The organism is Isoptericola variabilis, from assembly GCF_050311655.1.
Classification (GTDB): Bacteria; Actinomycetota; Actinomycetes; order Actinomycetales; family Cellulomonadaceae; genus Isoptericola; species Isoptericola variabilis.
In genome coordinates this window covers 1-57044 of record NZ_JBNOZM010000006.1, presented here as the reverse complement: position 1 = coordinate 57044, position 57044 = coordinate 1, and the positions used below count along the sequence as shown (strand labels likewise).

General features: G+C 74.7%; 50 protein-coding genes, 1 tRNA gene and 1 pseudogene (1 of these 52 running past the window's edge). 31 read left to right on the top strand and 21 right to left on the bottom strand.

The features are described 5' to 3' along the window. From ACQP60_RS14075 to pstB, 5 genes are all read left to right on the top strand, one after another. Window positions 1–406, top strand: partial view of a response regulator transcription factor gene (locus ACQP60_RS14075; protein ID WP_429733777.1) — the 3' portion only. Its footprint begins 311 nt before the window's first position; the window shows 406 of its 717 coding nt (coding positions 312–717); its start codon lies beyond the left edge, outside the window; it ends in the stop codon at window positions 404–406. Window positions 407–638: 232 nt separating this feature from the next. Then, on the top strand, window positions 639–1748 hold the full coding sequence (locus ACQP60_RS14070) for a phosphate ABC transporter substrate-binding protein PstS (protein ID WP_429733774.1): 1110 nt from the start codon (window positions 639–641) through the stop codon (window positions 1746–1748). Window positions 1749–1857: 109 nt separating this feature from the next. Then, window positions 1858–2850, top strand: a complete 993-nt coding sequence (gene pstC, locus ACQP60_RS14065; RefSeq protein ID WP_429733771.1) for a phosphate ABC transporter permease subunit PstC — start codon at window positions 1858–1860, stop codon at window positions 2848–2850. After that, window positions 2850–3815 carry a phosphate ABC transporter permease PstA gene (gene pstA / locus ACQP60_RS14060; RefSeq protein WP_429733768.1) on the top strand — a complete coding sequence of 322 codons (966 nt, stop codon included), beginning with the start codon at window positions 2850–2852 and terminating at the stop codon, window positions 3813–3815. Before pstC ends, pstA begins: the two co-directional genes overlap by 1 nt. A 49-nt stretch (window positions 3816–3864) precedes the next feature. Further along, on the top strand, window positions 3865–4644 hold the full coding sequence (pstB, locus tag ACQP60_RS14055) for a phosphate ABC transporter ATP-binding protein PstB (RefSeq protein ID WP_429733765.1): 780 nt from the start codon (window positions 3865–3867) through the stop codon (window positions 4642–4644). An 81-nt stretch (window positions 4645–4725) separates the two neighbouring features. On the opposite strand, the gene ACQP60_RS14050 is transcribed toward pstB, so the two are convergent. Further along, the gene (locus tag ACQP60_RS14050) at window positions 4726–5217 is read right to left on the bottom strand and encodes a hypothetical protein (RefSeq protein WP_429733762.1); all 492 of its coding nucleotides are present in this window, start codon (window positions 5215–5217) and stop codon (window positions 4726–4728) included. 273 nt (window positions 5218–5490) lie between these two features. Here ACQP60_RS14050 and ACQP60_RS14045 point away from each other — a divergent pair, with 273 nt between their 5' ends. The 3 genes from ACQP60_RS14045 to ispF all read left to right on the top strand — a co-directional run bounded on the left by ACQP60_RS14045 (window position 5491) and on the right by ispF (window position 7280). Then, window positions 5491–5973 (top strand): CarD family transcriptional regulator, encoded by a 483-nt coding sequence (locus tag ACQP60_RS14045; protein ID WP_079570762.1) that lies wholly within the window; start codon window positions 5491–5493, stop codon window positions 5971–5973. Between the two features lie 81 nt (window positions 5974–6054). Beyond that, on the top strand, window positions 6055–6783 hold the full coding sequence (gene ispD / locus ACQP60_RS14040) for a 2-C-methyl-D-erythritol 4-phosphate cytidylyltransferase (RefSeq protein WP_429733759.1): 729 nt from the start codon (window positions 6055–6057) through the stop codon (window positions 6781–6783). After that, a complete protein-coding gene (gene ispF / locus ACQP60_RS14035) occupies window positions 6780–7280 on the top strand; it encodes a 2-C-methyl-D-erythritol 2,4-cyclodiphosphate synthase (protein ID WP_429733756.1) in 501 nt (166 codons plus the stop codon). Before ispD ends, ispF begins: the two co-directional genes overlap by 4 nt. Window positions 7281–7315: 35 nt before the next feature. On the opposite strand, the gene ACQP60_RS14030 is transcribed toward ispF, so the two are convergent. After that, on the bottom strand, window positions 7316–7933 hold the full coding sequence (locus ACQP60_RS14030) for a D-alanyl-D-alanine carboxypeptidase family protein (protein WP_429733753.1): 618 nt from the start codon (window positions 7931–7933) through the stop codon (window positions 7316–7318). An 86-nt stretch (window positions 7934–8019) separates the two neighbouring features. Between ACQP60_RS14030 and ACQP60_RS14025 the strand changes: the two genes are divergently transcribed. Continuing rightward, complete coding sequence (locus ACQP60_RS14025) at window positions 8020–8703, top strand: response regulator transcription factor (RefSeq protein WP_429733750.1); 684 nt, start codon at window positions 8020–8022, stop codon at window positions 8701–8703. Then, window positions 8696–9838, top strand: coding sequence for a sensor histidine kinase (locus tag ACQP60_RS14020; protein WP_429733747.1), 1143 nt, complete (start codon window positions 8696–8698; stop codon window positions 9836–9838). The genes ACQP60_RS14025 and ACQP60_RS14020 overlap by 8 nt, the downstream gene beginning before the upstream one ends. Here the strand turns inward: ACQP60_RS14020 and ACQP60_RS14015 are convergent. Then, the gene (locus ACQP60_RS14015; RefSeq protein ID WP_429734361.1) at window positions 9835–11196 is read right to left on the bottom strand and encodes a D-arabinono-1,4-lactone oxidase; all 1362 of its coding nucleotides are present in this window, start codon (window positions 11194–11196) and stop codon (window positions 9835–9837) included. The genes ACQP60_RS14020 and ACQP60_RS14015 overlap by 4 nt on opposite strands. Window positions 11197–11396: 200 nt before the next feature. Between ACQP60_RS14015 and ACQP60_RS14010 the strand changes: the two genes are divergently transcribed. The 3 genes from ACQP60_RS14010 to rlmB all read left to right on the top strand — a co-directional run bounded on the left by ACQP60_RS14010 (window position 11397) and on the right by rlmB (window position 15169). Then, window positions 11397–12596, top strand: a complete 1200-nt coding sequence (locus tag ACQP60_RS14010) for an alanine racemase (protein ID WP_429733744.1) — start codon at window positions 11397–11399, stop codon at window positions 12594–12596. A 114-nt stretch (window positions 12597–12710) separates the two neighbouring features. Then, window positions 12711–14135 carry a cysteine--tRNA ligase gene (gene cysS, locus ACQP60_RS14005; protein ID WP_429733741.1) on the top strand — a complete coding sequence of 475 codons (1425 nt, stop codon included), beginning with the start codon at window positions 12711–12713 and terminating at the stop codon, window positions 14133–14135. Between the two features lie 41 nt (window positions 14136–14176). Further along, complete coding sequence (gene rlmB / locus ACQP60_RS14000) at window positions 14177–15169, top strand: 23S rRNA (guanosine(2251)-2'-O)-methyltransferase RlmB (RefSeq protein WP_429733738.1); 993 nt, start codon at window positions 14177–14179, stop codon at window positions 15167–15169. A gap of 32 nt (window positions 15170–15201) precedes the next feature. On the opposite strand, the gene ACQP60_RS13995 is transcribed toward rlmB, so the two are convergent. The 4 genes from ACQP60_RS13995 to ACQP60_RS13980 all read right to left on the bottom strand — a co-directional run bounded on the left by ACQP60_RS13995 (window position 15202) and on the right by ACQP60_RS13980 (window position 20426). Then, complete coding sequence (locus ACQP60_RS13995; protein ID WP_429733736.1) at window positions 15202–16512, bottom strand: DUF4032 domain-containing protein; 1311 nt, start codon at window positions 16510–16512, stop codon at window positions 15202–15204. 160 nt (window positions 16513–16672) lie between these two features. After that, window positions 16673–17797: an ABC transporter ATP-binding protein gene (locus tag ACQP60_RS13990; RefSeq protein WP_429733733.1), complete on the bottom strand. Its 1125-nt coding sequence runs from the start codon at window positions 17795–17797 to the stop codon at window positions 16673–16675. 227 nt (window positions 17798–18024) lie between these two features. Beyond that, window positions 18025–18963: a trehalose-phosphatase gene (otsB, locus tag ACQP60_RS13985; RefSeq protein WP_429733730.1), complete on the bottom strand. Its 939-nt coding sequence runs from the start codon at window positions 18961–18963 to the stop codon at window positions 18025–18027. Continuing rightward, the gene (locus ACQP60_RS13980; RefSeq protein WP_429733728.1) at window positions 18960–20426 is read right to left on the bottom strand and encodes an alpha,alpha-trehalose-phosphate synthase (UDP-forming); all 1467 of its coding nucleotides are present in this window, start codon (window positions 20424–20426) and stop codon (window positions 18960–18962) included. Before ACQP60_RS13980 ends, otsB begins: the two co-directional genes overlap by 4 nt. A gap of 221 nt (window positions 20427–20647) precedes the next feature. On the opposite strand from ACQP60_RS13980, the gene ACQP60_RS13975 reads away from it, so the two are divergent. The 3 genes from ACQP60_RS13975 (at window position 20648) to ACQP60_RS13965 (ending at window position 23697) form a co-directional block, all read left to right on the top strand. Next, window positions 20648–22612 carry a serine/threonine-protein kinase gene (locus ACQP60_RS13975; RefSeq protein ID WP_429733725.1) on the top strand — a complete coding sequence of 655 codons (1965 nt, stop codon included), beginning with the start codon at window positions 20648–20650 and terminating at the stop codon, window positions 22610–22612. 120 nt (window positions 22613–22732) lie between these two features. Next, entirely contained in the window at window positions 22733–23572 is an 840-nt protein-coding gene (locus tag ACQP60_RS13970; protein WP_429733722.1) for a DsbA family protein, read from the top strand. Window positions 23573–23621: 49 nt separating this feature from the next. Next, window positions 23622–23697, top strand: a tRNA-Thr gene (locus ACQP60_RS13965). Window positions 23698–23767: 70 nt separating this feature from the next. Here ACQP60_RS13965 and ACQP60_RS13960 read toward each other — a convergent pair. Beyond that, on the bottom strand, window positions 23768–24679 hold the full coding sequence (locus ACQP60_RS13960) for an SGNH/GDSL hydrolase family protein (RefSeq protein ID WP_429733719.1): 912 nt from the start codon (window positions 24677–24679) through the stop codon (window positions 23768–23770). 78 nt (window positions 24680–24757) lie between these two features. Then, complete coding sequence (locus ACQP60_RS13955) at window positions 24758–25408, bottom strand: uracil-DNA glycosylase (RefSeq protein ID WP_429734359.1); 651 nt, start codon at window positions 25406–25408, stop codon at window positions 24758–24760. 267 nt (window positions 25409–25675) lie between these two features. Between ACQP60_RS13955 and ACQP60_RS13950 the strand changes: the two genes are divergently transcribed. The 4 genes from ACQP60_RS13950 to groL all read left to right on the top strand — a co-directional run bounded on the left by ACQP60_RS13950 (window position 25676) and on the right by groL (window position 29172). Further along, on the top strand, window positions 25676–26026 hold the full coding sequence (locus tag ACQP60_RS13950) for a DUF3263 domain-containing protein (protein ID WP_429733715.1): 351 nt from the start codon (window positions 25676–25678) through the stop codon (window positions 26024–26026). Window positions 26027–26131: 105 nt separating this feature from the next. Next, window positions 26132–26815, top strand: a complete 684-nt coding sequence (locus ACQP60_RS13945; RefSeq protein ID WP_429733712.1) for a LytR C-terminal domain-containing protein — start codon at window positions 26132–26134, stop codon at window positions 26813–26815. A gap of 142 nt (window positions 26816–26957) precedes the next feature. Then, the gene (locus ACQP60_RS13940; protein WP_416344544.1) at window positions 26958–27161 is read left to right on the top strand and encodes a cold-shock protein; all 204 of its coding nucleotides are present in this window, start codon (window positions 26958–26960) and stop codon (window positions 27159–27161) included. Window positions 27162–27546: 385 nt separating this feature from the next. Continuing rightward, window positions 27547–29172: a chaperonin GroEL gene (groL, locus tag ACQP60_RS13935; protein WP_429733708.1), complete on the top strand. Its 1626-nt coding sequence runs from the start codon at window positions 27547–27549 to the stop codon at window positions 29170–29172. A gap of 125 nt (window positions 29173–29297) precedes the next feature. Here groL and ACQP60_RS13930 read toward each other — a convergent pair whose 3' ends face one another. From ACQP60_RS13930 to ACQP60_RS13915, 4 genes are all read right to left on the bottom strand, one after another. Continuing rightward, on the bottom strand, window positions 29298–29588 hold the full coding sequence (locus ACQP60_RS13930; RefSeq protein WP_429733705.1) for a WXG100 family type VII secretion target: 291 nt from the start codon (window positions 29586–29588) through the stop codon (window positions 29298–29300). A gap of 116 nt (window positions 29589–29704) precedes the next feature. Continuing rightward, window positions 29705–30418 (bottom strand): HD domain-containing protein, encoded by a 714-nt coding sequence (locus ACQP60_RS13925; protein WP_429733702.1) that lies wholly within the window; start codon window positions 30416–30418, stop codon window positions 29705–29707. Between the two features lie 118 nt (window positions 30419–30536). Next, a complete protein-coding gene (locus ACQP60_RS13920) occupies window positions 30537–32135 on the bottom strand; it encodes a sensor histidine kinase (protein ID WP_429733699.1) in 1599 nt (532 codons plus the stop codon). Continuing rightward, window positions 32132–32866 carry a response regulator transcription factor gene (locus tag ACQP60_RS13915; protein WP_429733696.1) on the bottom strand — a complete coding sequence of 245 codons (735 nt, stop codon included), beginning with the start codon at window positions 32864–32866 and terminating at the stop codon, window positions 32132–32134. The genes ACQP60_RS13920 and ACQP60_RS13915 overlap by 4 nt, the downstream gene beginning before the upstream one ends. Window positions 32867–32984: 118 nt before the next feature. Here ACQP60_RS13915 and ACQP60_RS13910 point away from each other — a divergent pair, with 118 nt between their 5' ends. Beyond that, the gene (locus tag ACQP60_RS13910) at window positions 32985–34232 is read left to right on the top strand and encodes a DNA glycosylase AlkZ-like family protein (protein ID WP_429733693.1); all 1248 of its coding nucleotides are present in this window, start codon (window positions 32985–32987) and stop codon (window positions 34230–34232) included. 21 nt (window positions 34233–34253) lie between these two features. On the opposite strand, the gene ACQP60_RS13905 is transcribed toward ACQP60_RS13910, so the two are convergent. Continuing rightward, window positions 34254–34868, bottom strand: a complete 615-nt coding sequence (locus ACQP60_RS13905) for an NYN domain-containing protein (RefSeq protein WP_429733690.1) — start codon at window positions 34866–34868, stop codon at window positions 34254–34256. Between the two features lie 148 nt (window positions 34869–35016). Between ACQP60_RS13905 and ACQP60_RS13900 the strand changes: the two genes are divergently transcribed. Beyond that, a complete protein-coding gene (locus ACQP60_RS13900) occupies window positions 35017–36099 on the top strand; it encodes a lytic polysaccharide monooxygenase (RefSeq protein WP_429733687.1) in 1083 nt (360 codons plus the stop codon). 67 nt (window positions 36100–36166) lie between these two features. On the opposite strand, the gene ACQP60_RS13895 is transcribed toward ACQP60_RS13900, so the two are convergent. From ACQP60_RS13895 to ACQP60_RS13870, 6 genes are all read right to left on the bottom strand, one after another. Next, entirely contained in the window at window positions 36167–36919 is a 753-nt protein-coding gene (locus ACQP60_RS13895) for a PspA/IM30 family protein (RefSeq protein WP_429733684.1), read from the bottom strand. 108 nt (window positions 36920–37027) lie between these two features. Further along, window positions 37028–39097 (bottom strand): TPM domain-containing protein, encoded by a 2070-nt coding sequence (locus ACQP60_RS13890; RefSeq protein ID WP_429733681.1) that lies wholly within the window; start codon window positions 39095–39097, stop codon window positions 37028–37030. Window positions 39098–39164: 67 nt separating this feature from the next. Continuing rightward, window positions 39165–40163: a TIGR03557 family F420-dependent LLM class oxidoreductase gene (locus ACQP60_RS13885; RefSeq protein ID WP_429733678.1), complete on the bottom strand. Its 999-nt coding sequence runs from the start codon at window positions 40161–40163 to the stop codon at window positions 39165–39167. A 111-nt stretch (window positions 40164–40274) separates the two neighbouring features. Continuing rightward, window positions 40275–41963, bottom strand: coding sequence for a DNA repair helicase XPB (locus tag ACQP60_RS13880; protein WP_429733675.1), 1689 nt, complete (start codon window positions 41961–41963; stop codon window positions 40275–40277). Between the two features lie 90 nt (window positions 41964–42053). After that, window positions 42054–44519, bottom strand: a complete 2466-nt coding sequence (locus tag ACQP60_RS13875; protein ID WP_429733672.1) for a helicase-associated domain-containing protein — start codon at window positions 44517–44519, stop codon at window positions 42054–42056. Window positions 44520–44569: 50 nt separating this feature from the next. Then, the gene (locus tag ACQP60_RS13870; RefSeq protein WP_429733669.1) at window positions 44570–45493 is read right to left on the bottom strand and encodes an NAD-dependent epimerase/dehydratase family protein; all 924 of its coding nucleotides are present in this window, start codon (window positions 45491–45493) and stop codon (window positions 44570–44572) included. Between the two features lie 122 nt (window positions 45494–45615). Between ACQP60_RS13870 and ACQP60_RS13865 the strand changes: the two genes are divergently transcribed. The 5 genes from ACQP60_RS13865 to ACQP60_RS13845 all read left to right on the top strand — a co-directional run bounded on the left by ACQP60_RS13865 (window position 45616) and on the right by ACQP60_RS13845 (window position 51821). Further along, window positions 45616–46329: a TetR/AcrR family transcriptional regulator gene (locus tag ACQP60_RS13865; protein WP_429733667.1), complete on the top strand. Its 714-nt coding sequence runs from the start codon at window positions 45616–45618 to the stop codon at window positions 46327–46329. A gap of 247 nt (window positions 46330–46576) precedes the next feature. Beyond that, the gene (locus ACQP60_RS13860; protein ID WP_429733664.1) at window positions 46577–46960 is read left to right on the top strand and encodes a cold-shock protein; all 384 of its coding nucleotides are present in this window, start codon (window positions 46577–46579) and stop codon (window positions 46958–46960) included. Between the two features lie 73 nt (window positions 46961–47033). Continuing rightward, a complete protein-coding gene (locus ACQP60_RS13855; protein ID WP_429733661.1) occupies window positions 47034–47915 on the top strand; it encodes a DUF3027 domain-containing protein in 882 nt (293 codons plus the stop codon). Beyond that, complete coding sequence (locus ACQP60_RS13850; protein ID WP_429733658.1) at window positions 47912–51169, top strand: sacsin N-terminal ATP-binding-like domain-containing protein; 3258 nt, start codon at window positions 47912–47914, stop codon at window positions 51167–51169. Before ACQP60_RS13855 ends, ACQP60_RS13850 begins: the two co-directional genes overlap by 4 nt. A gap of 43 nt (window positions 51170–51212) precedes the next feature. After that, on the top strand, window positions 51213–51821 hold the full coding sequence (locus ACQP60_RS13845) for an LOG family protein (protein WP_429733655.1): 609 nt from the start codon (window positions 51213–51215) through the stop codon (window positions 51819–51821). A 6-nt stretch (window positions 51822–51827) separates the two neighbouring features. On the opposite strand, the gene ACQP60_RS13840 is transcribed toward ACQP60_RS13845, so the two are convergent. Beyond that, window positions 51828–52085, bottom strand: a complete 258-nt coding sequence (locus tag ACQP60_RS13840) for a DUF2530 domain-containing protein (protein ID WP_429733652.1) — start codon at window positions 52083–52085, stop codon at window positions 51828–51830. 245 nt (window positions 52086–52330) lie between these two features. On the opposite strand from ACQP60_RS13840, the gene ACQP60_RS13835 reads away from it, so the two are divergent. From ACQP60_RS13835 to ACQP60_RS13820, 4 genes and pseudogenes are all read left to right on the top strand, one after another. Continuing rightward, window positions 52331–53839 (top strand): sugar transferase, encoded by a 1509-nt coding sequence (locus ACQP60_RS13835; RefSeq protein WP_429733649.1) that lies wholly within the window; start codon window positions 52331–52333, stop codon window positions 53837–53839. Window positions 53840–53936: 97 nt separating this feature from the next. Further along, window positions 53937–55400: an NCS2 family permease gene (locus ACQP60_RS13830; protein WP_429733646.1), complete on the top strand. Its 1464-nt coding sequence runs from the start codon at window positions 53937–53939 to the stop codon at window positions 55398–55400. A gap of 185 nt (window positions 55401–55585) precedes the next feature. After that, window positions 55586–56899, top strand: a complete 1314-nt coding sequence (locus ACQP60_RS13825) for a UDP-glucose dehydrogenase family protein (protein ID WP_429734357.1) — start codon at window positions 55586–55588, stop codon at window positions 56897–56899. Between the two features lie 35 nt (window positions 56900–56934). Next, a pseudogene (locus tag ACQP60_RS13820) lies at window positions 56935–57044 on the top strand (dTDP-glucose 4,6-dehydratase); the annotation flags it as partial.

Sequence of the window (57044 nt, the reverse complement as noted above, 5' to 3'; positions counted from 1 at the left end):
CTTCCGCGAGCTGCTGGCCCGCATGCGCGCGGTGATGCGCCGGCGCGGCCCGGCGGCGCCCGAGGCGGCGTCGAACGGGCACGACGACGACGGCGAGCCCGTGCTCGAGGTCGGCCCGGTGCGCATGGACGTGGAGCGCCACACCGTCACCGTGGGTGGCGACTCGGTCTCCCTGCCGCTCAAGGAGTTCGACCTGCTGGAGCTGCTGCTGCGCAACGCCGGCCGCGTGCTCACCCGTGGGCAGCTCATCGACCGGGTCTGGGGCGCGGACTACGTCGGCGACACCAAGACGCTCGACGTTCACGTGAAGCGCATCCGGTCCAAGATCGAGGCCGACCCGGGCTCGCCGCAGCTGCTGCTCACCGTCCGCGGCCTGGGCTACAAGCTCGCCGACGAGCCCGCCTGACCGCGCCCCACCACCCCGCGCCGAACAGGCGGTTGCGCACGTTCTGAACGCTCAGAACGTGCGCAACCGCCTGTTCGGCGCTCGTGTCGGGGGTCGTGGTGACCAGGCGCCCTGCACTGTTCACCCCTCGTTCACCTGCTCCTGGGTCCCGAGCCACCTTGCGTGCCTAGCGTTCCCGACGAACGCCGGTACTTCGCCGGTGTCCCTCCGTGTGAACAGGATGGAACGAGACGTGAAGCTCAGCCGATTCTCCCGTGCTGGATCCGCCGTGGCGGTCGGCGCGCTGGCCCTGACCCTCGCCGCGTGCGGCTCGGACCCGGCCGCGCCGGGTGCGGAGTCCACCGGTGGCTCGCAGGAGGGCGCCTCGTCCCTGTCGGGCGAGCTCAGCGGCGGTGGCGCCTCCTCGCAGGAGTCCGCCCAGGACGCGTGGCGCGCCGGCTTCCAGACCGCGAACCCCGACGTCACCGTCAACTACGACCCCGTCGGCTCCGGCGGCGGCCGCACCGGCTTCACCGACGGCTCGTACGCCTTCGCGGGCTCCGACGCCGCGCTGGACGAGGACGAGATGAAGGCGGCCGAGGCCCAGTGCGGCGAGGGCGGCGTCATCGAGTTCCCGGGCTACGTCAGCCCGATCGCCGTGGCCTTCAACCTCGAGGGCGTCGACTCGCTGAACCTCAAGCCCGAGGTCATCGCGAACATCTTCTCCGGCAAGATCACGAGCTGGGACGACGAGGCGATCGCCGCCGACAACCCGGACGCCGAGCTGCCGGCCACCGCGATCACCGTGGTGCACCGCTCGGACGACTCGGGCACTACCGAGAACTTCCAGGCCTACCTGTCCGAGGCGGCCCCGGACGCCTGGGACCACGAGCCCGAGGGTGTCTGGCCGATCGAGGGCCAGGAGTCGGCGCAGGGCACCTCCGGCGTGGTCGCGGCCGCGCAGTCCGGCGAGGGCACCATCACCTACGCCGACGCCTCCCAGATCTCCGACCTGGGCACCGTGGCGGTCGGCGTGGGCGACGAGTTCGTGCCGTACAGCGCCGAGGCGGCCGCCGAGGTCGTCGCGCAGTCGCCGCGGGCCGAGGGCACCGCGGACGGCGTGTACTCGATCGAGCTGAAGCGCGACGTCGCCGGCACCTACCCGGTCGTCCTGGTCTCCTACCTCCTGGCGTGCGGCACCTACGCCGACCAGGCGCAGGCCGACCTGGTCAAGGGCTACATGTCCTACCTCGTGAGCGAGGAGGGCCAGCAGGTGGCCGCCGACGCCGCGGGCTCCGCCCCGCTGTCGGCCGACATCCGCGACGCGGTGCTGCCGTCGATCGAGGCCATCACGGCCGGCTGACCCGGTCGTCGGCCGCCGGTCGGGCCGTCGTCGAGCACCTCGACGACCCCGGCCGGCGGCCGTCACCGCCAGCACCGCACAGGCACCGCACAGGTAACGAGGAGAACGAGTGACCACCACCGTCAGCCCGCCCCGCCCGCGGGTGCCGGGCAGACCGCGCCGACGCTCGCGGACCACCGACCGCGGGTTCAACCGGGTCTTCCGCTGGATCGCCGTCGGCGCGGGCGTCCTGATCCTGGCGGTGCTGGCCGCCGTCGCGGTGTTCCTGCTGCAGCAGGCGTGGCCGGCCCTGACCGCCGGGTCGGACGAGCTGGCGGCGTCGGTGCCGCGCTACCCCGAGGACACGTCGCTGCTCGAGTACGTCGGACCGCTCGTGTTCGGCACGCTGCTCGCGGCGGCCCTCGCCCTCGCCATCGCGACCCCGGTCGCGATGGGGATCGCGCTGTTCATCTCGCACTACGCGCCGCCGCGGCTGTCCCAGGTGCTCGGGTACCTGGTCGACCTGCTGGCGGCCGTCCCGTCGGTGATCTACGGCCTGTGGGGCATCTACGTGCTCGGCCCGGCCGCGCTGCCCGTGTGGGAGTGGCTGAACTCGTGGTTCGGCTGGTTCCCCCTCTTCGCCGGGCCGGTCTCGCCGACGTCCCGCGTCCTCGCGACCGTGTCCGTGGTGCTCGCGGTGATGATCCTGCCGATCATCACGGCCGTCGCCCGCGAGGTCTTCCTGCAGACGCCGAAGCTCCACGAGGAGGCGGCGCTCGCGCTCGGCGCGACCCGCTGGGAGATGGTCCGCACGGCGGTGCTGCCCTTCGGCCGCTCGGGCGTCATCTCGGCCGCGATGCTCGGCCTGGGCCGCGCGCTCGGCGAGACGATGGCGGTCCTGATGATCCTGTCGCCCGGGTTCCTGTACTCGTTCAGGATCCTCGACGCCTCGCAGCAGCAGACGATCGCCGCGTACATCGCGCTCGACTTCCCGGAGGCGAGCGGGCTCGCCGTGAACACGCTGATCGCCACCGGCCTCGTGCTGTTCGTCATCACGCTGGCCGTCAACATGGCCGCGCGCGCGATCGTGGCGCGCCGCAAGGACTTCTCGGGGGCCAACTGATGAGCACCACCACCGTCGACCCCACGGGCCCCGCCGACGCCACGGCCCGCACCCGGGCCGCGCTGACCGGCGCCGACGGCGCCCGGCGCCGCAAGGACCGCACGATGACGGTGCTGATCTGGGCGGCGTTCGTCGTGGCCATGGCGCCGCTCGTGTCGCTGATCTGGACGGTGCTGAGCAACGGCGCCGGCCGCATCAGCATGGACTTCCTCACGCTGTCGATGCGCAACATCTTCGGCGGCGACCCGAGCGGCGGCATCTACCACGCCATCGCGGGCACGCTGATCATCACGGCCCTGGCCACGGTGATCTCGGTGCCGATCGGCCTGCTCACCGCGATCTACCTCGTCGAGTACGGCAAGGGCGCGCTGGCCCGCGCGGTCACGTTCTTCATCGACGTGATGACCGGCATCCCGTCGATCGTCGCCGGCCTGTTCGCCGTCTCCCTGTTCACCCTGATCCTGGGGCCGGGCGTGCGGATGGGCATCATCGGTGCGGTCGCGCTGTCGGTGCTGATGATCCCCGTCGTGGTGCGCTCGTGCGAGGAGATGCTCAAGCTCGTGCCGCACGAGCTGCGCGAGGCCTCCTACGCGCTGGGCGTGCCCAAGTGGCTGACGATCGTCAAGGTCGTGCTGCGCACCTCGGTGGCGGGGCTCACCACGGGCATCCTGCTCGCCGTCGCCCGCGTCATCGGCGAGACGGCGCCGCTGCTCGTCACCGTCGGCGTCACCGACTCGATCAACTTCGACCCGTTCGAGGGCCGCATGATGACCCTGCCGGTCTTCGCCTACCGCCAGTACAGCCAGGGCCTGGCCACCTGCCCGGGCGGCGAGTCCGCCTCCTGCGTGGCGGACATCGCGATCCAGAACGCGTGGGGCGCGGCCCTCGTGCTGATCGTCCTGGTGCTCGCCCTCAACCTCGTCGGCCGGCTGGTGAACCGCTGGTTCTCCCCGAAGCTGCGCTGACGCGCAGCCCCGCCCGCCGCAGCCCCAGCGTTCAGAAAGAGACACCACGATGGCACAGCGCATCGACGTGAAGGACCTCAACATCTACTACGGCGACTTCCTCGCCGTGCAGGACGTGTCGATGACGATCGACCCGAAGTCGGTGACGGCGTTCATCGGCCCCTCCGGGTGCGGCAAGTCGACCTTCCTGCGCACGCTCAACCGGATGCACGAGGTGATCCCCGGCGCCCGCGTGGAGGGCACCGTGGAGATGGAGGGCGTCGACCTGTACGGCGACGACATCGACCCGGTGGCCGTGCGCCGCAACGTGGGGATGGTCTTCCAGCGTCCCAACCCGTTCCCGACCATGTCGATCCGCGACAACGTGCTCGCCGGCGTGCGGCTGAACAACCGGCGCATCAGCAAGGCGGACGCCGAGGAACTGGTCGAGGGCTCGCTGCGCGGCGCCAACCTGTGGAACGAGGTCAAGGACCGCCTCGACCGACCGGGCTCCGGCCTGTCCGGCGGGCAGCAGCAGCGCCTGTGCATCGCGCGCGCCATCGCGGTGAAGCCGCAGGTGCTGCTGATGGACGAGCCGTGCTCCGCCCTCGACCCCATCTCGACGCTCGCGATCGAGGACCTCATCGGCGAGCTGAAGCAGGACTACACGATCGTCATCGTGACCCACAACATGCAGCAGGCGGCGCGCGTCAGCGACCGGACGGCGTTCTTCAACATCGCCGGCACGGGCAAGCCCGGCCGCCTCATCGAGATGAACGAGACGTCGACGATCTTCTCCACGCCCTCCGAGCAGGCCACCGAGGACTACGTCTCCGGCCGCTTCGGGTGACCCGCCGCTGACGGGCAGGGGCGACGAAGGGGCGGGCCGCAGCAGGTGCTGCGGCCCGCCCCTTCGTGCGGGTCGTGCGGGTCAGACGCCCGTGGTGCTCGGCACCCAGGCCTCGTACTCGGGGAGCGTGCCGTCCATGACGGGCAGGAAGAAGTCCTCGTCCACGCCGGCGCCGGACAGCGTCGCGTCGAGGTCGCCGCCCGGCTGCGCGGCGACGGCACCGATCTGCGCGTCCACGGCCTGCTCGCCCTGCTGGTCGGCGCTCAGGTACACGGTCTGGCCGGCGGGCACCGTGAGCGAGATCGGCTCGGCGCCCTCGGCGGCGAGCACGAAGTCGACGTCCTCGGCCGAGCCGTTGGCGAGCGCGCCGAGCACGGCGCCGGGCTCGCCCTCGCCCTCGGAGACGACCATGAGGTTGATGCCGCGCACCTGGTCGGTGAGGTTCACGCGCGCGCCGTCCGACGGGGCGTAGGGCTTGGTGGTGATCGTGGGGGAGCAGGCGGCCAGCAGCAGGGCGCCCGCCATGACGCTGGCGGCGGCGACGAGGCGTGCGGGGCGGGCGGAGCGGGACACGAGCTCTCCTTCGAAGGCGTCGGCTCGCGGGCGCGGGTGGCCGCGCGGGCGCGGGGCATCAGGGTTCCCCCACGTCAGGCGGGGAAGGTGCGGGCCCGGCGGGGGCCCGCCGACATCCTAACGATGCCGGGCGCGGGCTGCGTCCATGATTGCGCTTCCAGGTCTCTGACCTGCGCAAACGTGTTCGTCACAGGACCCTGGAGAGGCCGCGGGACCGGGGAGTGTCGGCCTCCCCGTGATAAGATCGTCGACTGGGAAAGGGGACATCTGCAGATGACGTTCACAGTAGGCGAGACGGTTGTCTACCCGCATCACGGCGCCGCGCTGATCGAGGAGATCAAGACGCGCAAGATCCGTGGCGAGGAGAAGATGTACCTCAAGCTCAAGGTTGCCCAGGGCGACCTGACCATCGAGGTCCCGGCGGAGAACGTCGACCTCGTGGGTGTGCGCGACGTGGTCGACCAGCAGGGGCTGGACCGCGTCTTCGAGGTGCTGCGCGCGCCCTACACGGAGGAGCCGACCAACTGGTCGCGCCGGTACAAGGCGAACCTCGAGAAGCTCGCGTCCGGCGACGTGATCAAGGTCGGCGAGGTCGTGCGCGACCTGTCGCGCCGTGACGCGGACCGCGGCCTCTCGGCGGGCGAGAAGCGCATGCTCGCCAAGGCTCGCCAGATCCTCGAGTCCGAGGTCGCCCTGGCCGAGGGTGTCGACGAGGAGAAGGCCGGCGCCATCATCGACGAGGTCCTCGCCTCCTGAGGCTCCCGTCACGAGCGCTGCACGACGGCGACCCGCGGCTCCGGCCGCGGGTCGCCGTCGTCGTTCCGGTACCGTGACGCCGTGACGACGCTCGCGATCCTCACCGCCGCGGGGTCGGGCACCCGCCTCGGCCGGGATCTTCCGAAGGCCCTGGTCGCCCTGGAGGGCTTCCCCCTCGTGGTGCACGCCGCCCGCCGCCTCGCCGCCTCGGGCGTCGTCGACTCCCTGGTCGTCACCTGCCCTGCCGGCCTCGACGCCGCGGTGCGCGACGTCGTCGCGCAGGACCCGCACGTGGACGTGCCGGTCCGCGTGGTCGAGGGGGGTGCCACCCGGCAGGCCTCCGTCGCCGCCGGCCTTGCGCTCGCCGGCCCGGACGACGACGTGGTCCTCGTGCACGACGCCGCCCGGCCGCTCGCCCCGCCGCGCCTGGTGCGCCGCGTCGTCGAGGCCGTCCGCGCCGGCCACGGCGCCGTCGTGCCGGGGCTGCCCGTCACCGACACCGTCAAGCGGGTCGCGCCGGCGTCGTCCGCCGGCGGGGCGGGCGTCGAGCGGGTCGTCGAGACGCCGGACCGCGCGGCGCTGCGCGCGGTGCAGACGCCGCAGGGCTTCGACCGCGCCCTCCTGGAGCGCGCGCACGCGCGGGGCGCGAGCCGCGCGACGGCCGAGGGGCTGGCGGCCACGGACGACGCGGGGCTGGTCGAGGCGCTCGGCGAGACCGCCTACGTCGTCGGCGGCGAGGAGACGGCCATGAAGATCACCACCGAGCGCGACCTGCAGGTGGCCGCGCTGCTGCTGGAGGAGGAGTCGTGACCCCGGCGTACCAGGGGCTGCCGCGCACCGGGCTCGGCGTCGACGTCCACGCCTACGCCCCCGCAGGGTCCGACCGCGACCTGTGGCTCGGGGGCCTGCGCTGGCCGGGGGAGCGGCCGCTCGCCGGGCACTCGGACGCCGACGTCGCGGCGCACGCGGCCGCCGACGCCCTCTTCTCCGCCGCGGGCATCGGCGACCTCGGCACCCACTTCGGCACCAGCGAGCCCGAGTGGGCCGGGGCCGCGGGGACCACGCTGCTCGCCGAGGCCGCGCGCCGGGTCCGGGAGGCCGGGTTCGAGATCGGGAACGTCGCCGTGCAGGTGGTCGGCAACCGGCCGAAGGTCGGCCCGCGCCGCGCCGAGGCCGAGGCGGCGCTCTCCGCCGCGGCCGGCGCGCCCGTCTCCCTGAGCGCCACCACGACCGACGGCCTGGGGCTCACCGGCCGGGGCGAGGGAGTCGCGGCGATCGCCACGGCGCTCGTGGTCGCGGTCGGCTGATTCGTCCGTCGGTCCTCGGCCGAGGACGGCGGCGCTCACTGCTGCAGCCGCGGGTCCTGCGACGGGTCGGCGTACGGCTCCGGGCAGCCCCGCTCGACGGCGTCCGGCCGCAGCTCGACGTGCCACGGCTCGTTCGCGTACACCCGGCACAGCCCGTACGCGGCGCCGTGCTCCCCGACCCACTGGCTGCCGCCCGTCTGCTGCAGGTCGACGGCGTCGCCGGTGACGTGCGACGACGTGTCGGCCGACGCCACCCAGCGGGCCGCCTCGGCCGCGGACCCGTACTGGGCGACCGCCTCGCGCAGCAGCCGGTCCTGGTAGGCCGCGGAGCGCCAGCCGCTGTTGACGAAGAGCGTGACGCCGTCGTGCTCGGCGTCGGCCGCGGCGGCCTGGAGGGCCGCGAGGAGCGCGGGGTCGAGGTTCGCCAGGGCCGGGAGGTCGTCGTCGAGCACGGTGGTGCCGTCGGGGACATGGCCCGCGGCCTCGCCGTCGCGCGCGCCGCGGTCCGGACGGTCCGCGGGGGCCTTCGCCGGCGCGGCCGACGTCGTCGTGCGCGGCGGCGGGGTCGCCTGGCAGGCTGCGAGCCCGACCGCCGCGGCGGCGGCCACGGCGAGGGCGAGCAACGGGCGGAGGGCGTGTCGGTGGTGGCGCATGCCACCAGTCGAGCCGGGTCCGTGTTGCCCGGGCGTATGCGCTCCTCGATACGCGGACGATAGGCGCCGCTCCGTAGCATCGAGGCATGCGTGTGCTGATCGTCGAGGACGAGCCGTACCTGGCCCAGGCCGTCCGCGACGGCCTGCGACTGGAGGCGATCGCCGCCGACGTCGCGGGCGACGGCGACACCGCCCTCGAGCTGCTGAGCGTGAACGCCTACGACGTCGCCGTGCTCGACCGCGACATCCCGGGCCCGTCCGGGGACGACGTCGCCGCGAGCATCGTCGCGTCCGGGAGCGGCACGCCCATCCTCATGCTCACGGCCGCGGACCGGATCGACGACAAGGCCACCGGGTTCGAGCTCGGCGCCGACGACTACCTCACGAAGCCGTTCGCGATGCGGGAGCTCGTGCTGCGCCTGCGGGCGCTCGACCGGCGGCGCGCGCACAGTCGGCCGCCGGTACGCGAGCTCGCGGGCCTGCGCGTGGACCCGTTCCGCCGCGAGGTCTACCGCGACGGGCGGTACGTCGCGCTCACTCGCAAGCAGTTCGCCGTGCTGGAGGTGCTGGTCGCGGCCGACGGCGGCGTCGTCAGCGCGGAGGAGCTGCTGGAGCGGGCGTGGGACGAGAACGCCGACCCCTTCACCAACGCCGTGCGCATCACGGTGTCGGCGCTGCGCAAGCGGCTGGGCGAGCCGTGGGTGATCGCCACGGTGCCCGGCGTCGGCTACCGCATCGCGGACGGACCGGACGGGGACGCCCGTGGCTAGGAGCCCCGGCCCGAGCGTCCGGCTCAAGCTCACGCTCAGCTACGCCGGGTTCCTCGTGCTGGCGGGCGCGCTGCTGCTCGCCGTGGTGTGGGTCTTCCTGCTGCGGTACGTGCCGGACACGATCATCGTCGACGTCGCCCCGTCCCGGCCCGGGCCCGGGCAGTTCGTCCCCAACCGCTCCGACCTCGAGCGGGCGTTCGCCCCGCGGGTGGCCTGGGCGATGGTGTTCCTCCTGGTGTTCGGCCTCGTGGGCGGGTGGTTCCTCGCCGGCCGGATGCTCGCCCCGCTGGACCGCATCACCGACGCGACGCGGCGGGCCGCGGAGGGGTCGCTGTCCCACCGGATCAGCCTCCCGGGCCGGCAGGACGAGTTCCGCGAGCTGGCGGACGCGTTCGACGCGATGCTGGCCCGGCTCGAGGCGCAGGTCGCCGAGCAGCAACGGTTCGCGGCGAACGCCTCCCACGAGCTGCGCACCCCGCTCGCGGTGACCCGGACGCTGCTGGAGGTCGGCGCCCAGGACCCGGACCGGGACACCGACGAGCTCCTGCGGCGGCTCGAGGCCGTCAACGCGCGCGCGATCGACCTCACCGAGGCGCTGCTGCTGCTCAGCCGCGCGGACCGGGGGACGTTCGCTCGGGAGCGCGTCGACCTGTCCCTCGTCGCGGAGGAGACGGCGGAGACGCTGCTGCCGCTCGCGGACGCGCGCTCCGTGGAGGTGAGCGTCGCGGGCGGGGCCGCCGCCGCGGTCGGGTCGCACGCGCTGCTGCTCCAGCTCGCCACGAACCTCGTGCACAACGCGATCGTGCACAACCTGCCCGCAGGCGGCACGGTGCGGGTGGCCACGGGGGTGCGCGGCGACGACGTCGTGCTCACGGTGGAGAACACCGGGGACGCGCTCGACCCGCGCCTCGTGCCGACCCTCGTCGAGCCGTTCCAGCGCGGCGGCGGGCGCACGCACGGGGAGCACGCGGGCGTGGGCCTGGGCCTCGCGATCGTGCGCAGCATCGCCGAGGCGCACCACGGCACCCTCGCGCTCGCCGCCCTGGGCGACGGCGGCCTGCGCGCCACCGTGCGGCTCCCGGGGGAGCGGTCCGCGCCGCCGGCGTGGTGGCCCTCCGGCCAGACCGACAGCTAGTCGGTGCTGCCGAGGACGGTGTCGGTGTACGCGTTGCGGAAGACGCCGTCGGGGTCGACGGCGGCGCGGACGCGGGCGACGTCCGCCAGGGGGTAGTGGTCGGCCAGGTGCTCCGCCGTGCGGGTATGCATCTTGCCCCAGTGCGGGCGCCCGCCCGCGGCGGTGAAGATCTGCTCGGCCGCGCTGAAGTACCGCTGGTACGGCATCGGCGCGTACTGGTGCACCGCGACGTACGCCGTCTCCCGACGGTGCGCCGTCGAGAGCCAGACGTCGTCGGCGGCGGCGAACCGCACCTCCACCGGGAAGGGGACGGGCTCGCCGGACGCGCGCAGCCAGGCGTCGAGCTCGTCGAGCACGTCGCGCAGCGCGGTGCGGGGCAGCGCGTACTCCATCTCGACGAACCGCACGCGGCGCCGCGTGACGAAGACGTCGGCCGACGGCGCCACGTACGTCTTGGCGCCCAGCGCCCGCGCGCTCACCGCGTTGAGGCGGGGGACGAGGCCGGGGGCGGCGAGCGCGAGGCGGTTCACCACCCCGAAGGCGCCGTTGGACAGCACCTCGTCGTCCAGGAGCGTGCGGGCCCGGGCACCGGCGGTGCGCACGGTGCCGAGGCCGCCCGCACGGGCGGCGGCCCACGCCTCGACCTCCTCGGCCGTCGCGCGGTTGTTCCGCTTCGTCAGGGCCCGGCGGGTGCCGGGGAACCAGTAGAACTCCGCGTGGTCGTTGCCGTCGACGTACTCGTCGAGCTGCTCCAGCACGCGGTCCAGCGGCCACGGCTCCTCCTGCGCGCGCAGCCAGAACGCCGGCACCACCTCGAGCGTGACGGCGGACAGCACGCCCGCGACGCCGAGGCCCAGCCGCGCCACCTCGAACAGCTCGCGCTCGGGCGAGCCCGGCGCCGCGGCGTCCGACGCCGACCGGACCACGCCGTCGCCCCCGACCACGCGGACGCCGCGCACCTGCGTCGCGAGGCCGCCCAGCCGCGCGCCGGTGCCGTGCGTGCCGGTCGAGATCGCGCCCGCGACGGACTGCCGGTCGATGTCGCCGAGGTTGCGCATCGCCAGGCCGAGCGCCGCGAGCAGGCGGTTGAGGTGGTGCAGCCGGGTGCCCGCCCGGACGGTGACGAGCGACGTGCCGTCGGGCTGGGGGGCCACGGCCTCGATCCCGCCGAGGTGGTCGAGGCCCAGGTGCACGCCGTCGGTCACGGCCGCGGCGGTGAACGAGTGGCCCGCGCCCATGGCACGCACGCGCAGCCCGTCGGCGGCGGCCTTCGCGACGACGGTGCCCAGCTCGCCCTCGTCGCGCGGGGCGACGCGGCGCGCGGGCTGCCACGAGTGCGTGCCGCCCCACGTGCGCAGCGGTGCGGCGGGGGAGGTGGGGGCCGGTTCACGGGCGACGGTGCTCGAGCTCACGCGGCACACTCTGCCACGGTCGGCGGCCCCGGCGGATCCCCCTGAGGGTGGATCGTCGGCGGCCCCTCGGCCCGCCCGACGGATCACCCGCGGGGTCACCCCGCCGACCGTCCGACGACGCCCCGCGCCCGGTGTAGCGTGCGGTCATGACCCAGACGGAGCGGCTGGCCCGCGCCACCGCGCACCTGCCGGCTCCCGTGGCCGTGGTCGACCTCGACGCCTTCGACGCCAACGCCGCCGACCTGCGCCGCCGCGCCCGCGGCGTCCCCGTGCGGGTGGCCAGCAAGTCCGTGCGGGTGCGCTCCCTGGTGACCCGGGCGCTCGACGCCGGGTTCCAGGGAGTCATGGCGTTCTCCCTGGCCGAGGCGCTGTGGCTCGTGCAGGAGGGCGCGCGCGACGTGCTCGTCGGCTACCCCACCGTGGACCGGGACGCGCTCGCCCGGCTTGCCGCCGACGTCCGCGCGCGCCGCGAGGTCACGCTCATGGCCGACGACGCCGCCCAGCTCGCGCTGCTGGACTCCGCCCTGTCGTCCGCCGCGGTGCCGGCCGGGACGGGCGACCTGCCCGACGTCGCGGTCTGCCTCGACGTCGACGCGTCGCTGCGGCTCGACGCGGGCCCCCTGCACGTGCACCTGGGCACGCGGCGCTCGCCGCTGCGCACCCCGGGCGACGTCGCCGCGCTCGCCCGCCGCGTCGAGGCGCTGCCCGGCGCCCGGCTGCGCGGCCTTATGTTCTACGAGGCGCAGGTCGCCGGGCTGCCCGACACCAACCCCGCCGTCCGGCTGGTCAAGAAGCTGTCGGTGGCGGAGCTGTACGGCCGCCGCACGGCCGTCGTCGAGGCCGTGCGCGCCGCCGTCGCGCACGACGTGGAGCTGGTGAACTCCGGCGGCACGGGCTCGCTCGAGACGTCGTCGGCCGGACCCACCGTCACCGAGGTGACCGCGGGCTCCGGGCTGTTCGTCCCCGGCCTGTTCGACGGCTACCGCTCCTTCGACCCGCGGCCCGCCGCGTTCTTCGGGCTCGACGTCGCGCGCGTGCCCGCCCCGGGCTGGGCGACCGCGTTCGGCGGCGGGTACGTGGCGTCCGGGCCGGCGGGGCGCTCGCGGCTGCCGCGGGTCGCGACGCCCGGCTGGTCGCTCACGGGGACCGAGGGCGCGGGGGAGGTCATGACGCCGCTGCGCCGGCGGCGCGGCGCGCCGCCGCTCGCCGTCGGGGACCGCGTGTGGCTGCGGCACGCCAAGGCGGGCGAGCTCATGGAGCGGTTCGACGTCGTCCACCTGGTGCGCGGCGACGAGATCGTCGAGTCGGTCCCCACGTACCGCGGCGAGGGTCGCACCTTCGGCTGAGGCGAAGCTGCAGCGCAGGGTGGGGGCCGAGGCACGCGGGACCCGCTCGGAGCGGAAGCGCAGACTCGGCCGACGTGCGGCTCGGGCTGAGGGGCCGGCCGGTACGCTGGACCGGTGAGCCTGCACCTGTACGACACCGCGACGCGCGACGTGCGCGCCTTCGTCCCCCTGAACCCGGGCGAGGTCGGTATCTACCTGTGTGGCGCCACCGTGCAGGCCCCGCCCCACATCGGCCACCTCCGCCCGGTCATCGCGTTCGACGTGCTGCGGCGCTGGCTGGAGCGCTCGGGCCTGCGGGTCACGCTGATCCGCAACGTCACCGACATCGAGGACAAGATCCTCGCCAAGGCCGCCGCGGCCGGTGTCCCCTGGTGGGCGCACGCCGCGACGCACGAGCGGATGTTCACGCGCGCCTACGACGCGCTCGGCGTCATCCCGCCCACCTACGAGCCGCGGGCCACCGGCCACGTGCCCGACATGGCGGAGCTCATGCAGCGGCTCGTCGACCGCGGGCACGCGTACTCGACCGGGCCGGGCGACGTCTGGTTCGACGTGCGGTCGTGGCCCGCGTACGGCGAGCTGACCCGGCAGCGGCTCGAGGACCTCAACCCCGAGCCCACCGGCGACGACGTCGCGGCGTCCGCCAAGCGCGACCCGCACGACTTCGCGCTGTGGAAGGCGCCCAAGCCGGGCGAGCCGGAGACGGCGTCCTGGGACACGGCGTTCGGCCGGGGCCGGCCGGGCTGGCACCTCGAGTGCTCCGCCATGGCTCGCCGCTACCTGGGCGACGCGTTCGACATCCACGGCGGCGGCCTCGACCTGCGGTTCCCGCACCACGAGAACGAGCAGGCGCAGTCCCGCGCGGCCGGGTACGGCTTCGCACAGCGCTGGATGCACTGCGCGTGGGTCACCCAGCAGGGCGTCAAGATGAGCAAGTCGCTGGGCAACGGGCTGCTGGTGAGCGAGCTGCTCGCCCAGGCCCCCGCGCCCGTGATCCGCTACGCCCTCGCGGCGGTGCAGTACCGCTCGATGCTCGAGTGGTCGCCCGACACCCTCGACGAGGCCCGCACCACCTGGGAGCGGCTGTCCGGCTTCGTGGACCGCGCCACCGAGCGGGTCGGCGCCGTGCCCGCGGAGGAGGTCGCCAAGGCCGAGCTCCCGGCGGGGTTCGTCGAGGCGATGGACGACGACCTCAACGTGCCCGCCGCGCTCGCCGTCGTGCACGAGCACCTGCGCGCCGGCAACAGCGCGCTGGCCTCGCGCGACGACGCCGCGGCGCGGGCCGAGCTCGTCGCCCTGCGCGGCATGCTCGACGTCCTGGGCCTCGACCCGCACGACCCGCAGTGGGCCGCCGGCTCCGACGACTCCGCGGCGCGCGCCGCGCTCGAGTCGCTCGTCGCCGCCGAGCTCGACGCGCGGGTCGCCGCGCGCGCCGCGAAGGACTGGGCCACGAGCGACGCCATCCGCGACCGCCTCGCGGCCGCCGGCGTCGTCGTCCAGGACTCCGCCGAGGGCGCCCGCTGGACGCTGACCGACTGACCCGCTCGACCACCTGAGCTCCACACCTGAGAAGAGACACCATGGCAGGCAACACCCGACGTCCCGGCGCCGTCCGCAAGCCCGGCAGCAAGAAGGGCGCGCAGGTCGGCACCGGCGGGCACAGCCGCAAGGCGCTCGAGGGCAAGGGCCCGACGCCGAAGGCCGAGGACCGCACCTACCACCCGGCGCACAAGCGCAAGGTGGCGGCGGAGAAGCGGCAGGCCGCGCAGTCGCAGAAGGGCGCCAGCAAGGGCGTCGTGCGGGGCACCCGCCGCCCGACCGGCGGCGCCGAGGTGGTCGCGGGCCGCAACGCCGTGCTGGAGGCGCTGCGCACCGACGTGCCCGTCACCGCGGTGCACCTCGCCGCGCGCATCGACCACGACGACCGCACGCGGGAGATCCTCGAGCTCGCCTCGACCCGGTCCGTGCAGCTCCTCGAGGTGAGCCGCACCGAGCTGGACCACCTCACCGAGGGGTCCGTGCACCAGGGCGTCGCCGCGCAGGTGCCGCCGTACGACTACGCGGACGTCGAGGACCTGCTCGACGCCGCCGCGGAGGCGGGGCAGCCGCCGCTGATCGTCGCGCTCGACGGCATCACCGACCCCCGCAACCTCGGCGCCGTGCTCCGGTCCGCCGGGGCGTTCGGCGCGCACGGCGTCGTCGTGCCGTCGCGGCGCTCGGCCGGCGTCACCGCGTCGGCGTGGAAGGTGTCGGCCGGCGCCGCCGCGCGCGTGCCCGTGGCCAAGGTGACCAACCTGGCGCGCACGCTCGCCGACCTGAAGAAGTCCGGGGCGTTCGTCGTCGGGCTCGACGCCGGCGGCGACACCTCCGTGCGCGACCTCGCGTTCGCCACCGACCCGCTGGTGCTCGTCGTCGGCTCCGAGGGCCACGGCCTCTCGCGCCTGGTGCGCGAGACCTGCGACGCCGTCGCGTCCATCCCCATCTCGTCCGACGTCGAGTCGCTCAACGCCGGCGTCGCCGCGGGGATCACGCTCTACGAGGTGGCCCAGGCCCGTCGCGCCGCCACCGAGTGACGAGGTAGCCCACCCACGGCCGAGGGTTCGCGTCAGGTCGAGAGGTGGAAGTGGTCGTCCTCGGGGGCGGCGTCGGGGCCGGCGTCCATGTCCACGATGTCGACGTCGCCCTCGCGGTCCGGCTCGCCCGGCGGCAGGCCGAGGATCGCCTTCTCGTCCCGCCGGTGGCGCAGCACGTTCTCCACGTAGGACGCGGTGGCCTCGGGCATGGGGATGTCGCGCCCCGCCTGCTCGGAGATGAACCAGCGGTGGTCGAGGATCTCGTGGAACAGCTGCGCCGGCTCGAGCTTGCGCCGCAGCTCGCGCGGGACGGCACGGATGGTCGGCTGGAAGACGTTCTGCGACCAGTCGTGCGCGACCAGCTGCGGGTCGTCCTCCTGGCGGTCCGTGGCGGCCACGTAGGAGTCGAGGTCGTTGAGGAGCCGGCGGGCCTGGTTGTCCTGGACGTCCAGGCCGGTGAGGCGGAACAGGCGGCGCGAGTGGTGCCCGGCGTCGACCACCTGGGGCTGGATGCGCACGGTGGTGCCGTCGATGTCCGTGGTGATGGACAGCTCGCCGACGTCGAATCCCAGGTCGTTGAGCTGCTCGATGCGCGCCGCGACCCGCCAGCGCTCGTCCGAGCCGAACGACTCGACGCCCGTGAGCGCCTCCCACAGCTCCGCGTACCGGGACAGGAGGGCGTCGCCGATCGCGATGGCGTCGACCTCCTCGTCGAGCAGCTCGCCCGCCTCGAGGTCGAACAGCTCGCCGATGATGTTGGTGCGCGCCAGGTCGACGTCGTACTCGCGCTGCCCCCGGGTCAGCTCGCGGTGCAGGTCGCCGGTCTCGGCGTCCACGAGGTAGGCGGCGAACTGGTGCGCGTCGCGCCGGAACAGCGTGTTCGACAGCGACACGTCGCCCCAGTAGAAGCCGACGAGGTGGACCCGCACCAGCAGGACGGCCAGCGCGTCGATGAGGCGCGCGGCGGTGTCGGGGCGCAGGGCCTGGCTGAACACGGCCCGGTAGGGGAGCGAGAACGCGAGGTGCTCCGTGACGAGGGCGGCCTCGAGCGGCTCGCCGTCGTCGTCCCGCCGTCCCGTGACGACGCCCACGGGGCGCACGGCGGGGATCTCGAGCTTGCGCAGCTGGCGCAGCAGGTCGTACTCGCGGAACGCCACCGACTCGCTGATCTCCTTGATCGCGAGCACGCGCCCGTCGAGGCGCACGAACCGCACGACGTGCCGCGAGATGCCTCGGGGTAGGGCGGCGAGCACGTCGGCGGGCCAGTCGACCAGGGGGGTGCGCCACGGCAGGTCGAGCAGCGCGGAGTCCGGCGTCGCCGAGGTGATCTGCAGCTGTTCCACGTCGCTCCATACGTTGTGGGTGGGCTCGTGGCCCCCGTGCGAGCCGTGAGCGGGCCACGAGCCCATCCACCACTCTCAGGCTCGTCAGGGTACGCGACGAGGGGCGGGCCCGGCAGCAGCCGGACCCGCCCCTCGGGCGGTGCTCTGACTCAGACCTGGGTCAGTTGAGGCGGTTGCCCGTCGCGGCCGAGAAGAGGTGCGACTGACCCGGCTTGATCGTCACGTGGATCGTATCGCCCTTCATGGGGACGTTGCGCGGGTCGATGCGCACGATCACCTGGTTGTCGCCGGCGCCCGAGCGGACCTCGGCCTCCTCGGCGGCGGGGCCGACGAGCGTGCCGTAGACGAAGGCGTCCGAGCCGAGCTCCTCGACGAGGTTCACGAGCACGGGCATCGCGTTCTCGGTGCTGTCCGAGACCACCTCGAGCGCCTCGGGGCGGAAACCGATGGTGATCTTGCCGCCGTCGGCGTCGGTGAGCTGCTCCACGGTCGACCGCTCCAGCGGCACGCGGGCGGCGCCCACGTGGGCCACGCCGTTGTCGACCTTGAAGGTGGCGATGTTCATCGCCGGCGAGCCGATGAAGCCCGCGACGAAGACGTTGGCCGGGGTGTCGTACATCTCGCGCGGCGTGCCGACCTGCTGCAGCAGGCCGCCCTTGAGCACCGCGATGCGGTCGCCCATGGTGAGCGCCTCGGTCTGGTCGTGCGTCACGTAGACGGTCGTGACGCCGAGGCGGCGCTGCAGCGACGCGATCTGCGTACGGGTCTGGACGCGGAGCTTGGCGTCGAGGTTCGACAGCGGCTCGTCCATGAGGAACACCTGCGGCTGGCGCACGATCGCGCGGCCCATGGCGACACGCTGACGCTGACCACCGGAGAGCGCCTTCGGCTTGCGGTCGAGGTACTCGGTGAGGTCGAGGATCTTGGCGGCCTCCTCGACGCGCTGGCGGATCTCGGCCTTGGGGGTGCCGGCGATCTTCAGCGCGAAGCCCATGTTGTCCGCCACCGACATGTGCGGGTACAGCGCGTAGTTCTGGAACACCATCGCGATGTCGCGGTCCTTCGGCTGGACGTCCGTGACGTCGCGGTCGCCGATGAGGATGCTGCCGCCGTTCACGTCCTCCAGGCCGGCGAGCATGCGCAGCGAGGTGGACTTGCCGCAGCCCGAGGGGCCGACGAGGACGAGGAACTCGCCGTCCTCGACGTGCAGGTTGAGCTGGTCGACCGCGGGGCGCTCCGTGCCCGGGTAGATCCGCGTCGCGTGGTCGAAAGTGACCGTAGCCATGGTTGCAATCCCTCCACCGGCAGGTACGTGCCGGACGATCCGTTGTGGGTGGGTGCCGTTGCTTTCACGCTGCCGTGTCGGCGGTGACACATTCTGTTGTCCCGGCGCTCCGGGCCTCGGCCGGACGGCCTCGGATCCGGTGCGCCGGGACGATCGTACATGCCCCGGGCGTGAGTTCCGACACAGCCCAGGTCAGGGCCTCGGCGGTGCTCGGAAAGGGCTGTCCGTCAGCCCTCGTGCGGGTCCTCGTGCGCCTGGTCGAGCGCGTCCGCGAGACGCTCAAGGAGCGCGGCCAGCGCGTCCGCGTCCGCCACGCGCTCGGTCGCGAGCGTCGGCCCGGGCCCCACCTTGACGCCCAGGTCGTCCGGCCCGAGCACCTCGAAGGCGCGCTCATCGGTGGTGTCGTCGCCGGCGTAGAGCACGAGCCCGCGGAGCCGGTCGTCGCCCTCCTCCAGCTCCTCGCGCAGCCGCTCGACGGCGATCCCCTTGGACGTGGGCAGGACGGCGATCTCCACCACGTCCTTGCCGTGCATGGCGTGCAGGCCGAGCCGGGCGGCCACGGCGTCGGCGTCGGCCGCGGCGGCCCGGGCGTCGTCCGGCCCGCTCAGCCGGGTGTGCAGGACGGCGGCGCTCGGCTTGTCCTGCACCCACGCGCCGCGCCGGCCGTCGACCGCGTCCTGCAGGCCCTCGCGCAGCCGCTCCAGGGTCTCGGCCTGCGCGTCGGTGAGGCGCAGCGGCACGGCGTCGACGCCGTGCGCGGTCACCCTGCCGGTCTCCGCGCCGTGGCTCCCCACCAGGTAGGTGCCGGCCGGCACGCCCGACCGGGCGGCCAGGTCCGTGAGGTTGCGGCCCGAGACGAGCGCGAGCCGCAGCTCGTCGCCCCCGGGCGGCACCGGCCGGGCCGCGAGCGCGGCGAGCCGGTCCACGGCCGCCCGCGCCGCCGCCGTCATCACCGAGGCCGACGGGTCGTCGACCAGCGGGGCGAGCGTGCCGTCGAAGTCGAGCGCGACGAGGCGCGCGACCCGCGACGCCGCGGGAGCGGGACGGTCGGGGCGGTCGGGACCGTCCGGCCGGCCGGCGAACGCGAGCACCGCGGCCACGGCCGCCTCGTCCCCGCCCGGCACGGGCCCGCTCAGCTGCTGTCCCGCCACCTGAGGCTCGTTCACCCGCGGCTCGTCCGGGCCGGCATGGCGGTGAGCACGCCGAGGAACGTCTCGGACCACTTCGCGACGTCGTCCGCCATCACCTTGCGGCGCAGCCGGCGCATGCGGCGCCGCTGCTCGCGCGGGGGCATGTGCGCCGCCGCGACGATGGTGTCCTTCATCCCGTCGATGTCGTGCGGGTTGACCAGCAGGGGCCCGGGGGCGAGCTCGTCCGCCGCACCGGTGAACTCGCTCAGCACCAGCACCCCCTGCTCGTCCGAGCGCGCCGCGATGTACTCCTTCGCCACGAGGTTCATGCCGTCGCGCAGCGACGTCACGAGCATGACGTCGGCCGCCAGGTAGAGCGCGGCCATCTCGTCGGGCGGGTAGGAGTGGTGCAGGTAGTGGATCGCGGAGTGCCCGAGCTCGCCGAACTCGCCGTTGATGCGGCCCACGAGGACCTCGACGTGCTCGCGCAGGTCCTGGTAGGCCCCCACGTTCTCGCGGCTGGGGCTGGCGACCTGCACGAGCGTCGCCCCCTCGACGTCGAGCCGGCCGTCCTGCAGCAGCTCGCCGTAGGCCTTGATGCGGTGCCGGATGCCCTTGGTGTAGTCGAGGCGGTCGACGCCCAGCATCATCACCTTCGGGTCACCGAGGTCGGCCCGGATCTCCTTGGCGCGAGCCTGTACCTCGGGCTGGCGCGCCAGCGCGTCGAAGTGGTGGGAGTCGATCGAGATGGGGAACGCCGCGGCCCGCACGTGGCGGGCGGGGCGGCCGTCCTCCTCCGCGACCGTGATGATCGGCCCGCGGGTGGTGTGCTTCGTGAGGCGCCGCACGGAGCGCACGAAGTTCGAGGCGTCGCCGCCGCGCTGGAACCCGATGAGGTCCGCGCCCAGCAGCCCCTCGACGATCTGCGTGCGCCACGGCAGCTGCTGGAACAGCTCGACCGCGGGGAACGGGATGTGGTCGAAGAACCCGATGCGCAGGTCGGGCCGCAGCTCGCGGAGCATCTTGGGCACCAGCTGGAGCTGGTAGTCGTGCACCCACACGACGGCGCCCTGCGCCGCCTGCGCGGCCGCGGCCTCGGCGAACCGGCGGTTCACGCGGCGGTACGCGTCCCACCACTGCCGGTGGTACGTCGGCGGCGAGATGACGTCGTGGTAGAGCGGCCAGAGGGTGTCGTTGGAGAACCCCTCGTAGTACCTCTCGATCTCCGGCTTGCTGAGCGTGACCGGCACCAGGAGCATGCCGTCCGCCTCGAAGGGCTCGTGCTCGAGGTCGGGGGCGCCGGACCAGCCGACCCAGGCGCCGTCCGCCTCGCGCATCACGGGCTCGAGGGCCGTGACGAGGCCGCCGGGGGAGCGGTGCCAGTCCACCCCGCCGTCGGCGTCGACCGTGAAGTCGACCGGGAGCCGGTTGGCGACGACGACGAGGTCGTACCCGTCGCCCTTCCGACGATGGCTGCTTGACGAACCTTTGCCTGCCAAGGGACCTCTCTCCACGCGCTCTGCCAGGAGCCCGTCAAGGGCTCCGGAGGACATCGAGAGGACGACGTCCTCCCGGGCCAGGGTACCGACGGCGCCCGTGCCTCGCCGGGGCGGAGGCCCACGTCACCCGTTCGCGACCGGCCCTCGACCTCCCGATGACCTGCCGCGCACCCGCGCGGCACGGCGCGCCCCGGGAGGTCCGGGCGGATACGGTGTGCCCCATGGGCGAGGTCGACGCGATGCAGGTCCCGGGGCGGACCCCGGTGCCGGGCTCGTCGTCGGCCGCGCGCGACGACGGTGCAGCGGACGGCACGGCGCGGGGCGACGCGCCGTCGGGCCAGGTGTCGCGCCTCCCACGGACCCCGGATGGCGGCCTCGCCGAGGGCGCCGAGGTCGGGGGGTACACCGTCGTCCGGCCGCTCGGCAGCGGCGCGATGGGCGCCGTCTACGAGGCGGTCGACGGCGGCGGCGGCCGGGTGGCCCTCAAGGTGCTGCACGCCCACGTCGACGCCGACCCCGCCGGGCGCGAGCGGCTCCGGCGCGAGGCCGCGGCCCTGCAGCGGCTGCGGCACCCCGCCGTCGCGCAGGTGCTCGACGCGGAGCTCGAGGGCCCGTACGCGTTCGTCGTGACCGAGCTGGTGGACGGCGTCACCCTCGAGGAGGAGGTGGACGAGCGCGGCCCGCTCGACGCCGCGGACGTCTTCTCCCTCGCCGACCAGCTCGCCGCCGCCCTGGAGGCGGTGCACGACGCGGGCGTGGTGCACCGCGACCTCAAGCCGTCCAACGTGATGATCACCGCGCAGGGGCCGGTGCTCATCGACTTCGGCATCGCGCAGGGTCCGGGCGACGCCCGCACCACGTCCACCGGGTTCGTCATGGGCACGCCCGGCTACATCGCGCCCGAGCTGCTCGACGGCGGCGCGCCCGTCGCGGAGACCGACTGGTGGAGCTGGGCGGCCCTGCTGTCGTTCGCCGCCACGGGTCGCTCGCCGTTCGGCGTCCGGCCCACCGAGCTGGTGCTGCGGCGCTCGCGGGAGGGCCGGCCCGACCTGCACGGCCTGCCGGCCCGCACCGCGCGGGCGCTCGCGGGCGCGCTCCAGGCCGACCCGGCCCTGCGCTGGGGGCCCACCGAGGTGGCGCGGGCGCTGCGTCGCGACCTCGACGACGCCCTGGGCGGCGCCCCCGACCCGTGGGCCGGGCCCGACGCCACGCAGCGGATCGCGCAGTCTGCCGAGACCCAGCGGGTGGGCCTGCCCACGCAGGTCGTCGCGGCCGCGGAGGCCCCGGCGTCGTACCCCCCGACGGGCGCCGTCCCGATCGCGCCCGGCGCGCAGGGTGCGCCGCCGCCCCCGCCGCCCGTCGCGCCGGGCCGTCCCACGACGGCCCCGACACCGGCCGACGCCGACGACCCGACCCAGACGATGACCGCGTTGGAGCGCGACCGGCTGCAGGCGCAGGACGGCGCCACGCGCGCCATCCCGGTCGGCGACGTGCGCTACAAGGGCTACGACCAGCTGGTCGAGGAGCTGCCGCCCGAGCCGCCCGGCCCGTATGAGCGTCCCGTGCACCGGCGTCGCACCGGCAGCGCCGTCGCCGTCGCGCTGCCGCTGATCGCCCTCGCGGCCACCCGCCCGCTCATCGGGTTCGGCGCCCTCGTCGCGCTGGTCCTCGTGTGCCGCGCGGTGGCGACGTCGGGCGACCGGCTGCACACGCGACGCGAGCACAAGGGCGTCCGCCGCTCCGACGGGCTGGTCGGCACGCTGCTGTTCCCCTGGCACGCGTTCCTCGGGGTGCTCGGGTCGATCCCCGCGGTGCTGGTCGGCGCGTCCGCCGGGCTGCTGACCCTGCTGGCCGGCTGGTGGCTGTTCGGCGCGGGGCACCTCATCGTGCTGCCCCGCGGGGACCTCGAGGCGCGCTCCCAGGGCGGGATGAACGAGGACATCGTGTTCAACGGCGTCCTGGTGGGCGTCATGGTCGTCGCGCTCCTGGCCACGTGGTTCGGGCCGGCGGGCGGCACCGCGCGCGAGGGTGGCCGCATCATCCTCGGGAAGATCGCGCCCGGCCGCGTCGGCGCGGCCGTCATCGTCGGCGTCTGCCTCGTGCTGACGGTGATCCTCGTCGCCCCCGTGCTCTCCGACCCGACGATCGAGTGGTGGCCGCTCAGCGGGCCTCCCGAGATCCCCTGACCGGCGCGCACCCGGCGTCGGCCCGGCCGGTCGCACCCTCCCGGCGAACGCCCAGCCGTCGCGGGTAGGCTTCGCCCCGTCCGGCGCTGCCCGCGCCCTCCCGAGATCCTCGAGGACACGATGTCGACGAAGAACCCGAACATGACGAAGGCGCAGCGCCGCGAGGCAGCCCGCGCCGAGGCGCTCGCCCTGCGCGAGAAGGAGCAGCAGCGCGACCGGCGCAACCGGATCATCACCCTGTCCGTGCTGGCCGTCGCGCTCGTCGCGCTCGGCGTCGTGGTCTGGATGATCCTGCAGCAGGGCGCGAAGAAGAACGTCGACGACATCCCCCTGTCCGAGGTGACGATGCCCTCGACGGCGCAGGAGAACGGCGGCATCCCCGTCGGCGCGGACAACGCGGCCGGCACGACCAACGACGACGCGCCCGTCATCGACGTCTACCTCGACTACATGTGCCCCGTCTGCGGCCAGTTCGAGCAGACCAACGCCGGCGACATCGACTCGATGGTCGGCGCCGGCGACGCGACCGTCGTCTACCACCCCGTGTCGATCCTCGACCGTCTGTCCGCCGGCACCGACTACTCGACGCGTGCGGCGTCGGCCGCGGCCTACGTCGCCGACAAGGCCCCCGAGGCGTTCCCGGCGTTCCACGCGGCGCTGTTCACCAACCAGCCCAAGGAGAACACCGAGGGCCTGACGGACGAGCAGCTCGCGTCGTACGCCGAGGAGGCGGGGGCTCCCGCCGACGTCGCGACCGCCATCGAGGACGGCACCGCCCGCGAGACGTTCGGTCAGTACGTCCACTCGGCCACGCAGGAGGCGACCTCGGACAAGGCGCTGCAGAACCCGCAGTCCGGGTCGTTCGGCACGCCGACCGTGCTCGTCGACGGTGAGGTCTTCGGCGACTGGGGCACGCAGGGCGCCCTGGGCCAGGCCGTCACGGCCGCCGCCGGCAGCTGATCGTCGCGCGGCACGGCCTGCCCCGCCCGGTAGGCTGTGCCGCGCTCCCGCCGCCTTAGCTCAGCTGGTAGAGCTCCCGTCTTGTAAACGGAAGGTCGTCGGTTCGAATCCGACAGGCGGCTCCACGTACCCGGCACGACGACGGGGCGGACCGTGGCCTGGCCACCGTCCGCCCCGTCGTCGTTCCCCGGGCCGTTACCGCGCGTCGTCCGCCGGCGGCCAGGGTGCCGGCTCGCCCCACTTCGGCGCGCGACCGTCGCCGCTGGAGGTGTGCTTGATCCGGCGCTGCACCCACGGCACGACGTGCGTGCGCGCCCATTGCGCGTTGGCGCGGGCCCGCTCGACGAACGCCTGCGGCGGCAGCGGGTCGAGCGCGACGGAGTAGTCGGCGTCGTCGGGCTCCAGGCCCAGACCGACGAGCGCGGCGTCGGCGACGCGGCGGTGCCCCTCTGGTGTGAGGTGGATGCGGTCGTCGGCCCACATGCGCAGGTCGAAGAGAGGGTCGAGGCCCCACAGGTCCAGCACGTGCGCGCCGTGCTTGCGCGCGATGGTCCAGATGTTCGCGTTGTACTGGCCCACCCGTCCGCGGGTCCAGCTCAGCCCGCCGCCGGCCTTGAAGCCGGTGCCGAGCAGCACGTCGGTGCCGGCCGCGCGGAGCTTCGCCACGCCCTCCTCGAGCTGCGCCGACAGGACGTCGACGTCGGCCTGCGGGCGCAGGATGTCGTTGCCGCCGCCGACGAACGACACCAGGTCCGGCTGCATGGCCAGCGCGACGTCGAGCTGCTCGGCGAGGATGTGGCGCAGCAGCCGGCCACGGATCGCGAGGTTCGCATACTCCAGGCCGGGGGCGCCGGTAGCGGTGCGGCGCTCCGACAGCGCGCCCGCGAGCCGGTCGGCCCAGCCGCGCTGCTTCGCCTCCGACTCCGTGCCCGCCGGGGCCGGGGTGCCGTCGTCGAACGGGTACGGGTCCCACAGGCCCTCGGTGAACGAGTCGCCGATCGCGACGTACCGCGCCCACGGGGGAGCGGGGGCGGTGCCGGGGGTCGTGCCGTCAGGGGTCGGGCCGTCTGGGGTCGGGAGGGAGGCCTGCGTCGTCACGTCCGCCATTGTGCTCCTCGCGCGGCGGTGGGCGCTCGGGGCGACGAGTCGTGCCGCGTCGTCGTGCTGCGGAGCCGCGCCGCGACGTCAGGCGAGGCGCCAGTCCACCGGCGTGCCGCCCTGCGCCTCGAGGAGTGCGTTGACGCGCGAGAAGGGGCGGGAGCCGAAGAAGCCCCGGTACGCGGAGAGCGGGCTGGGGTGCGCGCTCTCGACGGTCGGGACGTCGCCGAGCCAGGGCTTGAGCGACGCGGCGTCGCGCCCCCACAGGATCGCGACGAGCGGTCCGCCGCGGGCCACGAGCGCCTTGATCGCGGCCTCGGTGACCTGCTCCCACCCCTTGCCGCGGTGCGACGCCGGGGTGCCCGGCCGCACGGTGAGCACGCGGTTGAGCAGCATGACGCCCTGGTCGGCCCAGGGCCGCAGGTCGCCGTTCGACGGCGTCGGCACGCCGACGTCGTCCGCGAGCTCCGTGTAGATGTTCACCAGCGACTTGGGGACCGGCCGCACCTGGGGCTGCACGGAGAACGACAGGCCCATCGGGTGCCCGGGCGTGGGGTACGGGTCCTGCCCGACGACGAGCACGCGCACGTCCGCGAGCGGGCGGGAGAACGCCGCGAAGATGTTCGGGCCCTCGGGCAGGTACGTGCGGCCCGCGGCGACCTCCGCACGCAGGAAGTCGCCCATCGCGTGGATCTGCGGCTCGACGTCGGCCAGCGCGGCCGCCCAGTCCGGCGCCATGACCTGGTCGAGGGGCGGCCGGGTCGTCGTCGTGCCGGGGCTGGTCGTCGTCGGGGTGTCCACGCCGCGACGCTAGCGCACCCGCCCGGCGAGTTGTCAGAGTCACGAGGGTGTAGGGGGCGACGTGGCTCTGACAGGTCGCGGAGCGCACCAGCTGTCAGAGGCAGATCGGGGTATGGCCCCGCGTGGCTCTGACAGGTCGCGGGATCGCGGCGCGCGGGGCGACGTCGTCGGGGCGGGCGCGGGGACGCGCCATACTGGGACGCCATGAGCGAGATCCTGGTCCAGGAGGTCCAGCCGGACCCGGAGGCGTCGGGCACGACGACCGAGTCGTCCGCCGCCTCGTCGGCGGTGTCGGCCGAGGGCGACCTCACCGACCGCGACCGCGAGATCCTCGCCTTCGAGCGGCAGTGGTGGAAGTACGCCGGGGCGAAGGAGCAGGCGGTGCGCGAGCTGTTCGGCCTGTCCGCGACGCGCTACTACCAGGTGCTGAACGCCCTCATCGACTCGCCCGCCGCCCTCGCGCACGACCCGATGCTCGTCAAGCGGCTGCGGCGGATGCGCTCCACGCGCCAGCGGGCCCGCTCCGCGCGGCGCCTCTCCGACGGCCAGGGCTGACGGTCGGGCCGGCGACGCGTCCGTGACCTGGGCGGACCGGCAGGCCCGGGGCTTGCTGAGAGGAGCCTGGACGGGCGGGCGCCCGGAACGGCTACCCTGTCCGCCGTGAGCAAGAGCCATTACCCCTACCCGCCCGACGAGTTCGACGTCCGCGGGCCCGAGGGCACGCCGGTCGGTGTGCATCGTGAGCCGCGCAGCGGGTGGAGCTCGGTGTGGCCGTTCCTGCTGATCGTCGTCGTGTGCGGCGGACTCGCGGTCGGCATCGTCTCCTTCCTGTCCGACGACGGCGAGCCGGCCACGCCTCCCGCGGCCGAGCAGTCCGCCGGCGCGGGCGCCGACGAGCCGGACGCCTCCGCCTCGGAGGAGGCCCCCGCGGACGGCGAGGAGACCCCGGCCGACGGCGAGGAGGGCGGCGACGCGTCGGAGGAGCCGACGGATGGCGAGTCGGAGGCGGCCACCGAGCTGCCCGGTGACCCTGCGGCCGCGAACCTCGAGGCGCCCGTCGCGGTCTTCAACGCCATCACGGAGGGCAGCGCGACCGGTCAGGCCGCCGCGGGGCAGAGCGCGCTGGCGGCGGAGGGGTTCACCGACGTGGCCGCCGAGGATGCTCCGGACGAGATGAAGAGCTCCTACCAGGACACGACCGTCCTCTACGGCGCGGACCGCGCGGACACCGCGAGCGCGGTGGCCGAGGCGCTCGGCGTCGACCCGGCGAACGTGCAGCAGTCGGACGACGTCTCGGCCAGCGAGCAGGCCGTCTGGGTGGTCCTCAAGTCGCCGGTGGGCTGAGGCCCGCCGCGCCGCCGGGATGTCGGCATCTCGCATGCCGACATTCCGGACATCGGTGCTTCCCTTGGCGCGATCGCCGCTACTAGGCTCCCGTTCACCGCGGGGTGCCTGCCCTGCGGCCGAGGAGCACGAGGAGAGGTACATGGCCCAGGGCACCGTCAAGTGGTTCAACGCGGAGAAGGGGTACGGGTTCATCACCCCGACCGCGGGCGGGCAGGACCTGTTCGTCCACTACAGCGCCATCCAGACCGACGGGTACCGCACCCTGGACGAGGGGCAGGGCGTCGAGTTCGAGGTCGGCCAGGGGCAGAAGGGTCCGCAGGCCGAGCAGGTCCGCCCGCTCTGACCACGTCGTCGAACCAGCCGTCGAACCAGCCGTCCACCAGCCGTCCACCAGCGGCTCGACCGGCAGGTCGTCGCGAAGGCCGGCACCGCAGGACGCAGGGACGCGTCCGGGGTGCCGGCCTTCGTCGTCTCCGCGCGGTCCGCTCGCGGTGCACGCCCTCGGCGAACGTCTTGCACTCGCCACCCGAGAGTGCCAATAATGGCTTAGCACTCTCGGCCTGTGAGTGACAGCCGCCTCCCGGGGCGGCGTTCTCCTGGGCCGCGGGTGAAGCATTCGGGTCGTTCGGTGAGACCCTCCGCGCGTGCGTGACCTGAACGCCGCGGGGTGGGTCGTCCGTCGCGGGCGCCGGCCGGCCATCTCAGCCACCAGCGGAGGATCAGTCCCCATGGCCAAGATCATCGCCTTCGACGAGGAAGCTCGTCGGAGCATGGAGCGCGGGCTCAACCAGCTCGCCGACACCGTGAAGGTCACGCTCGGCCCCAAGGGCCGCAACGTCGTCCTGGACAAGAAGTGGGGCGCCCCCACGATCACCAACGACGGTGTCTCCATCGCCAAGGAGATCGAGCTCGACGACCCGTACGAGAAGATCGGCGCGGAGCTCGTCAAGGAGGTCGCCAAGAAGACCGACGACGTCGCGGGTGACGGCACCACGACCGCCACCGTGCTCGCCCAGGCGCTCGTGCGCGAGGGCCTGCGCGTCGTCGCCGCCGGCGCCAACCCGATCGCCGTCAAGCGCGGCATCGAGAAGGCCGTCGAGGCCGTCACCGAGCAGCTGCTCAACGCCGCGGTCGAGATCGAGACCAAGGACCAGATCGCCGCCACGGCCGCCATCTCGGCCGGCGACGCCTCCATCGGCGAGCTCATCGCCGAGGCCCTCGACAAGGTGGGCAAGGAGGGCGTGATCACGGTCGAGGAGTCGAACACGTTCGGCCTCGAGCTCGAGCTCACCGAGGGCATGCGCTTCGACAAGGGCTTCCTCGCCCGCTACTTCGAGACGGACCCGGAGCGCCAGGAGGCCGTCCTCGAGGACCCGTACGTCCTGATCGTCGAGTCGAAGATCTCGAACGTCAAGGACATGCTGCCGGTGCTCGACCAGGTCATGAAGGCCGGTCGTTCGCTGCTCATCATCGCCGAGGACGTCGAGGGCGAGGCCCTGGCCACCCTCGTGCTGAACAAGATCCGCGGCACCTTCAAGTCCGTCGCCGTCAAGGCCCCGGGCTTCGGCGACCGCCGCAAGGCCATGCTGCAGGACATCGCGATCCTCACCGGCGGCCAGGTCATCACCGAGACGGTGGGCCTCAAGCTGGAGAACGCGACCCTCGACCTGCTGGGCCAGGCGCGCAAGGTCGTCGTGACCAAGGACGAGACCACGATCGTCGAGGGTGCGGGCGACGCCGAGCTCATCTCGGGCCGCGTCAACCAGATCCGTTCCGAGATCGAGAAGTCGGACTCGGACTACGACCGCGAGAAGCTGCAGGAGCGCCTCGCCAAGCTGGCCGGCGGCGTCGCCGTCATCAAGGCCGGTGCGGCCACCGAGGTGGAGCTCAAGGAGCGCAAGCACCGCATCGAGGACGCCGTCCGCAACGCCAAGGCCGCGGTCGAGGAGGGCATCGTCGCCGGTGGTGGCGTCGCGCTGATCCAGGCCGGTGCCGCCGCGTTCCCGAAGCTGGAGCTCGAGGGCGACGAGGCGACGGGTGCGCAGATCGTCGCCGCGTCGATCTCGGCCCCGCTCAAGCAGATCGCGATCAACGCCGGCCTCGAGGGCGGCGTCGTGGCGGAGAAGGTCAAGAACCTCCCCGCCGGCGAGGGCCTCAACGCCGCGACCGGCGTGTACGAGGACCTGCTGGCCGCGGGCGTCAACGACCCGGTCAAGGTCACGCGTTCCGCGCTGCAGAACGCCGCGTCGATCGCCGCGCTGTTCCTCACCACCGAGGCCGTCGTGGCCGACAAGCCGGAGCCGGCCGCGGCCGCGCCCGCCGGCGACGGTGGCATGGGCGGCATGGACTTCTGATCCGGAAGCCCTGATCTGGAAAGGCCCTGAGCCGGCAGCCACGCGCTGACGACCCACGACTTCGGCCGGTCACCCCGCGAGGGGTGGCCGGCCGTCGTCGTTCGGTGGACGTCTCAGCGGGCAGGTCAGCGGGCCGCGAAGAGCCGCGTGGCCTGGGCCTCGGCGTCCGCGTAGGTGCGTGACGCCGACGACAGGGCCGCCGTGACGGCGTCGAGCGCGGCCTCGACCTGGGTCTGGGTGGCCTGCCACTGGCCCATGACGCCCGCGAACTGCGTCGCCGCGCCGCCGTGCCAGCTGGACTGCAGGTCCTGCAGGTGCCGCATCATCGCCCCCACCTCGGAGCGGATCGCCGCCACGGAACCGTTCACCGCCGCGCTCGCCTGCGCGACCCGCTCGCTGTCGACCTCGTACCGCACGTGTCCTCCTTCGTCGCCGTGCCCCCTGCGGGGCTGCCGACGACGACGTTACGGAGCGTGCGGATCTCGCGGCCGCCGTCATCCACAGGATGTGGACAACCTGGCGCGGCGAGCGGTCAGGAGGCCGACTTCTCCGCGAGGAGACGGCGCTCCTTCATCAGGCGGTGCAGCTCGCCGTCGAGGTTCTGCCGCGCCGCCTCCTCCCACGCCGCGCCCATCGGGCTGAAGTACAGCGACGGGCGCGCCAGCAGCTTGGTCAGCACGCGGATGCGGGCGTCCAGGTAGTCGGGCAGCGGGATGTGCGAGTACTCCGCCCGCACGTTCGCCACGTACTCCTTGTAGCGCTGCGGCTCCGCGGCCAGCATGGCGAGGTCCGCGTCGTTGAGCACCGCGGAGTCGACGTCGTCGGGCAGCGGCTTGTGCCGGTCGATCGAGTCGACGAGGCGCGCGGTGCGCTCCACCGCCGCCTCGGGCAGGCCGAGCCCCGTGAGCTGGGTGCGCGCCAGGTTCGCGCTCACCGTGGTCTGCTCGCCGCCCTGGTTCGCCTGGGCGACCTTGCGCGTCGCGTCGAACACGGCGCCGTGGTACCAGGCCGCGAGGCGCACCAGGTCGGGCTCGTGCGTCTCCTGGGAGAGCTCGTCCACGCGGTGCAGGACGTCGGCCAGGTGGCGCAGGTTGTGGAAGTGCCGCTCCGGGGCCGACCACCGGTCGATGAGGTCCTCCCCGACGGAACGGATCCCCGCGTCGTCGGCGGTGGCGCCTGCACCGTGGCAGGTGCGGACGAACGCGGAGAGGAACCACTGGGGCGCGTCGGCGCTCATGACGCCCATCGCTATCAGACCTTCGGTCGTCGGACTCGGACTGTCCTCCTCCTCGCCAGACTACGACCGCGGGGCGACATCGCACCGCGGTCGAGGTGCCGGCCATGCCTGCTGGTCAGCCTTCCGGTCAGGCGGAGGAGGACGACGCGCCATCGTAGCCGTCCGCCGCCGGGAGAAGTACCCGCACGGTCATCCCGCCGCCGGGCGTCTCGCTCACCGACACGTGGCCCTGGTGCGCGCCGACGATCGCGGCGACGATCGCCATCCCCAGGCCGGACCCGCCGGACTCCCGGTTCCGCGACGAGTCGGCGCGGTAGAACCGCTCGAACACGCGCTTCGACTGCTCCGGCGTGATGCCCGGGCCGTGGTCGCGCACCTCGACGACGGCGCCGCCGTCGGGCGCCCGGCCCACCGCCAGCTCGGCCGGTGAGCCGGCCGGTGTGTGCCGCGCCACGTTCCCGACGAGGTTGGTCAGCACCTGGCGCAGGCGGTCGGCGTCGCCGGTCACGACGAGGCCGGACGGCGCGGGGGAGCCCGGCGCGAGCCCGGTCACGGCAACCTCGCGCGTCGGGTCGAGGGCGTGCAGGTCCTGGGCGGCGTCGCGGGCCATCGCGCTCAGCTCCACGGGCTCGTGGCGCATCGGCCGGCCCTCGTCGAGGCGGGCGAGCACCAGCAGGTCGTTGACCAGCGTGCTCATGCGGCGCGCCGAGTCCTCGATGCGCTCCATGGTGTCGTCCACCTTGGCGGGCGTGTCGAGCGCACCCAGCCGGTACAGCTCGCCGTAGCCCTTGACCGTGGCCAGGGGGGTGCGCAGCTCGTGGCTCGCGTCGGAGACGAACCGGCGCATGCGGCGCTCCGACTCCTCCTGGGCGGAGAACGCGCGCTCGATCTGGGTGAGCATCGTGTTCAGCGACGCGGACAGCGAGCCCACCTCGGTCGACGTCGGACGCTCGGGGACGCGCTGCGACAGGTCGCCCGCGGCGATCTCCGCCGCCGTCGCCTCGATCTGCCGCAGCGGCCGCAGCGACCGGTGCACCAGCAGGAACGAGATCGCGCCGCCGAGGATGACGATGCCGAGCGCCGAGAACAGCAGCGAGCGCGTGAGGTAGGCGACCGTGTGCTGCACCTCCGCCAGGGGGAGCCCGACGTAGACGGCGCCCTGGATGGTGCCGGACGAGCCGTACGGGAGGGCGACGACGCGCCAGTCGCCCGGCTCGGCGCCGCCGACGGACGGGACGGTGAAGGGCTCGAGGCCGCGGTCGACGACGGCCGAGACCGGCTCGTCGGGGATGTCGGGGATGCCGTACTTCTCCTCGGTGGCGGGCCACACCGTCGGGGGAGAGGTGGCGCCGTCGGTGTCGCGCAGGATGACGACGTACTCGCTCGGGGCGCGCTGGGCCAGGTCGCCGGAGGAGTTGAGCGCCATGTTCGCCACGCCCTTGGCGGACTGCGTGAGCTGCTGGTCCGTCTGCGCCACGAGGTAGCCGGAGACGACGGTGCGGGTCACCACGGCGGCCAGGATCAGCCCGGCCGCCAGCACCAGGACGGTGATCGTGACCAGCCGGGTCCGCAGCGGCAGCCGTTCGAGCCACGTCCACGGCGCGGAGCGGTGCGCGGGGTCCGCGACGGGCGGCTCCGGGGCCGACCGCGGGTCCGCGGGCAGCGCGCGCCCGTCCGCCGTCGTCCCCGGGGCCGCGACCGGGGCGCCGGGCGTGGGGGTGCTCATCGCGCCTGCGGCGCCCGCAGGAGGTAGCCGACGCCGCGCTTGGTGTGGATGAGCGGCGGCAGGGTGACGTCGTCCCCGTCGGGGCCGGTGACGGAGAGGTTGTCGATCTTGCGGCGCAGGTAGGAGATGTAGGACTCGACGATGTTCGCGTCGCCGCCCCAGTCGTACTGCCACACGTGGTCGAGGATCTGCGCCTTGGACAGCACGCGTCCGGCGTTGAGCATGAGGTAGCGCAGCAGCTTGAACTCGGTGGGGGACAGGTCGATCTCGACGCCGGCCCGGCGCACCTCGTGCGAGTCCTCGTCGAGCTCGAGGTCGCCGACGCGCAGGACGGCGTCGTCCTCGGGCTCGCCCGCGTGCGTGCGGCGCAGCACGGCGCGGATGCGGGCCACGACCTCCTCCAGGCTGAACGGCTTGGTGACGTAGTCGTCGCCGCCGACGGTGAGCCCCTGCACCTTGTCCTGCGTGTCGTCGCGGGCGGTGAGGAACAGCACGGGGGTGTGCCGGCCGGTGGAGCGCATGCGGCGGGTCACGGTGAAGCCGTCCATGTCGGGCAGCATCACGTCGAGGACGACCAGGTCGGGCTCGATGTCGCGGACGAGCTGCAGCGCCCCGTTCCCGTCACCGGCGGCGTGCACCTCGAACCCGGCGAAACGCAGGGACGTGGACAGCAGCTCGCGGATGTTGGGCTCGTCGTCCACGACGACGAGACGTGCCTCGGGTGCGCTCATGACCTCAGTGTGCGTCCGGGGTCTGAGCGTTGCCTGGGAAGGGGCTCGGACGGCGCTGGTGCGGCCGAGCGGGCGCCCGTGGGGGTGCTCTGTGGGTGCCTCGGCCCATGATGGGCGGGTGCGGATCACGGGGGAGCAGCGCCGGCGGCGCCTGGTCGTGCGGCAGCTCGCGCTCGGGGTCGAGGGGACGGGGCGGCCCGCGGCGGCGACGCCGGAGGACGTCACCCGGCGGCTGGTCGCCCTGCACGCGACGGACGCGCCGAGCGTGCACCTCGCGGTGCTCGCGCGGGTGCCGGGGCTCGGGCTCGACGACGTGCGCGACGCCCTGTTCGAGCGGCGCAGCCTCGTCAAGGTGCTGGGCATGCGGCGCACGATGTTCGTCGTGCCGCGCGACGTCGTGCCGGTGGTGCACGCCGCGGCGTCCGCCCCGGTCGCGGCACGGCTGCGCACCCGGCTGCTCAAGGAGCTCGCGACGCTGCCCACCGACCCGGTCGTCGACGACCCGGAGGCGCTGCTCGCGGCCGCCGAGGCGCAGGTGCACGCGGCCCTCGCCACGGGCCCGCTCGACGGCGCCGAGCTCTCCCGGGCGGCGCCGCTGCTGCGCACCGCGTTCCTGCCCACCACGGACAAGGCGTGGGACGTGCGGCGTACCATGACGACGCCGCTGCTGTCCGTGCTGTCCGCGGAGGGCACGATCGTGCGGGGCGAGCCTCGCGGGGCGTGGTCGTCGCCGCGGCACGTGTGGTCCCCGATGACCGACTGGTTCCCGGAGGGGATCCCGGCCATGGACGAGGAGGCGGCGCGCGTCGAGCTCGCCCGTGCGTGGCTCGAGGCGTTCGGGCCCGCCACCGTGGCGGACCTCAGGTGGTGGACCGGCTGGAACCTCGGGCAGGCGCGCCGGGCCGTCGCGGCGCTCGACGTGCGCGAGGTCGAGGTGGAGGTCGGCCCGCCCGGCGGGGACGCCGTCGTCGCCGACGGCGTGATGCTGCGCGCCACCGACCTGGACGCGGACCTCGACCCCGCCCTGGACGACGTCGTCGCCGGTCACGCGGCCCTGCTGCCCACCCTCGACCCCACGACGATGGGCTGGACCGCCCGCGACTGGTACCTGGGCCCGCACCGCGAGCACCTCTTCGACAGCGCCGGCAACGCGGGGGCGACCGTGTGGTGGCAGGGCCGGATCGTGGGGCTGTGGATCGTGCGGCCCGCCGGCGACCTCGCCTGGCGCCTGCTCGAGGACGTGGGCGCCGACGCCGAGGCCGCCGTCGCCGCCGAGGCGGAGCGGCTGCGCGACCTCCTCGGCGGCAGCACGTTCACCCCCGGCTACACGACCCCGCTCTACCGGGAGCTGCTCGCCGCCGGCTGACGACGCGCGCTCACCACGGCGTCAGAGGTAGCGCAGCGGGTCGAACTCGTCGAGCGGGATGATCCGCACGCGCGGCAGCGGGGCGGTGAACGCGTCGGCGTCGCCCTCGAGGTCGAACATCTCCAGCCCGCGGTCGGCGAGCTGCGCGAACTGCCCGTTGACGAACTCGCGGAACGCCAGCAGCCCCACTCGCCGCTCGTCGTCGAGCAGCGCCTCGATCTGCGGCAGGAAGTCGCCGTCGTGGCTCGCCAGCAGGACGTCCCCGTCGCGGTCGGCCAGCGCCTCCAGCGTGCGCTGGATACCGACGTCGACGACCTTCTCCGTGCCGGACGACGCCAGCGGGATCGGCTTGTAGCCCATCGCGAGCAGCGCCTGCACGAACGCCATCGGCATCTGTCCGCTGCTGGCGTTGAGGAAGAACAGCGGGACGACGTCCTGGTCCCACAGCTTCTGCGCGAACGTGGAGATGCGGTCCCAGCGGGGGCGTTCCTCGGGGTTCGGCCGCCGGTTCAGCACGTTCATGCCCAGCGTGGCGTCGATGTTCTCGCCGTCCACCAGGAGGTAGGTACGGCGGCCCGTGGCCTCCGCGGGGGCGGGAGCGCTCGCGGGGGCCGGGGCGGAGAAGGCGGGAGACATGCTCCTCAGCGTATCGGCACCGACCCCAAAACGATTCGTGGCGTGGACCCGGCGGCCGGTCGATGACCGAATGGCAGGCGTCCGCGTCGCGACGCCGCGACCGGCACCCACGAGAAAGCACGAAGAGGCACGAGACAGGAGGACACCGATGTCCCGCACCACTCGTCGCACCGGCACCGCCGCCCGCGGCGCCACCCGCGCCCGCCGATGGCGTCAGGTCGCGACGGCGGCCGCGGCCGCGCTCGTCGCGCCGCTCGCCGTCGTCGCCGTCACCACCGCCGGGGCCGGCAGCGCCGCAGCCCACGGCTCCGTCACCGACCCGCCCACCCGCAACTACGGCTGCCTCGAACGGTGGGGCGACGACCACCTCAACCCCGAGATGGCCGAGCTCGACCCCATGTGCTGGGGCGCCTGGCAGGCCGAGCCGGCCGCCATGTGGAACTGGAACGGGCTCTACCACGAGGGCATCGGCGGGCGCCACGAGGAGCTGATCCCCGACGGGCAGCTCTGCTCGGGCGGGCAGACCGAGGGCGGCCGGTACGACTACCTCGACACCCCCGGCGGCTGGTACGCCACCGGCGTCGACCACCGGTTCACGCTCACGCTGACCGACGGCGCCAACCACGGGGCGGACTACCTGCGCATCTACGTCTCCAAGCCGAGCTACGACCCGACGACGGAGCCGCTCACCTGGGACGACCTCGACCTGATCAAGGTGACGGACCCGTACGCCCCGCAGTCGCCGTACGTGACCGACGTCGACCTGACCGGGTACGACGGGCGCGCCGTGCTCTACACGATCTGGCAGGCGAGCCACGCCGACCAGCCGTACTACCTGTGCTCCGACATCAACATCGGCGGCGGTGACATCGTCGGCGACGGCCCGGCCGGCGGGGGCGACGGCGGCGAGGACGGCGGAGGCGACGGCGGCGAAGAGGGCGGCGGTGAGGACGGCGAGACCGGCGTCTGCACCGCCGACGTGCGCGTCACGAACTCGTGGGCCGGCGGCTATCAGGCCGACGTCACGGTCACGGCGACGGAGCCGCTCGACGGCTGGTCGGTCGACCTGGGCGGCGTCGCGGTGGACCAGGTGTGGAACGGCGTGCTCGCCGGCGGCACCGTGACGAACGCGGCATGGAACGGCACCCTCGACACCGGGGGGACCGCGACCTTCGGCCTCATCGGCTCCGGGACGCCCGGCGACGCGACCGCGGAGTGCTCCGCGGGCTGACGCCGACCGGCCCCCGTCGACGGGTCCCGTCGACGGGGGCCGATGCGCGCTCGACCTCCTGCCCGGTCTACTGCTCGGTCGACGGGGAGATCTGCGGCGACGGCGCGTTGCCGGCCTTGAGGGCGGCGAGCCGGGCCTCCAGCTCGATGTCCTGGTCGGAGGCCTCCAGCTCGGCGAACTGCGAGTCGAGGGACGCGGCCGCGACCTCGGCCTGACCCATCGCCATGGCCTCCTCGCGGCGGACGGTCTCCTCGTAGCGGGCCAGCTCGCTGGTCGGGTCGAGGACGTTGATGGAGCTGATCGCGCCCTGCACGGTCTGCTGCGCCTGGGCGGCCTTCTGGCGGGCGACGAGCTGGTCACGCTTGGACTTCAGCTCGCCCAGCTTGTCCTTCATCGCGGCGAGGCCGGTCTTGAGCTTCTCGACCGTGACGCGCTGCTGCTCGATCATCGGCTGCGCCGTCTTGACCTCGGACTCGGCGTCGAGCTGCTTGCGCAGCGCCACCTTGGCGAGGTTGTCGAACTTGTCGGCGTCGGCCGTGTTCCCGGCGGCCCGGTACTCGTCGGCCTTGCGCGACGCGGCGAGGGCCTTGGTGCCCCACTCGCTGGCCGCCTGGACGTCCTCGTTGTAGTCCTGCTCGGCGAGGCGCAGGTTGCCGATGGTCTGGGCGATGGCCTGCTCGGCCTCCGCGATGTTGTTCGTGTAGTCGCGGACGAGCTGGTCCAGCATCTTCTGCGGGTCCTCGGCGCGGTCGAGCAGCGCGTTGATGTTCGCCTTCGCGAGCTGGCTGATGCGCCCGAGGATGCTCTGCTTCTGCGTCATGGTCGTGCTTCCTTCCGTCGCCCTGCTGAATGGGTCGCTGACTGTGTGCCGTCGTCGTCTGCCTGCCAGAACGTGCGCTGTCGCGGTCGGGTTCCGGCCGCCGGGGTCTCAGAAGCGCCCGCCGCGGGACCTCCCGCCGCGTCCTGCGCCACGCATGCCCCCGCCGCCGAAGCCTCCGCCGCCGCGGCCTGCGCCGAACCCGCCGCCGTAGCCGCCGCGGCGCCGGCCACCGCCGTAGCCCCCGCCGAACCCGCCGCTGATGCCACCGCCGGACCCGCGCAGCACGGAGTCGAGCAGGATCCCGCCCAGCACCATGCCGCCGACGTTCGGGCCGCCCTGCCCGCCCTGGTTCGCGCCCCACGACGACGTGTCCTGCTCGGCGAGCTGCGCCGCCTGCTGGGCGTACCGCTCGGCCCGCTGCGCGCGCTCGAGCGCCGCCGTCGGGTCCTGCGCCTGGAGCGACTGGGCCTCGGCGACGAGCCGCGCCGCCTCGGCCAGGCGGGTGCGGGCCTCGGGCCCGACGGCGCCGCGCCGGGTCGCGACGTAGTCCTGGGTCGCGCGCACCTGCGAGTCGGCGCGGCCGAGCGTGTCGCGCAGGAGGGCGCGGGCGCGCGCGTCCGCCTCCGCCTTCTCGCGCGCCGTGGCGAGCGCCGCGTCCAGGGCCGCCTCGGCCGCGGTGAGGCGCTGCAGCGCGGCGAGCGGGTCGCCGCCGGAGCGGGCGCCGCGCGCCTGGGTCATCGCGGCCTCGGCCTCGGCGAGCGCCGCGGCCACGGCGGCCCGGTCCGCCTGGCCGTCGGCGGCGCCGCCGGCGGGCACGAGGCGGGCCGCGTCGGCCACGTCCTGGCCGATCGACGCGAGGCCCTTGTCCAGGTCGGCGCCGGCGGTGGCGAGCTGCGCGCCCGCCTGGTCGACGGCGTCCAGCAGCGTCGCGGCCTGCCCGAGCGCGTTCTGCGCCGCCCGCAGGTGCGCGACGGCGGCTGCCCGGGTGCGGCCGGTGAGCGCGGTGCGGCCGGAGGCCACGGCGTCGCGGGCGTGCGCCACGAGCGCGGTCGCCTGGTCGGGGTTGCCGCGGACGGACGCCAGCGCGGACGTGGGGTACGACGCCGCGAGCCCGGCGAGGGTCTCGCGCGCCACCGGCACGCGGGCCTCGATCTCGCCGGCGCGCTGCTCCGTCTCGTCGAGCAGCTCGGGGGCCCGCTGCTGCAGGGCGCGCAGCTCGTCGAACGCGTCGGTCTGCGCGTCGAGCGACGCCCCGGCGCGCTCGGTCAGCTCGAGGATGCCGGTGAGCAGCTGCCGCCGCCGGGGCTCGTCCTCGGGCACGTCGTCGTCCAGCTCCTGGCGCAGGTGGAACGCCTGCGCGACGTCCGCCTTGGCGGTCTCGAGCGCCGCCGAGAACTCCTGGGTGGCCTCGAGCCCGAACTCCGCCTGCGCGAAGCCGAGCTCCTGCTCCGACGTGCGCAGGGCGTCGTCGATGTCGACGAGCGCGGTGCCGACGCGCCGCTCGAGCTCGTCGGTGGGGACGGCGGACAGGTCGCCCGGCCCCGCCGTGGCGGCGGCGCCCCGGTTCTTGCGGCGCGACCGGACCCACAGCCAGCCGCCGACCCCGCCGGCCACGACGACGCCGCCGACCGCGGCCGCCACGCCCCAGCCACCGCCGCCGGACGACGTCGTGCCGCCGGTGCGGATCGTGTCCGCGGCGGCTATCGCGGCGCCGGCCCAGTCGTCGTCGCGCAGGTGGTCCTCCGCGACCTGCTCCACCTGGTCGAGCTGTGCGTCGGAGAGGCCGTTGTTGGTGTCCACCGACAGCCCGTACGCGCGGTCCTCGGTGGCGACGGCGAGCAGCAGGTCGTTGACGCCGAGCCCTGCGTCCGTCGCGGTGCGGTTCGCCCAGTCGCGACCGTCCGTGCCGTCGAACGACTCGACGTAGACGACGAACAGCTGGTACGGCGTCTCGTCCGCGAGCTGGTCGAGCGAGGCCTGCACCTGCGCCTCGTCGCCGTCGTCGAGCACCGCCGACTGGTCGGTGATCTCGCTGTCGAGCTGGGTCAGGGGAGGGACGGCGGAGGCGCTGAGCGCGAGGACGGCGGCGCCGGCGAGCGCCAGCAGCAGGGCCAGCACGCACGCACCGACGGCCGCTGCGGCGCGGTGCGGCGCAGCGGGGACGACACGGGGATTCACGACCTGATCGTGTCGCGCGCGGGCATGCGACGCAATTGCGGCACTACGCGCCGGGGTCAGGCCGCCGTCAGGCGTCGCCGTCGCCCGGGGCTGCCGCGCGCAGCCGTTCGAGGAGCGGGCCGGCCGCCTCGTCGAGGAACCGTCCCTGCCGCTCGTCCCCGATCTGCACGAGCGCCAGGTCCGTGAACCCCGCCTCCCAGTACGCGGCGGCCGCCTCGACCACGGCGTCCAGGTCCGGGCCGCACGGGACGGCGTCCGCGACGTCCTCGGGGCGCACGAACGCGGTGGCCCGCTCGAACGCCTCGGTGGTGGGCAGGTTGGCGTTCACCGGCCAGCCGAGGCCGAACCAGCGGAACTGCTCGTGCGCGCGGGCGATCGCCGCGTCACGGTCCGGGTCCCACGAGATCGGCATCTGACCGATTTTGCGGGACGGCGGCAGCGCGGCGTCCTCGCGGACGGCGTCCCAGCGCTCGACCAGGCCCGGCTTCGGCTCGGTCGCCACGAGATGGTCGGCCAGGGGCGCGAGGTGCTCCACCGACTGCCGGCCCGAGACGGCCACGCCGATCTCGACCGGCTCGTCCGGCAGGTCCCACAGCCGCGCCGAGTCCACCTGGAAGTGGTCGCCGCGGTAGCTGACGAGGTCGCCGCCGAACAGCACGGAGATGATCTCCACCGCCTCGGCCAGCAGCTCGTGCCGCTCGTCGACGGCGGGCCAGCCGGCGCCGACGACGTGCTCGTTGAGGTTCTCCCCGGCGCCGAGTCCGAGGGTGAACCGGCCGTCGGAGAGCAGCCCCACCGTCGCCGCCTTCTGCGCCACGACGGCCGGGTGGTAGCGCAGCGTCGGGCAGGTCACGTACGTCATGAGCCCCACGCGCTCGGTCGCGTGCGCCACCGCCCCGAGCACGCTCCACGCGTACGGGGAGTGGCCCTGCGCGTCCAGCCACGGGAAGTAGTGGTCGCTCATGACCTCGAAGTCGAAGCCGGCCCGCTCGCCGCGCACCGCGTAGTCGACGAGGCTCTTCGGGCCGGCCTGCTCGGTCATCAGGGTGTAGCCGAATCGGGTCATGCGGCCACCGTGCGACGGCGCGCGGATGCCCGCACGCCGCCGTCCCGCATCCGGGTAGTGCCCCCTGTTTCCCGGTAGGTCTCGGCGGCCACTACCGGAGGACGGGAGGCACTACCTCGCGGCGTCGGGAGCCTCGAGGTCCTCCGCGTCGACGATGCGGTACGCGTACCCCTGCTCGGCGAGGAACCGCTGCCGGTGGGCGGCGAAGTCCTGGTCCACGGTGTCGCGGGCGACGACGGCGTAGAAGTGCGCCGTCCGGCCGTCCGCCTTGGGCCGCATGACGCGCCCCAGCCGCTGCGCCTCCTCCTGCCGCGACCCGAACGACCCGGACACCTGGATCGCGACCGACGCCTCGGGCAGGTCGATGGAGAAGTTCGCGACCTTCGACACGACGAGGCGCGAGATCTCGCCGGAGCGGAACGCCTCGAACAGGCGCTGGCGCTCGCGGACCGTCGTCGCGCCCGTGATGAGCGGCGCGTCGAGATGGGCGCTGAGCTCCTCGAGCTGGTCCAGGTACTGGCCGATGACGAGCACCTGGTCGTCCGGGTGCTGCGCCACGATCCGCTCGACGACGCGGTTCTTCCCCGGCGCGCAGGCGGCGAGGCGGTACTTGTCCTCCGGCTCCGCCGTCGCGTACACCATGCGGTCGTGCTCGGGCAGGGTCAGGCGCACCTCGACGCAGTCGGCGGGCGCGATGTACCCCTGCGCCTCGATGTCCTTCCACGGGGCGTCGTAGCGCTTGGGCCCGATGAGGCTGAACACCTCGTCCTCGCGGCCGTCCTCGCGCACGAGGGTGGCGGTGAGGCCGAGGCGGCGGCGCGCCTGCAGGTCCGCCGTCATGCGGAAGATGGGCGCGGGCAGCAGGTGCACCTCGTCGTAGAGGATGAGGCCCCAGTCGCGGGCGTCGAGCAGCTCGAGGTGGCTGTACACGCCCTTCCGCTTGGTGGTGAGCACCTGGTAGGTGGCGATGGTGACGGGCTTGATCTCCTTGCGGGAGCCCGAGTACTCGCCGATCTCGTCCTCGGTGAGGGTGGTGCGGCGCACCAGCTCGTCGCGCCACTGCCGGGCGCTGACGGTGTTGGTCACGAGGATGAGCGTCGTGGTGCCGCTCTTCGCCATCGCGCCCGCGCCGACGATCGTCTTGCCGGCGCCGCAGGGCAGCACGACGACGCCGGAGCCGCCGTGCCAGAAGCCGTCCACGGCCTGCGCCTGGTACGGGCGCATCTCCCACGTCTTCGGCTCCTCGTGCGGCGTGCGCGGCTGCGTGGTGGGGGAGAGGGCGATCTCGTGCTTCTCCCCGTCGACGTACCCGGCGAGGTCCTCCGCCGGCCAGCCCAGCTTCACCAGGACCTGCTTCAGGTGGCCGCGCTCGGACGGGTGCACGACGACGGTCTCGTCGTCGATGCGGTCGCCCACCAGGCCGGCGGTGCGCTTCGACTTGAGCACCTCGGCGAGCACGGCCCGGTCGCTGGCCTCCAGCACGAGGCCGTGCGTGGGGTGGGTGGCGAGCGTGAGGCGCCCGTAGCGGCCCATGGTCTCGGCGACGTCGATGAGCAGCGCGTGCGGCACCGGGTAGCGGGAGTACTCGATGAGCGTGTTCACCACCTGCTCCGCGTCGTGACCCGCGGCGCGCGCGTTCCACAGCCCCAGGCTCGTGAGCCGGTAGGTGTGCACGTGCTCCGGCGCGCGCTCCAGCTCCGCGAACGGCGCGATCGCGCGGCGCGCGTCGTCGGCGCGGGGGTGGTCCACCTCCAGCAGGATGGACTTGTCGCTCTGCACGATGAGCGGGCCGTCGGTCATGCGGCTCCTTCGGGTGGCGGTCGGGGATGGCGATCCAGGGTCTCAACGCCTGGCGTCTGCGTGCTTGTTCCGGGCGGGCGTGCGCCCAGGTCAGCCGTCCACCGGCTCCACGCCGGCGATGCGGTGCACCGCGACGGTGAGCTCCGCCTCGCGCGCCGGGTCCAGCGCGCGCAGCCGCCCGCCGTCCAGCCGCAGCGGCTTGAGCGCGCGGCGCTCCAGCGTGCCCGACGCGCCCACCATCTCGATCCACACGACGCGGCCGTCGCGCAGCGCGTCGTGCAGGGTGGCCAGGGCGTCGCCCGGCTCGGGGGCGCGCCGGCGGTCGGGCGTCCGCGCCGGCTCCGGCGTCCCGTCCCTGCCCGACACCGGCGCGGCGCGGTGCGCGCCGGACAGCCGGTCCACGGCCGTGTCGGTGCCGGCGTCCGCGGCGCGGAGGCGGGCGACGAGGTGTCGGCGCGCCTCGTCGGAGGTCGCCTCCGGCTCGGCGGCCGGGCCGCGGCGCGGGTCGCGCGGGGTGCGGTCGGGGCGCGGCGGGCGGCGCAGGCGCGCGCTGAGCACGCGGCCGTCCGGGCCCTCGACGGCGGACAGCAGGCCGCGGGCGCGCAGCGCGTCGTGCAGCTCGGCCGCGGGGACGGCCGCGGCCAGGACCGTCGGGGCGAGACGCACCAGGCCCAGGTGGGCGAGCCGTGGGTCCGCCGCGAGGCCGGCGAGTACCGTCGGGTCCGCCGCGCGCACGTACGACCCCGCCGAGCCCACCCGCAGCGACTCGTGCCGACGTGCCGTGTCCCGCACCAGGTACTCCAGCGGCTGCGGCACGGGCACCCGCGAGCGGCTCGCCAGGGCGTCGAGCAGCTCGTCCGCCGTCGTGCCGTGGTCCAGCGCGCGCGTCACCGACGCCGGCGAGAAGCGCACCGTGGTCGCCGCCCCGCGCGACTCGACGTCCGCCGACCGCTCCAGCAGGACGGCGAGCGCCTGCGACGGGCGGCCCGGCACGATGCCGGTGAGGTCGCCCTGCAGCAGCACCTCGTCTACCTCTGGCGGCAGGGCCGCGCGCAGCGCCTCCTCGAGGCCGCGCGAGGTCGCGGGCGCGTGGTTCGCCCCCGGGGGCTCCGCGTCCGACAGGAGCGCGAGGACGGCGGCGCCAGGACCGGACAGCGCGCCCGCGCCGGTCGCGCCGAGCAGCGCGGCCTCCGTCAGCAGCCCCGCGACCGCCTGCTCCGGCGGCACGGTGCGCGGCGCGTGCCAGCGCAGCACGGACATGACCGCGTCGACGTCGAGCGCCGTCCCCGGCTGCGCGGCCAGCACCTGGAGCACCTGGCGGCGCAGCCGCGGCACCCAGCCGCGGTGCAGGTCGGGGGACAGCGGCGCCCGCAGGTTGCCCTTCTCGTCGCGCGAGCCCACCAGCCACGGCGTGCGCCGCGAGCCCGCCCACGCCGCCGCGAGCAGCGCCCAGCGCTCGGCGTCGTCCATCACCTCCCAGCGGTCGGCGACGGTCGTGGGCCGGTACGACGGCGGCGCCTCGCCGTCGTCGGCCACCACGCCCGCGGCGGCGGCCACCTCGACGACGAAGGCCGTGTCCGCCTCGTCCGCGCCGAGCGCCTGGGACGTGCGGCGCAGGTCGCGCACGCCGAGCCCGCCGCTGCGCAGCACCGCCGGTGCGGTGTCGTCCCAGGCGGCGACCAGGAGGTCCACCCGGCGCACCAGCTCGAGGGCGGCGCTCGCGGCCTCCGCGTCGGCGACCGCCTGCGGTATGGCGCGCCCGTCCGGCCGGGGCGGCGCGAGCTCGGGCGCGCGGTGCGTACGACCGCCCCGCAGCGCCAGCCCGACGTCGCGCGGCAGCGTCACGTGCCGGGCGTCCGTGCGCAGCAGCAGTCGCGCGTCGACCAGGGCGTCCACCGCCGTCCGCGCGGCGGTACCGGGCGCCGGGACCAGGCCGATCGGCGGGCCCCAGGCGAGGGCGTCCAGCACCTCGCGCCCGCCGCGGGGCAGGTCCGCGACGGCGTCGCCGTCCGCCCGCGGGAGGCGCGCGCCCGTGCGGGCCGGGCCGAGTCCCGCCGGGTGCGGGCCGAGGACGTCGTCCAGCCCGGGCGCCGGGCGCAGGTCGGGTCGTCCGGGCTCGCCCGCGTCCCACAGCAGCGCCGCGGTCAGCGCGTCGTCGAGCGCGCGCTCGACGACGGACCCCGCTGAGTCGGCGCCGTCGGCGCCGTCGTCGCCCGCCGGAGCGACGTCGTCCGCGCCGACCGCGTGCCGCACGTCGTCCGGGGACACCGGGCCGTTCCCGGCGAGCGCGACGACGGCCTCCAGCGCCTGCAGCGTGCGGGCATCTGCGTGCGCGAGGGCCCGCTCGAGGGCCGTGCGGCTGGACGCGCGGGCGGCCAGGGACCGCAGCGTGGACGGCGACGGCGTGGCCAGGTCGGGCCGGGCGCGCAGCAGCGCGAGGAGCTCGGCGTCGTCGCGCGTGCGGATCGCCTCGGTGAAGGTGCGGGGCGCGTCCGTGGTGCCGGCGCCGTCCGCGACGTCGGCCTCCGCCGTGCCCCGGGGCGACGTGCTGGCCATCTGATCGATGCTACGCGCCGCCCCCTCCCTGTTCGGCGAGGAAGGGAGGTTCAGAGCCCGGCGGTGCGGCGGCAGACCTCGTCCCACGGGGTGGGCTCGAGGCCCCACCGGGCGCGGGCGGAGGAGTCGTCCAGGACGTACGGCCGCTCCCACTGGTAGATCAGCTCGCGCACCTCGCGCAGGAGAGGGGAGACGACGGCGGCCGCGGCCAGCGCGGGACCGCGCAGCGCGCGGACGCGGACGCGCGGGCGTCCCGCGGCGGCGAGCACGTCGGCGAGGGCCTGCGCCTGGGTGCGCGGCGCGTTGCTGGGCACGTGCCAGGTACGGCCGTGCGAGCCCGGGTCCTCGGCCGCGGCCACCAGGGTGCGGGCGACGTCGGCCACGTCGGTGAACGTGTGCGGCTGGTCGGTGCGCCCCATCACCGTCACGGCCCTGCCGCGCAGGGCGGCGGGCAGCACGCGCGAGACGTGCCCGTTGGCGCCGATGCCGGGGCCCATGTAGTCGGAGGCACGGACCTCGACGGCGCCGCGCAGCCGGCCCTGCTCGAACGCCTGCCGCGCGTCGGCCCAGAGCCGGGTGCGCAGGACGGCCTTGTGGTCGGTGGCGACGTCGGGGAGGTCCTCGGTCATGGGGCCGTCGACCGGGCCGTACGGGTAGAGGTTCCCGGTGATGGCGTAGACGGCGCCCGACCGCTCGGCGGCGGCGAGGAGCGCGGCCGCGAGCGGCGGCCAGGCGCGCTCCCACTGCGTGTAGTCGCCGGGGTTGGCGCAGTTGTAGAGGACGTCGGCGCCGTCGGCCGCGCGGGTCAGCGCGTCGGTGTCGGAGGCGTCGAGGGCGGCGTGCGCGACGCCGGCGATCCCGGTGTCGCGGCCGCTGCGCGTGACGACGGTGACGTCGGAGCCGCGCTCGGCGAGCAGGGCGGCGACGTGCCGGCCCACGGGCCCGGCGCCGACGATCAGGTGACGGTCGGTCATGACTGGTGCTCCAATCCGAGAGCGGTGCTCTCTGTTGCGACGATCGTGGCACGTTCGACGGCGCCTGGCAAGAGCGGTGCTCTCGTTTGTGGTCATCGCTCTCGCATGCCAGGCTGAGCCGCATGGCCGACGCCCCCCGCACCGCCCGCGCCCTCGCCCGCGAGACGCTCACCCGCGAGATCCGCGCCGCAGCCCGCGCCCGCCTTGCCACCGACGGCCCGGTCGCCCTGTCGCTGCGCGCCGTGGCCCGCGACGTCGGGATGGTCTCCTCCGCCGTCTACCGCTACTTCCCGAGCCGCGACGCGCTGCTCACCGCGCTGATCGTGGAGTGCTACGACGAGCTCGGCGCCGCCGTCGAGGACGCGGACGCCGCCGTGGTCGACCGCGACGACGTCGCCGCCCGCTGGCTCGCCGCCTGCCGCGCGCTGCGCGCGTGGGCCGTGGCGCACCCCGCGGAGCTCGGGCTGCTGTACGGCACGCCGGTGCCCGGGTACGCCGCGCCGCGCGACACCGTCGACCCGGCCACGCGCGTCGTCCGCGTGCTGGTGACGGTCGTGGCGCGTGCCCACGCCGCCGGCGCGGCCCCGCGGCCCGCGCCCGACGGCGCCCCCGACGCGAGCGCCGTCGTCGACCCGGCGCGGCAGTTCGTCGCGGCGCGGGGCATCGTCGAGGGTGCGCCCACGGAGCTGGTCGCCCGCACGCTCATGGCGTGGACCACCCTGTTCGGCACGGTGTCGTTCGAGATCTTCGGGCACCTCGTCGGGTCCGTCGCCGACCCGGAGGCGTGGTTCGACGCCGTCGCCCTCCGGCTCGCCGCCGATCTCGGCATCCGTTGACGGTCGCCCCCACGTGCCGAACAGGCGGTTGATGCCGGAATGGGCAAAGAAATCGACTCATAACGGTGTCAACCGCCTGTTCGGCGCGAAGGGCGGGGTGCGGACGCGGACCGATGCGGCACCGGCCCGCACCGGCCGGTAGCCTGAGCGTCTGGCCGTGTGCCGGGCGCGCGCCCGTGCACCGGCCGGATCCGGCTCCGCGCACCGGCGCGGGGCCGTAGTCGACGACGAGCACGAAGAGGTTCAGGTGCCCACCGGCAAGGTCAAGTGGTACGACGCGGAGCGCGGGTTCGGCTTCATCGCCAGCGAGGACGGTGGGGAGATCTTCCTGCACGCCTCCGCGCTGCCCTCGGATGTCGAGAGCGTCAAGCCCGGCGCCCGGGTCGAGTTCGGCGTGGCCGACGGCCGCCGCGGACCGTCGGCGCTGTCCGTGACGCTCCTGGACCCGACGCCGTCGGTGGCGAAGGCCAAGCGCAAGGCGCCGTCGGAGATGGCCGGCATCGTCGAGGACCTCATCAAGGTGCTCGACCGCGTGGGCGACCAGCTGAAGCGGGGCAAGTACCCGGACGCCACGTCGGGCAAGCGCGTGGCCACGCTGCTGCGCGCCGTCGCCGACGACCTCGACTCCTGACGCCCCGGCCGACGACCACGCCCGCACCGAGGGCCCGAGACGAGGACATGACGAGCACGAAGAGGACGACGACATGGTGACCGCTGCCGCTGACGCCCCCGCACGCACGCCGCGGGTCAGCTCCCGCGCGCGCAAGGACGCCGTGCTGCTGGGCGCGGTCGACCTGGCGCGGGAGGCCGCGCAGGAGGGCGCGTCGTCGCCGTCGGACGTCGGCGAGCACCTGGGCGCGGTCGCCGAGGGCGAGCGCCTCATGTCCCACCGGTTCGCCGCGACGATGCCGGGCTACCGCGGCTGGCACTGGACCGTGACGCTCGCGCGCGTGCCGCGCGGGAAGGTCGCCACGGTGTGCGAGGTCGAGCTGCTGCCCGGCGACGACGCGCTGCTCGCCCCGGCCTGGCTGCCGTGGGCGGAGCGGCTGCGCCCCGGCGACGTCGGCCCCGGCGACACGCTGCCGTTCAAGGCCGACGACCCGCGCCTCGAGCCCGGCTGGAAGCCCACCGGTGATGAGGAGCTCGACTCCGTCGCGATCGACGAGCTCGCCCTCGCGCGCGAGCGCGTGCTGTCCCCGCAGGGTCGCGACGAGGCCGCCGAGCGCTGGTACCGCGGGTCGCGCGGCCCGACGGCGCCGGGCGCGGTCGCGTCGCCCGCCGAGTGCATGAGCTGCGGCTTCCTCGTGCCGCTGCAGGGCCCGCTCGGCCAGCTCTTCGGCGTCTGCGCCAACGCGTGGTCGCCCGACGACGGCAAGGTCGTGTCGCTGGACCACGGCTGCGGCGCCCACTCCGAGACGGACGCCCCGCACCCGCCGAGCGACTGGCCGGACGACGCGCCGCTCATTGACGAGCTCCGCGTGGAGGCCGTCGTCGTGGAGCGGCCCGCGACCACCGACGCCGCGGAGGCGACGGCAGAGGCGACCCCGGAGGCCGACGCCGCCCCCGAGCGCCCCATCGCCGAGTGACGGGCGACGTCTTCGGGGCCGCCGCGCTGCGGCACGCGGTCACGGAGGCGTGGCTCGGGTCGGGCACGCGCTTCCGGGAGGACGCGAACGCGGAGGAGGACCACGCGCGCGGCTACTACCGCGACCGCGTGGTGACCGAGCTCGCGCAGAACGCCGCGGACGCGGCCGCGCGGGCTGGGGTCGCCGGGCGGCTGGTGCTGCGCCTCACCGAGCTCGCCGACGACCCGCGCGGCGCCGCGGTCCTGGTCGCCGCGAACACCGGCGCCCCGCTGACGGCCGACGGCGTCGCGTCGCTGGCGTCGCTGCGCGCGTCGGCGAAGGCAGCCTCGGAGACGGGCTCGGCGGGTGACACCTCCGGCGGACCGGGGGAGGTCGGTCGCTTCGGCGTGGGCTTCGCCGCGGTGCGGGCGGTGTCCGACGAGGTGACGGTGCGCTCGACCAGCGGCGGCGTGCGGTTCTCGCTGGCCGCGACGCGCGACCTGCTCGACGACGTCGCCCCCGAGGGCTCGGCGTTGCGCGACGCCGTCGCCGGGCGCGGCGACGACCTGCCGGTCCTGCGCCTGCCGTTCTCCGCGCCGGCGCTGGGCGAGGCTGCCGACGGGGCGGACGACGCGTGGGACGGGTTCGCCACCGTCGTCGAGCTGGTGCTCCGCGACGCCGACGCGGTGGCGTCCGTGCGCGCGCAGCTCGACGCCGTCGACGACGCGCTGCTGCTCGCCCTGCCCGCCCTCGCCTCGGTCACCGTCGAGTGTTGTGGGCGCGATTTCGGGGACTATTCGCGACCGAATAGTCCCCGAAATCGCGCTCACAGCGACGACGCGGGGACGACGACGCGGGTGCTCGCCGACGTCGACGACCGGTGGGAGGTGCTGCGCCGGTCGGGCGCGGTGGCCGACGACGAGACGGCGGACCTGCCGCTCGAGCAGCGCCGCCCGCGCTGGTCCGTCGCGTGGGCGGTGCGCCGGGGCCCTGCCGGCGCCTCCGACCACGCCGACGACGGCGCCGTGCTGCACGCGCCGACCCCGACGGACGTGCCGCTGACGTTCCCGGCGCTGCTGGTGGCGTCGTTCCCCGTCGACCCGGGGCGCCGTCGCGTGCTGCCCGGCCCGCTGACGGACCGGCTCACGGCGGAGGCCGGGCGCGCGTACGCCGACCTGCTGGCCGGGCTGGCGCCCGAGCGGGGCGCGGACGTGCTCGACCTCGTGCCCGGGGGGATGCCCGCCGGCGACCTCGACGTCGCGGTCCGCGACGCGGCCCTCGACGCGCTGCGGTCGGCGCCCTTGCTGCCCGCGCCGGCCGACGCGACGTCCGCCGGCGAGGACACAGGGCCCGTCGCGGCCCGGGTCGCCCCCGCCGACGCGACGGTGCTCGTCGGTGCGGCGGGCGACGACCCGCGCCTGGTGGGCGTGCTGGCCGGCGTCGTGCCGGGGCTGGTCGCGCTCACGACGGCGCAGCAGGGCGTGGCGCGGCGGCTGGGCGCGACGCCCACGACGCTCGCCGACGTCGTCGCGGACCTGCCGGGCGGGCTGCCCGCCCCGCGCTGGTACGCGCTGTGCGACGCGCTCGAGCCGTACGCCGCGGACCCGGGGGTGCTGGAGGCGCTGGCCGGCGCGCGGGTGCCGCTCGCGGACGGGCGCACGGCGTCCGGGGTGCGGGGCACGGTGGTGCTGCCGGAGGACGACGACGACCCGGCGCTCGCCGCGGTCGCGCGGACGCTCGGCGTGCGCGTCGTGCACCCGGACGCGGCGCACCCGCTGCTCGTGCGGGCGGGGGCCTCGTCCACCAGCCCGCGCGCGCTGCTCGACGACCCGGGGGTGCGCGCGCTCGCGCTGGCGGCGTCGGAGGCGCTGCTCGACGGCGCGGCGGACGTGCCGGACCTGGGCGTCGTCGCCGCCCCCACCCTGGTGGGGCCGGTGGACGAGGGGCCGCGCGAGGTGGTGCAGAACGTGCTCGCGCTGGCTCGCCTGGCGCACGCCGGCGGCGGGCAGGACTTCCCGTTCTGGCTCGGCGAGCTGCCGGTGCCGACCGAGGACGGCTGGCGCCCCGCGCGCGAGGCGGTGCTGCCCGGGTCGTGGGCGGCCGGGGCGATGCCGGGGCTCGCGCCCGTCACGCGCGCGGCCGTCGCGTACTACCCGGCGCCGCTGCTGGTCGCGCTGGGCGTGCGGGCCGACCCTGACACGTACCGGGTGACCGACGTGCTCACCCCCGACCCCGCGGACCCCGAGGCCGAGCACGGCCCGGACGACCCGGCCGGCTGGCTGTCCGGCTGGGAGGACTACCTGCGGTTCCTCGCCGACCGCGTCGGCCCCGGCGTCGACGTCGGGGACGTGGAGGCGGTCGCCGACCTCGACGCGGTGGGCGACGACGCCGATGACACCGACGACACTGACGACGGGGACGGCGACGCCTGGGGGCCGGTGCTCGCCGCGCTGGCCGCCGACCCGGACGCGCGCCGCGCGCTCGTCACCCCCGTGGCGGGGGCGCCGTCGTACACGGCGTGGTGGCTGCGCGACCGGCTGGGAGCGCCGTTCGCCGCCCACGACGGCGTGCCGCTGCTGCCACCGGCGCCGCCCGCCGTCGCCGCGCTCGACCCCGAGGCGCGCCGGGCGCTGGGCGTCGTCGACGGGCTGGACCGGCTCGACCCGCTGGACTGGCCGGCCGCGCTCGACCGGCTGCCCGACGTCGGCACCTCCGTGCCGCTGTCCACCGCGCTCGGCGTGTGGCGCGGCCTCGCCGGGCTCGCCGTCCGGCTGGCGCCCGCCGCCCGGGCGGCCGCGCTCGACCCGCTGCCCGACCGGCTGCCCGCGCTCGACGCGAGCGACGTCGTCGTGCGCCGGGCCGACGACGTCGAGGTGGCCGGCACGGCGCGCTGGGCCGTGCTGGGTGCGGTGCTGCCCGTGCCCGAGGCGGAGGTCGCCGCCGTCGCGGACCTGCTCGACCTGCCCGTCGTGGGGGAGGACGGCCTGCCCGCGCCGGACGGCCCGGGCCAGGAGCGGCGGCTCGACGAGCGCGTCGCCGCCCTCGACCCGCGGCTGCCCGCGGTGTGGTTCGAGCACGGCCGGCTGTCCGTGGCCGGCAGCCCCGTGCCGTGGTGGGTGGACGCCGAGGGGCGCGCGCACGCCACCGACCGGGCCGGGCTCGCCGCCGCGCTCGCCGACGTCCTCGGCCGGCCCGACCGCTGTGCGCTGCTGGCGACCGTGCTCACCGCACCGGAGCGCGCCGCCGAGCTGTGGGTCACGACGGCCTGGGGCTGACGGCGGTGCCTGTCGGGCGGGCGGAGGTCCCTACGATGTCCGGGTGCTCGAACCGGAAAGCCTGACGACGTCGACCACGGGCGCGCTGCGCCGCCTCACCCTCTTCACCGGCTCGTCGCCGGGCCGCGACCCCCGGTACGCGGCGGCCGTGCGCGACCTGGCCGCGGAGCTGGCCGGCCGCGGCGTCGGCGTCGTCTACGGCGGCGGTCGCGTCGGGCTCATGGGCGAGGTGGCGGACGCCGCGCTCGCCGGCGGCGGCGAGGTGCTGGGCGTGATGCCGCAGGCCCTGGTCGACGGCGAGATCGCGCACCCCGGCCTCACGCGGCTGGAGGTCGTGGCCGACATGCACGAGCGCAAGCTGCGGATGGGCGAGCTGGGGGACGGCTTCGTCGCGCTGCCGGGTGGCGCGGGCACCCTGGAGGAGCTGTTCGAGGTGTGGACCTGGCAGCAGCTGGGCATCCATGCCAAGCCGGTGGCGCTGTACGACGTCGGCGGGTTCTGGCAGCCGCTGCTCGCGATGGTGGACCACATGGTGGCGGAGGGCTTCCTCGCCCCGACCTACCGCGACGCGCTGGTCGTCGCCGACACGCCGGCGCAGCTCCTCGACGCGCTGGACGCCTGGCGGGCGCCCGCCGCCAAGTGGGGGCGCTGAGGGAGGTCAGTCCTCGCCGCGGTACTCGCCGCGGTGCTTGCGCTCCCACAGCAGGCCGGCGCCGCCGAGCAGGATGCCGGCCACGCAGGTGACGACAGCCTCCTCCGTCGCGTCGCCGAGCGCGTACACGACCACCGTCGCGACGAGGGCCACCGCCCACAGGCCGATGCCGCCGAGCAGCACGCGCCGCAGGTCCACGCGCAGCGGCGGAGGACCGGGACGCCGCTCCTCCGGGTGGGTCAGCAGGCGGACGAGTGAGGGCACTCGCCCATCCTACGGCTCGGTCGGGTCTCGTCGCCCCCGGCGGCAGTCGTCCCGAGCACCCTGGCCGTGACGCCGGAGACCGGCTGAATTGCGGGTGAAACCCCAGGTCAGCGGGTGAAAACCGGGTCGGGTGAAAGCCGGGGTGAAAGGCCCGCGAAAGGGTCTCGGGAAGCGTCGTGGCGCTCCTACCTTGGTGACGCCGCCGCGCACGGGCGCGGCGGCGGAGCCCGGGAGAGGAGGCCGCCGTGATCACCGTCTCGGACATCGGCCAGCCTCTCCGGTCGCGCACCGCGGCCCTCCGCGCGGCGCGTCTCAAGGAGGTGCGGGACTCCTTCCGCGCCGGGTCGTGGCAGACGGCGTACCGGCGACGCCTCGTCCGCACCGACGTCGTCGTGGTGGTGACCGCGGCCGTGGCCGCCGCCGTCGTGCGCGGCGTCGTCGTGACCCAGCACGCCACCGCGTCCGTGCTCGGCGACCAGGTGCTGTGCGTCGTCGTGCTCGTGACGGCGTGGCTCGGCAGCCTGTGGGCCGGCCGCGCCTACGACGTGCGGGTGTTCGCGTCCGGGCCGGCCGAGTACCAGCGCGTGTTCGACGCGTCGTGGCGGCTCGTGGCCCCGCTCGCGCTGCTGGCCCTGCTGCTCGCGCGGCCCGGCATCTCCACCTTCCTCCTGGTCGCGGTGCCCACCGGCGTGGTCGCGCTCCTGCTCGGGCGGTGGCTGTGCCGCGGTTGGCTGCACCGGCGGCGCCGGGAGGGCGGGTGCGTCACCCTCGTCCTCGCGGTGGGGCTGCGCGACCAGGTGGAGCGGCTCGTGCACGAGCTGAACGACCGCACCTCCGGCTACCGCGTCATCGGGGTGTGCGTGCCGACCTCCGACGACGTGCGACCCGGCGAGGAGATCCTCGGCGTCCCCGTGCTCGGCGACCTCCGCACCGCCGGCACGATGGCGGCCCAGGTGGGCGCCGACTGCGTCGCGGTGAGCGGGTCGGACGCCATCACCGCCGACGTCGTGCGCCGGCTCGGGTGGGAGCTCGAGCCGGTCGGGGTGGACCTCATGCTCACCGCTGAGCTCGCCGACGTCGCCGGGCCACGCATCACCGTCACCCCCGAGCAGTCGGTGTCGCTGCTGCACGTCGACGCCCCGCGCTTCACCGGGCCGCGGTACGTGCTCAAGTCCGTGGTCGACTGGGCGGGCGCCGCGCTCATCACGCTGCTCCTGCTGCCCCTGATGACGGTCGTCGCCCTCGCCGTGCGGCTCACCAGCCGCGGTCCCGTGCTGTTCCGCCAGGACCGGGTGGGGCGCGACGGCCGCACCTTCGAGATGCTGAAGTTCCGCAGCATGCGCCAGGGCGCGGACCGCGAGCACACCGTGCTGGCCGGTCCCAGCGACGGCGACGGCGTGCTCTTCAAGCTGCGCGAGGACCCCCGCGTCACCGCCGTCGGGAAGGTGCTGCGGCGCCTCTCCCTCGACGAGCTGCCGCAGCTGTTCAACGTGCTCGCCGGGCAGATGTCGCTCGTCGGGCCGCGGCCGCCGCTGCCCGCCGAGGTGTCGCAGTACGAGGCGCGCGTGCGCCGCCGCCTGCGCGTCAAGCCCGGCCTCACCGGGCTGTGGCAGGTGGGCGGGCGGTCCGACCTGTCCTGGGAGGAGGGCGTGCGGCTCGACGTCTTCTACGCGGAGAACTGGACCGTCTTCGGGGACCTGCTCATCCTCGCCCGCACCGCGAAGGCCGTGGTCTCGGGGCGGGGGGCGTACTGACACGACGTCGCCTCGACCGGCGTCGACGATGTGAAATCCGCGTCACCACGCGGTTTCCGTGCAGGAGTCCTTCACAGGATCTGGCACGATTCTGCTCATGGCGAACCAGACCACCGCGCCGCCGCAGGGCGAGCTGAGCGCGATCGACCGCTTCTTCAAGATCACCGAGCGAGGCTCCACCATCGGCGCGGAGGTCCGCGGCGGTCTGGTGACGTTCTTCGCGATGAGCTACATCATCGTGCTCAACCCGCTGATCATCGGCACGGTGCCCGACGGCACCGGCCAGGTGCTGGGCGGCGGCACCGAGGCCACGCCCGAGTCGCTCGGCATGGTCGCGGCGGCCACCGCGCTGATCGCCGGCGTCGCGACGCTCCTCATGGGCGTCTTCGCGAACTACCCCCTGGGCCTCGCCGCCGGCCTCGGCCTCAACGCCGTCGTCGCGTACTCCATCGCCGGACTGCCGAACGTCACCTGGGCCGACGCCATGGGGCTCGTGGTGATCGAGGGCATCATCATCCTGATCCTCGTGCTCACCGGGTTCCGGGAGGCCGTGTTCAACGCCGTGCCCGTGGAGCTCAAGACGGCGATCAGCGTCGGCATTGGCATGTTCATCGCGCTGGTCGGCCTGGTCAACGCCGGCTTCGTCGTGCCCGGCGAGGGCACCGTCGTCGCGCTCGGCAACCTCGGCACCTGGCCGATGCTCGTGTTCATCGTCGGCCTCGTGCTCACCATCGTCCTGTTCGTGCGCAAGGTGCGCGGCGCCATGCTGGTCGCGATCATCACGGCGACGGCGCTCGCCGTCGTGCTGGAGAACACGCTGCACATCGGTGCCAAGAGCGCGGAGAACCCGGACGGCTTCAACCTCAACGCGCCCACGTTCTCGGGCGTGGTCACGACGCCGGACCTCGGCCTGATCGGTCAGTTCTCCCTGCTGGGCTCGTTCCAGAACATCGCGGCCGTGTCCGTGGTCCTCATCGTCTTCTCGCTGCTCATCGCGGACTTCTTCGACACGATGGGCACCATGGTCGCCGTCGGCGCCGAGGGCAAGCTGCTCGACAAGGACGGCAACCCGCCGCGCACGCGCGCCATCCTGGTGGCCGACTCGCTCGCCGCCGTGCTGGGCGGCGTCGGCAGCACGTCGTCCAACACCGCGTACGTGGAGTCGACGACGGGCGTCGGCGCCGGCGCGCGCACCGGCTTCGCCGCCGTGGTCACCGGCGCCCTGTTCCTGCTCGCGACGTTCCTGTCGCCGGTCGTCGCGCTGGTGCCCTACGAGGCCGCCGCGCCGGCCCTCGTCTTCGTGGGCTACCTGATGATGGCGCAGGTCGCGGGCATCTCGTGGCGCAACGTGGAGATCGCGATCCCCGCGTTCCTCACGATCATCATCATGCCGTTCACGTACTCCATCGCCGACGGCATCGGCGCCGGCTTCATCGCGTTCGTCATCATCAAGCTCGCGCTCGGCAAGGTGCGCCAGATCCACGCGCTCATGTGGGTCGCCGCCGCCATGTTCCTCGTGTACTTCACGCTCGAGCCCATCCAGGCGGCCCTGGGTCTCTGACCTCGCGCGACGGCGTCGCACCGGCGGCCCCGGACCGGTCCCCCGTGGCCGGTCCGGGGCCGTCGTGTCGTCCGGGACCCGGAGTTTTTCGGCCTCGTCCGTCGTCGTGCCGCGACCTAGAGTGAGCGCGAGGCGCCCTCGGGTACCTCGTCGTCCCACGGATGCCTCGACGAAGGGCAGTGAACGTGCAGGTCTCGGTGATCGGTCTGGGGTATCTCGGCGCGGTGCACGCCGCGAGCCTCGCGCAGCTCGGCCACGACGTCGTGGGCGTCGACGTCGATGCCGAGCGGGTCGAGGCCCTGGCCGCCGGCAAGGCCCCGTTCTTCGAGCCGGGGCTGGACGACCTCTTGTCTCAGGTCACGGGAACGGGCCGGCTCACCGTCTCGACGGACATGGCGGCGGTCGCCGGGTCGCGGGTGCACTTCGTGTGCGTCGGCACCCCGCAGCGGCCGGACGGCCCGGCGGCGGACCTCACGTTCGTCGACGCCGCGGTGGGCGAGCTCGTCGCGCACCTCGGAGCGGGGGAGATCGTGGTGGGCAAGTCCACGGTCCCCGTGGGCACCGCGCAGCGGCTGGCAGCCGTCGTCGGGTCCGCCGGGCCCGGGGCGGTGCTCGCCTGGAACCCGGAGTTCCTGCGCGAGGGTTTTGCCGTGCAGGACACGCTGCACCCGGACCGGCTCGTCTACGGCGTGCCCGACGGCGCGGCCGGGGAGCGCGCCACGGCGGCGCTCGACGAGGTCTACGCCCAGCCGCTCGCCGAGGGCGTGCCGCGCATCGTCGCGGACTACCCGACGGCGGAGCTCGTGAAGGTGGCGGCGAACTCGTTCCTCGCCACCAAGATCTCCTTCATCAACGCGATGGCGGAGCTGTGCGAGGCGGCGGGGGGCGACGTCGCCCGCCTCGCCGACGCGATCGGCCACGACGCGCGCATCGGGCGCCGCTTCCTCAACGCCGGACTGGGGTTCGGCGGCGGCTGCCTGCCCAAGGACATCCGGGCCTTCCGGGCCCGCGCCGACGAGCTCGGGGCGGGCGACGCCGTCGCCTTCCTCGGCGAGGTCGACGCGATCAACACGCGCCGTCGCACCCGCATGGTGGATCTCGCCTCCGAGGTGCTGGGCGGGATGGTCGAGGGGGCCGAGGTGACCGTGCTCGGCGCCGCGTTCAAGCCCGACAGCGACGACGTCCGCGACTCGCCTGCCCTCGACGTCGCGACTCGCCTGTCCGAGCTGGGCGCGGTCGTCACCGTGCACGACCCGCAGGCCATCGACAACGCGCGCGCCAAGCAGCCGCTCCTGCACTACGAGCGGGACCTGGAGGCCGCGCTGGCCGGCGCGGACGCCGTCCTCCTCCTCACGGAGTGGAAGCAGTACCGCGACCTGGACCCGGAGCGGGTGGGGACGCTCGTCGCGCAGCGCACCGTCCTGGACGGCCGCAACGCCCTGAGCCGCACCGCGTGGACGGACGCCGGCTGGCAGTATCGTGCCCTCGGCCGGCGCTGAGCCGGGCATTCCCCCACAGATTGGTGCAGGTTGTCATGCGCGTTCTGGTCACCGGCGGCGCCGGGTTCATCGGGGCGAACTTCGTCCAGCAGACGGTGGTGGAGCGTCCTGGCGCGGTGGTGACGGTGCTGGACGCGTTGACGTA

Coding starts and splice junctions, on each gene's coding strand:
- ACQP60_RS13895 (WP_429733684.1), bottom strand. CDS start 36,919: ATGACGCAGAAGCAGAGCATCCTCGGGCGCATCAGCCAGCTCGCGAAG.
- ACQP60_RS13990 (WP_429733733.1), bottom strand. CDS start 17,797: ATGGCTACGGTCACTTTCGACCACGCGACGCGGATCTACCCGGGCACG.
- ACQP60_RS13870 (WP_429733669.1), bottom strand. CDS start 45,493: ATGACCGACCGTCACCTGATCGTCGGCGCCGGGCCCGTGGGCCGGCAC.
- ACQP60_RS13970 (WP_429733722.1), top strand. CDS start 22,733: ATGTCGACGAAGAACCCGAACATGACGAAGGCGCAGCGCCGCGAGGCA.
- ACQP60_RS14030 (WP_429733753.1), bottom strand. CDS start 7,933: ATGCGCCACCACCGACACGCCCTCCGCCCGTTGCTCGCCCTCGCCGTG.
- ACQP60_RS13960 (WP_429733719.1), bottom strand. CDS start 24,679: ATGGCGGACGTGACGACGCAGGCCTCCCTCCCGACCCCAGACGGCCCG.
- ACQP60_RS14045 (WP_079570762.1), top strand. CDS start 5,491: ATGACGTTCACAGTAGGCGAGACGGTTGTCTACCCGCATCACGGCGCC.
- ACQP60_RS13915 (WP_429733696.1), bottom strand. CDS start 32,866: ATGAGCGCACCCGAGGCACGTCTCGTCGTCGTGGACGACGAGCCCAAC.
- ACQP60_RS13940 (WP_416344544.1), top strand. CDS start 26,958: ATGGCCCAGGGCACCGTCAAGTGGTTCAACGCGGAGAAGGGGTACGGG.
- ACQP60_RS13925 (WP_429733702.1), bottom strand. CDS start 30,418: ATGGGCGTCATGAGCGCCGACGCGCCCCAGTGGTTCCTCTCCGCGTTC.
- ACQP60_RS13905 (WP_429733690.1), bottom strand. CDS start 34,868: ATGTCTCCCGCCTTCTCCGCCCCGGCCCCCGCGAGCGCTCCCGCCCCC.
- ACQP60_RS14010 (WP_429733744.1), top strand. CDS start 11,397: ATGACCCAGACGGAGCGGCTGGCCCGCGCCACCGCGCACCTGCCGGCT.
- pstA (WP_429733768.1), top strand. CDS start 2,850: ATGAGCACCACCACCGTCGACCCCACGGGCCCCGCCGACGCCACGGCC.
- ACQP60_RS13955 (WP_429734359.1), bottom strand. CDS start 25,408: ATGGCGCCGGACTGGGCGGCCGCGCTGGCCGACGTCGAGCCGCAGATC.
- rlmB (WP_429733738.1), top strand. CDS start 14,177: ATGGCAGGCAACACCCGACGTCCCGGCGCCGTCCGCAAGCCCGGCAGC.
- ACQP60_RS13855 (WP_429733661.1), top strand. CDS start 47,034: ATGGTGACCGCTGCCGCTGACGCCCCCGCACGCACGCCGCGGGTCAGC.
- ACQP60_RS13865 (WP_429733667.1), top strand. CDS start 45,616: ATGGCCGACGCCCCCCGCACCGCCCGCGCCCTCGCCCGCGAGACGCTC.
- ACQP60_RS13900 (WP_429733687.1), top strand. CDS start 35,017: ATGTCCCGCACCACTCGTCGCACCGGCACCGCCGCCCGCGGCGCCACC.
- ACQP60_RS13885 (WP_429733678.1), bottom strand. CDS start 40,163: ATGACCCGATTCGGCTACACCCTGATGACCGAGCAGGCCGGCCCGAAG.
- ACQP60_RS13975 (WP_429733725.1), top strand. CDS start 20,648: ATGGGCGAGGTCGACGCGATGCAGGTCCCGGGGCGGACCCCGGTGCCG.
- ACQP60_RS13920 (WP_429733699.1), bottom strand. CDS start 32,135: ATGAGCACCCCCACGCCCGGCGCCCCGGTCGCGGCCCCGGGGACGACG.
- ACQP60_RS13950 (WP_429733715.1), top strand. CDS start 25,676: ATGAGCGAGATCCTGGTCCAGGAGGTCCAGCCGGACCCGGAGGCGTCG.
- ACQP60_RS14025 (WP_429733750.1), top strand. CDS start 8,020: ATGCGTGTGCTGATCGTCGAGGACGAGCCGTACCTGGCCCAGGCCGTC.
- pstB (WP_429733765.1), top strand. CDS start 3,865: ATGGCACAGCGCATCGACGTGAAGGACCTCAACATCTACTACGGCGAC.
- ACQP60_RS13875 (WP_429733672.1), bottom strand. CDS start 44,519: ATGGCCAGCACGTCGCCCCGGGGCACGGCGGAGGCCGACGTCGCGGAC.
- ACQP60_RS13830 (WP_429733646.1), top strand. CDS start 53,937: ATGGCGAACCAGACCACCGCGCCGCCGCAGGGCGAGCTGAGCGCGATC.
- groL (WP_429733708.1), top strand. CDS start 27,547: ATGGCCAAGATCATCGCCTTCGACGAGGAAGCTCGTCGGAGCATGGAG.
- ACQP60_RS13880 (WP_429733675.1), bottom strand. CDS start 41,963: ATGACCGACGGCCCGCTCATCGTGCAGAGCGACAAGTCCATCCTGCTG.